A 57,671-nucleotide genomic window follows, 5' to 3' on the forward strand; every position below is an offset into this window, starting at 1 on the left:
TGATGACCGCGTGGCCGCCGTAGAAGTCGAGGTACTGCTCTCCCTTGTCGTCCCAGAGCTGCGCCCCCAGGGCGCGCACCGGCGTGATGTCGTTGAGCGGATAGACGTTGAAAAGCTCCATTTTCGTTAGCTGATGGCTATTAGCTGTCGGCTTTTAGCTTTTGGAAATTGTGCGAGGTATTCTTGAAAGAGGCTGATAGCCAACAGCTAAAAGCCGACAGCTTTCAAGTGCAGTCCCGTCGTTTCGGGCAGGCCGAAGAGCAGGTTCATGTTCTGGATGGCTTGGCCCGAAGCGCCCTTCACCAGGTTGTCGATAACCGAGGTAATGAGCAGCTGCTTGCCGAATTTCTGCACGTGCAGCAGGCACTTGTTGGTGTTGACCACCTGCTTCAGGTGCACTTCCGCGTCCGATACTGTGGTAAACGCGGCGTCGGCGTAGAACTCCTTATACAGCGTCCGCGCCTCGTCCTGCGTTAGCTCCGACGGCGTGTAGACCGTGGCAAAGATGCCGCGGGTGAAGTTGCCGCGGTACGGAATGAAGTGCATTTCACTCCCCAACTCGGGTTGCAGTTGCGCCAGGCTTTCCCCAATCTCGCCCAGGTGCTGGTGCGTGAACGGTTTGTAGATGGACACATTGTTGCTGCGCCAGGAAAAGTGCACGGTCTCGGCCAAGCTCTGGCCCGCGCCCGTTGAGCCGGTAATGGCCGATACGTGCACGTCGTCGGTGAGCTTGCCGGCCTGGGCCAGCGGCAACAAGGCCAGCTGAATGGCCGTGGCAAAGCAGCCAGGGTTGGCAATGCTCTGCGCCTGCTGAATGCGCGTGCGGTTCAGCTCCGGCAGCCCGTACACGAACTCGCGGTCCTGAAACTCCCGGTCGGCACTCAGGCGAAAATCGTTGCTGAGGTCGATTACGTGGGTGGTTTCCGGCAGCGGATGCTTCTCCAGAAACGCCCGGGAGTTGCCGTGGCCCAGGCAGAGGAACACCACGTCTTCGTCGCCGGCCAGCTCGGAGACAAACCGCAAGTCTGTTTCGCCCACCAAGTCGTCGTGTACCTGGTACACCGGGCTGCCCGCGCTGGATGAGGACACAATGGCGCCCAGCTCCACGAACTCGTGGTGTAGCAGTATGCGGATTAGCTCGCCTGCCGTGTAGCCGGCCCCGCCGACGATGCCAACCTTAATTTTCATCGTTGAAAGAGGAATGAATGCGCAGCTGGTTGCTGAAAATCTTGATGAAGCCCTTCGCGTCGCGCGAGTCCCAGGCGTTGTTTTCCTCGCCGTAGGTGGCCACCTTTGACTGCATCATGTCGAACGGAGACTCGATGCCCAGCAACTCAAACTGGTAGGGCTTCAGGGTTACGTACACCGTGCCCGATACCCGCTCCTGCGACGACTCCAGGAAGGCTTCCATGTCGCGCATCACCGGGTCGAGGTACTGCGCCTCGTGCAGCAGCGTGCCGTACCAGTTGGCTATGTAGTCCTTGTGCAGCAGCTGCCAGCGCGAAGACGTGTGCTTTTCGAGCAGGTGGTGGCCCTTGATGAGAATCAGCGGCGCCGGGGCCTCAAAGCCCACGCGGCCCTTGATGCCTAGGATGGTGTCGCCCACGTGGGTGTCGCGGCCGATGGCATACTGCCCAGCCAGCTCATTCAAAGCCACAATCAGGTCCACTGGCTGCATGGTTTCGCCGTTCAAGGCTACCGGCTCCCCCTTTTCGAAGGTGATGCTGATTTCCTGGGGCTCGTGCTTGCTCAGCTGCGTCGGCCAGGCCGACTCCGGCAGGCCCTGGCGCGAAGTCAGCGTTTCCACGCCGCCCACGCTGGTGCCCCAGATGCCCTTGTTGATGGAGTACTTGGCTTTTTCCCAGCTCATTTCTACGCCGCTGGCCTGCAGGTAGTCGATTTCCTGCTGGCGCGAGAGGCGCAGGTCGCGGATGGGCGTCAGGATTTCGGTATTGGGCGAAATCACCGAGAAAGCCACGTCGAAGCGCACCTGGTCGTTGCCGGCGCCGGTGCTGCCGTGGGCAATGTAGTCGGCCTGGTTTTCGCGGGCGTACTCGGCCAGCGCCAGGCTCTGAAACATGCGCTCGGCACTGACACTCAGCGGGTAGGTGTCGTTTTTGAGGATATTCCCGGCAAGTAGGTAGCGTAGGCACTGTTGGTAGAACCGCTCGGTTACGTCAATCACCTCGTGGCGCTTGGAGCCCATTTCGTAGGCGCGCTTTTCGATGCCGGCCAGCTCTTGCGGCGAGAAGCCGCCCGAGTTGACGATGACCGTGTGTACTTCCAGGCCCAGCTCGCGGGTAAGGTACACGACGCAATACGACGTATCCAGACCGCCGCTGTAGGCTAAAACTACCTTTTTCATTACCGGTTAATGGGTTCGATGATGTCGATGGATTCCTGCGCCGGCTGGCTGTATTGGTCGTTGAGCTTGTCGTAGACCATGCCGGTGCACAGGCACATTTTGCGCTGGTTCTCCTGCAGAATGGGGTAGTTCTTGCAGGCCGAGCAGCCCTTCCAAAAGTCGTCGGACTGGGTTAGCTCAGGGAACGTAACGGGACGGTAGCCCAGCTCGGTATTAATTTTCATGACCGCCGCCGAGGTGGTGATGCCGAAAATCTTGGCCTGCGGGTACTTCGTGCGCGACAACTCAAACACGCGCTGCTTGATGGCGCGGCCGAGGCCCTCCTGACGCAGCTCGGTGTTTACAATGAGGCCCGAATTGACGACAAACTTGTTGTCCTCGAACGTCTCGATGTAGCAGAAGCCCGCCAGCTGCTCGCCAACGAAGGCAATAATGGCATCACCGCGTCCCATCTTCTTTTTCAAGTAGTTAGGGTCGCGTTTGGCAATGCCTACGCCCCGCTGCCGGGCCGATTCCTCGTACCATTGGCAAAGCGTGTCCACATACTGCTCATCGGCAGCATTGGCAACTCGTAAAATCATGGTCAAAGCGCGGTTAGTTGCCGCTCTTGGGGCAACAGACTCGGAAAGACGAAAGAATGCAGCAGAAACGCAGCTCGGGGAAGAAGACTACGCGGCGACCAGCCTCTAAAGGGCCAGTATCAGGAAAAGCGCCAGGGTAAGGGGAAATGGCTTGGGGGAGGCGGGTGTGAAACCGCATTGTGGGGACCAGGTCGACCCACCATCAGTACATGTACCGCGTCCTACACTCGTGCAGCCAGTTTTTTCGTTTGAACCCTTGTGAAACATGGCCATCGTCGGAACGGGCCACTGCTGATAATTTTTGCAAACATAGGACCCAAGCTTGGTAATGCCAATGCTTGTTTCTGAATCGGTGTAGGTACACATGCCCCGAAAAGCGGTGTACTTTTGCCCCGAGCGGCACAGAAACAGGCAGTTTGACGGTTCAGTGGGTGCTGCAAAAAAAATAGCAGCACTTCAAAAACGTAACACTGAAGGCTAGGGTTGGCGCGCTATCAAATTGCAGCGCATTGCCCCGACTCGCCGGCCCGAAACGGGCGCGCTGCCGCATGTAGCGGAAGCAAGAAGGCGAATGTTCGTCGTCGGAGCATGGCAGTAAACCGACGGAGCGGTTTGGGTTCGGCGCAATAACATGCAACCGGCCGAAAATCGTTTCAGAATTTGCGTAAAGGTTTAACAGAAACCCTCGCTAAAGTCAATAGGGCCGTTATTTGCGTTTGCAGCCGATTAAAACTCCAAAAAGCGGTGCTCCTTTTTCTTTGATGTTCCTCTGACGCGAAAGTCTAGATGCAAGACACCCTTAACATATTTAAAATCGGCGGCGGCATCATTGATGATGCGGACCAACTGAGCCAGTTTTTGGCAGAGCTAGCGCGCGTGCCGGGTCGCAAAATTCTGGTGCACGGCGGCGGCAAAGGCGCTAATCAGATGCTGACCGAGTTGGGCATTGCGCCCCAAATGGTGAACGGCCGCCGCATTACCGACGCCGCCACACTGGACATTGTAACGATGTTTTACGCCGGCAAAACCAACAAGCAGATTGTGGCCGGATTGCAGGCCGCGGGCGTAAACGCCCTGGGCCTTTCCGGCGCCGATGGCAACGTGATTCAAGCCACCAAGCGCCCGGTGAAAGACATCGACTACGGTTTTGTGGGCGACCTGACGGAGCGAAGCGTAAACGCCCAGCTGCTCGATCAACTCCTGCGCGCCGGCCTCACGCCCGTGCTCTGCGCCATTACCCACGATGGCCGCGGGCAGCTACTGAACACCAACGCCGACACCATAGCCAGCACCGTAGCCCGCGCCCTAGCCGCACTGTACCGCGTGGAGCTGCACTTTTGCTTCGAGAAAGACGGCGTGCTGACAGACATAAACGACGACAACTCCGTGGTGCCACAGATTACGCCGGAACGCTACGCCGATATGAAAGCCGCCGGCCAGATTGCCGCTGGCATGCTGCCCAAGCTCGACAACGCCTTTGCGGCCTTGGAAGCCGGGGTTGAGAAAGTCGTCATCGAAAACGCGCTCAAGATTAACGAGCCGGTAAAAACCATCCTATGCCGGAGCTAAACCCGCAGCTGGTCGAAGACGCCATTCAGCTTCTGATTCGGCTGATCAGAACCCCGTCATTTTCGCGGGAGGAGGGCCCGACGGCGGAGCTGATTGCCGGGTTTCTAACCGCCCACGGCGCCGCGCCGCAACGCGCCGGCCACAACGTGTGGGCTACTTCCCGGCACTTCGATGCGGCCAAGCCCACCGTGCTGCTGAACTCCCACCACGACACGGTGAAGCCCGGCGCCTCCTGGACCTACGACCCGTTTGGTGCGGTATTGGAAGGCGACAAACTCACCGGCTTGGGCAGCAACGACGCCGGTGCATCGGCGGTGAGTTTGCTGGCTACGTTCCTCCATTTTTACGAACAAGAGCTGCCCTATAACCTCATTTGCGCCATTACCGCCGAAGAAGAAATTTCCGGAACCGACGGCGTGAGCAGCATTCTGCCGCTGCTGGGTAAAATCGACCTCGGCATTGTGGGCGAACCAACGCAGATGGACCTGGCCGTTGCCGAAAAAGGCCTCGTGGTGCTCGACTGCGTAGCCCACGGCAAAACCGGCCACGCCGCCCGCAACGAAGGCGAAAACGCCCTCTACAAAGCCGTAGCCGATATTGAGTGGATTCGGCAGTACCAATTCCCGGAAGCGTCTCCCCTGCTCGGCCCCGTAAAAATGACCGTGACGCAGGTGCAGGCCGGCTCGCAGCACAACGTGGTACCCGACCGCTGCACGTTTGTGGTGGACGTGCGCACCAACGAGTTCTACTCGAATGAAGACGTGGTGCGCACCGTGCAGGCCCACGTGCAGTCGGAGGTAACGCCGCGCTCCTTGCGCCTGAACTCATCGCGCATCAGTCCGGAGCACCCGCTGGTGCAACGCGGCGTAGCGTTAGGCCGCAAAACTTTCGGCTCGGTCACGCTCTCGGACCAGGCCCTGATGAGCTTCGACACCGTGAAAATTGGCCCCGGCGACTCGGCCCGGTCCCACACGCCCGACGAATACATTTTGCTGAGCGAAATTCGCGGCGGCATTCGCGAGTACGTGGAGCTGCTGGATGGTCTGGTGCTGTAGCGCGAACTTTTAGTTCGCGTATCACGGAACGGCTACCGAACGGAATACAATTATTCAACGATACGCGAACTAAAAGTTCGCGCTACTGCGCATGAAAATCTGGGATAAGGGCATTGCCGTCGACCAAAAAATCGAGCAGTTCACCGTGGGTCAGGACCGGGCGCTGGATATGTACCTGGCGCGCTTCGACGTGCAGGCGTCCAAGGCACAAGCCAACATGCTGGCCAAGGCCGGCCTGATTTCGGCCGAAGAAAACCAGCAGCTGCAGCAAGGCCTCACGGAGTTGTCGGCCCAGATTGAAGCCGGCGACTTTGTCATTGACGAAGCCTTCGAGGACGTGCACTCGAAAATCGAGTACTACCTCACCGAGAAGTTCGGCGACGCGGGCAAGAAAATTCATACCGCCCGCTCGCGCAACGACCAAGTACTGACGGCCATTCAGCTGTTTCTAAAAGACTACACCGAGCGCGCCGCCGCCAAAACCATGGAACTGGTGCGCGTGCTGCTGGAAAAAGCCCAGGCGCACCAAGCCGATTTAATGCCCGGCTACACGCACTTTCAGGCCGCCATGCCCAGCTCGTTTGGGCTGTGGTTCTCGGCCTACGCCGAACATTTGCTGCTCGATCTGGCCCTGTTTGAGGCCGCCCACACCGTAGCCGATCAGAACCCGTTGGGCTCGGGCGCGGGTTTCGGCAGCTCTTTCCCCATCGACCGGAAAATGACCACCCAGGAGCTGGGTTTTGGCAACTTGGCGGTTAGCTCGGTAGGTGCTCAGATGCTCCGCGGCAAAACTGAAAAAACGGTGGCCTTTGCCATGGCCGGCATGGCCGCCACACTGGCCAAAATGGCTTACGACTTGGTGCTCTACAACTCCCAGGATCTGGCCTTTGTGGAGCTGCCGGCGGCGTTTACTACCGGTTCCAGCATTATGCCGCACAAAAAAAATCCGGACGTATTCGAGCTGATTCGGGCGCGCTGCAATGCCCTGCAAGCCCTGCCGAACACCATTGCGCTAACTACCAGCAACCTGCCCAGTGGCTACCACCGCGACTTCCAGATTCTGAAGGAGCTGCTCTTCGAACCCATGACGCAGTTTCTGGACATTCTCGACATCGTGCTGTTCGCCCTGCCGCAGCTGCGCATCAAGCCGAATTTGCTGAACCAAGCCAAGTACGATACCACGTTCACGGTGGAAAATATCAACCAGCTGATTCAGTCCGGCACGCCGTTCCGCACCGCTTACAAGGAGGTGGGACACGCCGTGGAAGCCGGCAGTTACACGCCGCACCGCGAGTTTACCACCACGCATTTGGGCAGCGTGCACAACCTGGGGCTGGAAGAAATTCAGGCGAAAGTGGAGGCGCTGCGGAAAAGCAGCCGGCTGCTGCGCTAGTCTTTGCAGCTAGAATTAGCTCCCCTCCTCATCCGAGGAGGGGTTGGGGGTGGTCGACCAAGGCGCTTGAACAGCATTATAGTTAGCTCTAATCTTTCAACCACCCCTAGCCCCTCTTCATCCGCGGAGGGGAACTAGCTTTAGCTGCACTCGGCTATTTGGGCTAAGCTTGGTGGCTACGTTAAAAATTACCGCGTTTCGGCGGTAGCGCTTACATTGGCTGCCTCAACAATACACCACCCGCTTATGGCACTTCGACTAGGCGACACCGCCCCCGATTTCACGGCCGATTCTACCCAAGGCCGCATTAACTTCTACGATTACCTCGGCACAAGCTGGGGCATCCTGTTTTCGCACCCCGCCGATTTCACGCCCGTGTGCACCACCGAGCTGGGCCGCGCCGCTAACCTCTCCGACGAATTCACGCGCCGCAACACCAAAATGATGGCTCTGAGCGTGGATGCCCTCGATAACCACCACCAGTGGACCCAGGACATTGAGGAAACCCAGGGCGCGGCCGTGAATTACCCCATCGTGGCCGACCACGACCGGAAAGTAGCCGAGCTCTACGACATGATTCACCCGAACGCGTCGGAGAAGTTCACGGTACGCTCGGTGTTCATCATCGACCCCGCCAAGAAGGTGCGCCTTACCCTCACCTACCCCGCCGCCGTGGGCCGCAACTTCGATGAGCTGCTGCGTGTGATTGATGCCCTGCAGCTCGGCGACCAGCACCCCGTGGCCACACCCGTCGACTGGCGCCCCGGCGACGACGTGATTATCGGCCTCGGCGTGAAAGACGAGGACATCGAGAGCAAGTTTCCGCAGGGCCACCGCCGCGTGAAGCCCTACCTGCGCTATACGTCACTGCCGGCGTAACCCCGCACACATCGCGCTGCTGTTATTTTTTGTTGGTCCGCCTGTGCTTTGTGCAGGCGGACCAACGCGTTTGCGGGGCACTGCTTACTGCGCACGATATGGCGCTGGCCCGCGTCAGGAAACCCGAGCCGCTCCGGTATTGGAGCGACTGATTTACCTACGCCTGTTATTAAAATAATCTTATCAGCTATCCAGTGTTGCATTTCGGGCCGGAATGAGTCTTGAATCAGTTGGCCAAAATAATTACATAAGCATTTCACCATCAATTATTTAAATACATTAAAAAACATTGTACGGCCAAGTCCCGTGCATGACCAAACCTGCTCGTACGCTGTGTTGCAGAGCGCACCTGCAAGCAGTTGCCGTTCAAAATAGCACAATCGACAATCAATTGCACTTATTGTAAAATATATATAAATATTTTAATTCAAAGACATACATTCAGGTCCAACCAAACCGCACCTGTATATGTCACACACCCTACCTTCACAGCACCGGCCTCTGTTACTGGTTGCCCTGCTTCTGGGCACTTTGGCCGCATTCGGGCAAAACCGGCCCCTTCCGCCAAGCAAAGCTGTTCCGGAGGCCGCTTTCGAGCATTTACGGAGCAACAAGCAAACGCTCCAGGTAACCGAGGCCGACCTAGCCGACCTGACCTTGAGCAGCGAGGCGCGTACCGCACACAACGGTCTGCGGCACTTGTATTTGCAGCAGCGCTACGGCGGCATTCCCATTCACGGTGCCATTACTACGGTAAACATGACCGCCGACGAACGGGTGCTGAGCGTGGGCAACCGATTTTACAAGGAGCTAGGACGTAAGGTGCGAACGGCATCCCGCGTGATGACGGCCGAAGACGCCGTCGGCACCGCCGCCCGACATCTGGGCCTGAGTCCGAGCGGGTCGCTGGCCGCGCGCAGCCGCAGCACCGAGCCGGAGCGGGCTACGCTGTTTGATACCGGGGGCATTTCGCTGGAGCCAATCACGGCCAAGTTGGTGTACCAACCCCTGCCCGATGGCTCCTTGAGGCTGGCCTGGGAGGTGTTTATCTACGAGCTCGATGCCCTGAATGCGTGGAACATCCGTCTTGACGCCAGCAACGGCCAGGTGTTGGCAAAAGATAACCTGGTAACGCATTGCGAATTTGATAACCATGGTCCAGAGGGCACCTTCATCGACGGCAAGCGGAAGCTCCTGACGCCGATGACGGCCCCGGCAGCACCCATGGTGCCGTACGCCAGCCCCGCCTCGAACGCCTACCACGTTTTTACCTTGCCCTCCGAAAGTCCCAGCCACGGGCCGCGTGATTTTGCCGTTACCGCTACGGCCGATCCGACTGCCTCCCCCAACGGCTGGCACGATACCAACGGCATGCCCGGAGCCGAGTTTACCAGCACCCGGGGCAACAACGTACACGCTTACGAGGACCCGACCAACAACAACAACGGCAACCTTAATTACAGCCCCAACCCCGGCGCGTCGCTGCTGTTCAACTACCCCGTGGACTTTACCCAGCAGCCGGTGGCCTACCGCGACGCGGCCATCACCAACCTGTTCTACCTCAACAACGTCATGCACGATGTGTGGTACCGGTATGGGTTTAACGAAGTCAGCGGCAACTTCCAAGTCAGTAATTACAACCGCGGCCCCGCAGCGGCTCCCTTCGGGGCCAACGACGATGTGCGTGCCGAAGCGCAGGACAGCCGCAACGTGGCTACTACCCGCAACAACGCCAATTTCTTCACGCCCATCGACGGAAACCGGCCGCGCATGCAGATGTACCTCTGGACGGGCATACCCGGCGCCCAGACCTTCAGCATTACGGCGCCCTCGGCCCTTGCCGGCTTTTATACCACCCGGCTGGCCTCGTTTGGACCAGCACTGCCCGCCGCCCCCCTTACGGGCAAACTGGTATTAACCAGCACTGCTGCCGGTGTGGGGCAACAAGGCTGTATGGCGCTCAATAACGGCGCCGCCATGAGCGGCAACATTGCGCTGGTGTACCGCGGCAATTGCGACTTGTGGCTAAAGGTTTACCACGCCCAGCAGGCCGGCGCTACCGCCGTGGTAATGGTCAATAACCTGCCCGGCGACCCCAGCGCAATGGGCGGTACGCCCGGTTTCCCCATTACCATTCCCTCGGTAATGATCAGCCAGGAAGCCGGCACCAGCATCAGGGCCGCAATGGATGCCGGCCAGGAAGTGCAGGTGTCGCTTAAAAACGACGGCGTTGGGCCCGAGCTCGACGGCGACTTCGACAACGGCATCATCGCCCACGAGTACGGCCACGGCATCAGCATCCGCCTGACCGGCGGCCGCCTTACCAACGCCTGCCTGAACAACGCCGAGCAGGGCGGCGAGGGGTGGAGCGACTGGTTTGGGCTCATGCTTACCATGAAGCCCGGCGACACGGGCGCCAAAAAGCGCGGCATCGGCACCTATGCCCTGGGCCACGCCACCGACGGCCGCGGCATTCGCCCCGCTCCCTACAGCACCGACTTCGCCGTTAACGGCTACACCTACCGGGCCACCAACGACCCGACCATAGCCGAACCCCACGGCATTGGATTCGTGTGGGCAACCATGATGTGGGACCTAAACTGGGCCTTCATTAACCGCTACGGCTTCAACCCAGACCTTTACAACGGCACCGGCGGCAATAACATGGCCATGCAGCTGATCATCGACGGCCTGAAGCTGCAGCCTTGTAGCCCCGGCTTCGTGGATGCCCGCAACGCCATTCTGCTGGCTGATCAGGCCAACTACGGCGGTCAGAACCAGAAAATGATCTGGCAGGTATTCGCCCGCCGCGGCCTGGGTTTCAGCGCCAGTCAGGGCTCGAGCTTTAACCGTTTCGACCAGGTGGAAGCCTTTGATCTGCCGCCGCTGTACGCCTGTGTGCCGCCTACCATTGCGGTAATTCCGGCCTCCAGCGTGTACACCGGCGCCGGCCCCAACACCATCTTTCTGGGCTATGGCCCGCAGAGCGTGACCCTGCAGGCCAGCGGCGTCAACATCAACTCGTATAGCTGGTCGCCCGCCGCTGGGCTGAGCAATACCAACACCGGCTCTCCGGTATTTACCCCTACGGTTGCCGGTACCTACACCTTTACCGTGACGGCCACCGATGTTAATTCGTGCGTGGAAACGGCCCAGGTCACGATTAACGTGCTTGACGTACGCTGCGGCAACCGCAACAACAAAGTACTGGTGTGCCACAACGGCAACGACCTGTGCGTGGATGCCCTTGGAGCCGCCGACCACCTGGCTCACGGCGACCGGCTGGGTGGCTGCAACACCGTGCCAAGCGTACGCCCGGTATCGGAAACGGTGCTGACGGCCGCGCCCAACCCCGCCGCCGACCGCACGACCTTCTCGTTTGAGCTGCCGCGCAGCAGCCATTTCCGCCTCGAAATCGTGGACATACGCGGCCAGGTGGTTTCGGTGCTGGCGGAGGGCGAGGGCCGCAGCGGGCAAGTGTACCAGTACGTGCTAACCAAGGGCAGCCTGCGTGCCGGCCTTTACATTGCCCGCCTCGTCACCGATAACGAGCATAAGTTTACGCGCCTCGAGCTGCGGGATTAAGCAACACCCCTGCTACCCCAGCCACCGGGCGGGCGCACAGCTGCGTCCGCCCGTTTTTTTGGTGGCCCAGCGCCGGTCTGGCTTCTTTACGCTCAGTGGTCTATGTTTTAAGCGAAGCGCTGTACCTTTGCGCCCGATTTTCATGCCCAAAGCAACCGCAAGGCCCGCTTGGCTGTTATCTGCCTGATCTGATTGAGCACAAGCCCGCTGCGGCCCGGCTCCCGACTGTTTTCACCTTCAATGCACTCCACCATTTCCACCGATATCTGCATCATCGGCGCCGGCCCCGTGGGCTTGTTCGCCGTGTTCGAAGCCGGCCTGCTCAAGCTCCGCTGCCACGTCGTCGACGCCCTGCCCCAGGTGGGCGGGCAGCTGTCGGAAATCTACCCGAAGAAGCCCATTTACGACATTCCGGGCTTCCCCGAAGTGCTGGCCGGCGACCTGGTGCAGAATCTTATGCGCCAGATTGAGCCTTTCCACCCCACGTTCACCTTGGGCGAGCGGGTAGAGAAGTTCGAAAAGTTAGAAGACGGCTCCTTCTCGCTGCTCACCACCGACGGCACCGACATCCGCTGCAAGGCCATTGCCATTGCCGGCGGCCTGGGCTCGTTCGAGCCGCGCAAGCCTGCCATCGACGAGCTGGACCGCTTTGAAGGCGGCAAAGGCGTGTACTACATGGTGCGCGACCCCGAAACCTTCCGCGACCAGCGCCTGGTAATTGCCGGCGGCGGCGACTCGGCCCTCGACTGGACCATTTTCCTGGCCAACGTAGCCAAGGAGGTAACCCTTGTGCACCGCGGCACCACCTTCCGCGGCGCCGCCGACTCGGCCGAGAAAGTGAAGGCCCTGCACGATGCCGGCAGGGTAAACCTGGTGCTGAGCAGCAACGTGACCCACGTGCACGGCAACGGCCACTTGGAAGCCGTTACCATCACTGCCAACGACGGCACCGCCCGCAGCCTCGAAGTCGACAGCTTTATTCCGCTGTTCGGCCTCACGCCCAAGCTGGGTCCGATTGGCGAGTGGGGGCTGGAAATTGAGGACGACGCCGTGAAAGTAAACACGCTGGACTACTCCACTTCCGTGCCCGGCGTCTACGCCATCGGCGACATCAACACCTACCCCGGCAAGCTGAAGCTGATTTTGTGCGGCTTCCACGAGGCCGCGCTCATGGCGCAGGGGGCTTACAAGCACATCTTCCCCGATAAGCGCTACGTACTGAAATACACCACCGTTAACGGCGTACCCACGCTGTAAGTAGCAAGCGGCGCTTCGGCTGATTTTCGAAAGTGAGTAGTCGGGCCCGGGCCGCAGACTACTCACTTTTCGTTTCTTTGCGCTGCCGCAATTACCTTTTCATTGCCGACACTCATGAGTTTGGAAGACGTTACAGAAGTACGCGTATACGTAGAGGAAGCCCCCGGCCAGCGCAACGAGCTGGTGGCCCCCACCGATATGGCCCTGAGTTTAATGGAGGTGATGAAGGCCTCGGGCTACGATATTCAGGCTACCTGCGGCGGTATGGCGCTGTGCGGCACCTGCCACGTAGAGGTGCTGGCCGGCCCCGAGTTGCCCGAGCCCTCCGACGATGAAATGGCCATGCTCGAATCCCTGCCGATTATGAGCCAGGGCAGCCGCCTCTCATGCCAGATTCGCATTACCGAGCGCCTCGACGGGCTGGTGGTGCGCCTGATGCCGCAGAACGCATAGCCCACCCGTAATACGAAACCCGAGCGGTCGGGCGTTGGCAGCACAGCTTGTGCCTGATCAACGCCCGACCGCTCGTTATTTATGCCGCTACCGATCCGCACCACGGCCCTGCTTGTACTCACCGCCTGCGCGGCGGCTGTTTCCCAATCAGCCCAAGGCCAAACGCGTCCTTCCGTGGCGGTCAGCGTCGGCCCAAATTTTACGATGGCGCCGAAATGGATTTTTGATGGCCGAGGCTTTATCGAGGATGCTACACCTGCCATTAAGGTGCAGGCGCTGTGGCAGTGGCGCAACAACACGGAGCTTACGGCTTTTGCCCGCACCGGCACCTGGGCCAGCGAAAAAAAGAGCAGCTACAGTTATTCCGCTGGCTTCGAAGGGTATGTGTACCAAGCCGGAACGGGGCTGCGCTACACCGATTTCGTGAACCTGGGCCCGTGGCTGGAGCCTTTCGTGGGCCTGAATGCTTCGGTGGGCTACGTGGGCTCCCGTAGGTTTTACTCGCAGAGCGACTTGCCTAACAATCCGTGGAATGCGTTGGCAGGGGCCGAAATCGGCGTGCAAAGCTGGCTAACCCGCAACGGCGGGCCCACGCTCACGCTGGAATTTCAGCGCAGCCTGCTTCCTTACCACGCTCCTTTCACCCGCACCAAACAGCTTTGGCGCCCTGCTCCGCTACCTCCTGAAGCGTACACCGTGCGGCACCGCTCCCTACCGGGCCATGCCGCGTTGCTGGTAGGCTGGCGCTGGCAGTTGCCGCAGCCCCGGCCGCGCTGGAACACGCCCCGCTACAGCGAAACCGCCGAAACCGATGAATAGCAAAGCGGCGCCCCGTTTTCGGGGCGCCGCTTTGCTATTTTCACTTCTGCTGCCGCTTAGCGGCGGCGCCTGGAACTGGCCTTCCGAGGTGTGGCTTTTGCAGTCGTCTTCTTTTTGGCCGAAGACCTTTTGCTGGTCGTCTTCGATTTAGAAGTACTGCGGCGCGCCGACGAATGGCTGCGCGTTCTGGTACGGTAGGTGCGTTTGGGCGCGGCGGCCTTAACCACCGGCGTAGCGGTTTCTTCTACCACTTCCTCGGCAGCGGGCAGTCCAATGGCCAAATCCTCGGCGCTCGAAGGGTCCAGTTGAGGGCGTGGAGCGGCCTGTACCGAACTCATTTTTTTGCGGGGCGGCATCAGAAAGGTGCGCTCGGCGCGCTCCTGCGCCGTGAGGCGTTCTTCGCCGGGCAGCGTAGGTCCCACGGGCACGGCTACTTTGCCGGCAGCGGGGTCTTTCTTGGTTTTCGGGGCCGGGGCTTTTTGTGCGTGGGCTGCCAGGGTAAGCAGTGCCGCAACGGCCGTCGATAAAACGTATTTGAGCATAAGCGGTCCTCCGGTTATTTCAACAGGACCGCGAAAGTACCAGCCACCCGGTGAAAAGACAACCTCCCGATAATACAATCGGCTTGTAATGAGGCCGAATAGTGGCTTATGGGCCGCGTACAAGCAGGTTTACCAAGGAGCCATCTAAATTATCGGCCACAAAAAAACCGAGTTGGTCACTGGCTGTTGGGCGCAATTGGTGTGCTTGTAAAACCGGAGAATCCCCTTCGTTCACGTACATCCGCACCACTGGGCTATGTCCTTTCACACGCACATGGAGCCAGCCGTTTGGATCGGAAGCGGCCTCGTACGCGCCCGGATTTTCCTTGCGCAAGCGGTTCCACCGGTGCTGCTGATGAAAGATGTACTGTCCCGTGCTTCGGCGCACCGCATCGGAAGCCCGAAAGTTAAACGGACGCCGTTAGGGTGATGCCCTTTGTGCAAGGGCAGCACCTTACTGCCCGGCAATGCGCAGCCGCTGCCCAGCCGAATGGTTAGTGAATTCCGGCGCGTACAGGCACTGTACCTGGCTGATGCCCGATGAATAGTTGCCGGCCAACGAGGCCCGTAGGCGGTACTCAAACACGTGGGTACCGCGGGGCACCACGTCCATGAAGAAGTTAGTGGCCGCGTCGCGGGGGCTTTCGTAGTAGCCCAGGCCCTGCTGGTAACGGTAGCCCGAGGTCTGGCTGATGAGCTCCAAGCCGGCGGCGCGGGTGTCTTTCAGATGCACGAACTCCAGCTCCCGGTCGGTTTTGAGCACCAGGCGCACCACCAGCACCTCCCCTACTTTCAGGGGCGCGCCCGTGGTCATGGCCGTGAGCACCGGGCCGCTGGCGCCGGTGGTTTCGCGGAACAGCTGGCGGGTGAGACCCAGCGGGGCGTTGTCGGCCTGGGTAATCTTGTCGAGCTGCTCGAAGTATTGCCAGTAGAGCCTGCCCCAGGCCACGCCGGCGTCGGTTTTCTGCACGCGCACCTTGCCCATAGCGGGCTTTACCTCGGCGGCGGGGAAGCTGCGCTTCAGGTAGCCGGTGCCGGCCTCGGCGCCTTCGGTAGTGTTCAGGGCCTGCCCACCGAGCGTGACCAGCAAAGGCTTCGTCGGCTCCAGCCAGTTGCGCGAGCCTTGCAGCAGCAGGGCGTAGCAGGCATCGGCGGTGGCGCGGGTGCTTTCCCAGTTGTGGGTGCGCTTCTGGGCCAGCAGCCACAGCTTCATTTCCTCCACGGCTTTCTGGTCGCCAGCTACCTCGTGAAACGCCTCGATGAGCTGGGTCTGGGTTTCGGTGGGCGCCTCCTGCCAGTAATAGCCGGCGCGCACGTCTTTCCAGTACATGCCCAGCTCGTCGGACTGCAGGGCGTTCTGGCGCAGCGCTTCCATGATGTCGCGGGCAGGCTTGGGCTGGCCAGCACGGTGCAGCGTGAGGGCGGCCAGGGCCTGCATGTAGCGGTTGCGCTTGAGCCAGTACTGGCCGGCTTGGGTGCGGTAGTAGTCGTAGGCGGCTTTGCTGGCGACGGGCACGCGGATTTCGGTGGCCCAGAACGAACGGGCGTATAGGGCGTGCAGGGTCGCGTCGGCGAGGTGGTCATCGGTGAGCTTCACGTTTTTGCGCTTGCGCAGCTCGTCGTACTCGCGCTGGGTTTCGCGGTCCAGGTAAGCCACGGCCCGCAGCAGCAGGTCGCGGGTACGGTCGTCCTGCCAGGCATCAAAGGCGCCCAGCTTGCGCAGGCGGCCGAAACCGGCCACGATTAGCTGGGTGATGTAGCGGTTGTCAGGCATCTGCTTAAACCAGGGGAAGGCGCCGCTGGGGCTTTGTAGCTCGGCCAGTTTCTGCACGGCGCGCTGGGTTTCGGCCTGCAGGCGGGCGTCGTCGAAGAGGTCGGCGAGGCGGCGCATGCGCTCGGTGTCCGTCTGGCCTTCGCGCACCCAGGGCGTTTCCTGCAAGAGCAGGGCTTTCAGCTCCTGGTTTTGCTCCAGCTTCGAGCGCAGCGCGTTCGGGTCGCCGCTGGCCGCCGCCTTCTTCCACTCCATTAGCACTGGCCGAATGAGCGGGTTCTGCTGCACGATGCGGGCGGCCAGGGTATTGGCGTAGAGGCGCGAGAAAACCTGCTCCGAGCACTCGTAGGGGTACTCCATCAGGTAGGGCAAGGCCTGCACGGCGTACCAGGCCGGGTTGGCGGTCAGCTCCAGCGTCAGGCTCTGGTTCTGGCGCGTGGGCGAGCTGGTGCTGGTGAGTTTCTTTAGCTCGAAGGCACGTGTGGTATTGCCGCGCACCACCAACGGCACGGCCTCGATTACCAGCAGGCGGTTGGGCAGCACAGGCACCGTGTTTTCCTCGCCGTCGGAGATGCTGTTGTTCTTACTGCCGGCCTGCGCTACCACGCGGTAGGTAACGGCTTCCAAGCCGGCCGGAATGGCTACATCCCAGCCCACGGTGGTGCTTTGGCTGGCGGCCACTCTGAATTTTTCCTGCGCTTTGCTCTGGAGCAACTGCTTGTCGAGGGGCTGGTTGGTGCGGGCATCGAAGAGCAGGAGCTGCGCGGTACCATTCAGGGCTTTGCCGCTGAGGTTGCTGATTTTAGCGGTCAGACGCAGCTGGTCGCCTTCGCGGAAAAAGCGCGGGGCGTTGGGCGTTACCATCAGTTCTTTTTGGGTAACAAGCTGCTGGGCCAGCAGGCCGGTTTGCAGGTCGGGCGTGTGGGCCAGCGTCAGCAGTTGCCAGCGCGTGACGGCCTCGGGCATCTGAAATTCGAGCACCGTTTCTCCTTTGTTGTTGGTGCGCAGAGCGGGCATCCAGAACGCCGTTTCGCGGAAGTCGGAACGCGTAGGCACCGTGGATAGGTCGGCGGGCTTCGGCGGAGCACCGGCGCCGGTTACGACTACTTCGTTTAACTCTTTTTTGCTTGCTCCCCAGCCATCTGCGGAAGCATCAGCAGCCATTTTCATTTCGGCCATGGGAGCTGGGGCAGCAGTAGCTGCTGCACGCATTACCCGGCCTCTTAGAGGTATGGCCTCCTGATCAGCTGCTTCTACATCCCCTTTGATTACCGGAGGAGTGAATTTGACCGTGCTGCGTTTTTCCAGATTTGCCCAGTCCCAATAGTTCAGGCGCAAACCTGGATACACGTAGTCGGTGTTGCCAATTGGTCTTCCAGCAAATTCTGCAAACAGCGTCTCCCACTGCTCGGCCCCAAAACGCGCCGACCAATCGAACCGCTCACCCACATAAGGCTGGGGCAACTCGGGCCGGGCAAAGGCGTGCGGACGGAAGTAATCCAGCGACTGGTCGTAGAGGGAGGCCAGCAGCTCGGCTGCGGCGGGCTGGTTCTGGCTGTTTTTGATGGTCACGCGCCAGGTTTCCTTTTGGCCGGGCTGCAGCTTGTCGCGGAAGGTGCTGATGTCGAGGCGCAACGGGCGTGCCGGCTCGGCCACCTGCACGGTGACTTCGCGCTGGTAGAAGCGGCCGGCGTGCACAAATACCAGCCGCACGTGCAGCGGACCGGCATTGGAGGCTGTGGTAGGCAGGCTGATGGCGCGCTGTTCGCGGCGCAGGGTGAGCCACTCGGCGCGCAGCAGCTGGCCCTGGCTTTCCACTTCCAGCCGGGCCCGCACTTTATCGAAGCCGGTGCCAATGAGCAGCTGCGCGGCCTGACCGGGCGCTACGCTATCCTCCAAGCTTACCAGCCAAGCAGGCATTGGCAGCGGCGGCTGAGCAGCCGTGGGGCTGAACAGCGTAAAGCCGAGCTGGGCTTTGGCCGTATCGGCGCCCAGGACGCTTTGGGCTTCGAGCACGTAGGCGCCGGGTGTTTGGGAAGCCACCGCCCTGCTGACTTCGGCCAGCTCACTGCTTTTCTGGGTATAAAACTTCCACTCGCCCACCGCCACGCGCGCCCAGGTGGCGGGGTCGTCTTCCTGCATCCAGGCATCCAGTGGAAACAGCTGCTGGTGCTGCTCGCGGCTCAGGCCGGGTTGGTCTGGGCGCGGGCCGAAGCGCGGGCGCAGGGTGCGGGCTGGGGGCGTGAGGCGGAACAGGCGCAGGGTTCCGGCAGCGGGCACTGCTTCGCCGGTGGCGTTCTGGCTGCGCAGCGTGAAGGGTTCCTGCCCGGCCCGCTGCTGATTCAACTGGCGCGGGCCGTTCAGGCTCAGGTTCAGGGCCGGCCCGCCAAGCGACACGCCGCGCTGCTCGGAGCGGGTTTCGCCGTTGGCGTCGGTTACGTCGGCCGTTACCTCAAACACGTACGTCGGGCGCCCAGGCATGGGTGGGCGGTAGCCACCATCTTCATCGTCGTCCGGGTCTTCGTCTTCCTGGTTCAGGGCCTCATCGGGCGGCGTGGCGGTGAAGCTGATGCGGAAGCGGCCCGCCGCGTCGGTAGTTGCGGTGCCGGTGGCTACCTGCTGCTGCTCACCCCCGCCGGGAAAGAAAGGTCGGCGCATGCCGCCGTCTCCCCCACCGAAACCAAAATCCAGATCGAACCAGCCGAACATGGGCCACACCGTGCGGCGCACCACGCGGTACTGCACCTGCGCCCCGTCGATGGCCTGACCGGCGTAGGCCGTGGCCGTGCCGCTTACCGAGAGCGTATCGCCCAGCCTGGGCGTACCCTTCACTGGGTCGAGGGTCACGAAGAAGGTCGGGCGCTTGTAGTCTTCTACCGAGAAGCCGGTGCTGCCCAGCCACTCTTCTTTACCGAAATACGTGGTTTGGACCGTGAGCTGCATCTGCCCGTTCATCAGGCCGGTGGGCAGCGTGACGGAACCGTGGAAGGAGCCGAAATCAGAAGTGGTAAAGGGGAATTCCTGCACCTGCTGGCCGTTCACATCGAGCAGGCGCACCCGCAGCTGCATGTTCTTGCTGACCTGGCTGCGGCCGTTTTGCTCTTCGGCCAGTATGCCCTTGAAATACAGCGTTTGGCCGGGCCGGTAGATGGCGCGGTCAGTGTAAAGGAAAGCGCGGCGCTGCACCCGTTCGGCTTGCAGCTGCGGGGCCGGACGGTATCGACCCAGGTTTTCCGCCAGAATCAGCGAGTCGCGGCCACGGCTCAGCACCAAGGCCTGCATGTACCGGCGCTGCTCGCTTTCGAAGGGAATGGCCAAATGTCCGTCAGCGGCAGTGGTTAGCTTGGTGCCGGCTACGTGCTGGGTTTTGCCGTTGAGGTATTGCTGGTACCAGGGCTGCACCGATACGCCGCCCTCAGGCTGCCCGCTGCGGCGGTTCACCGTCCACAAATCGGTGCCGCCGGCCGGCGCGGCGCGGTGCACGCTGCCCAGCTCACTCACCGATACGAAAGCGTACACCGTGGTTACGCCGGCGCGCTCCTTGGTCGGCTGCTCGGCGCTACTGCTGATGGCCAGCAGGTAGTGCCCTGGCGCCAGCTTAGGTCCTGCCAGCTCGGCGCGGTGATTTTTGTAATCGGTGGGGCCGGGCAGCGCCAGCGCCCAGGTAGCGGTGGGCGCGGCGGCGAGGCGCTTGGCGTAGGCTTTCTGAATTTCCTTGTCACGCTGGCCGGTCTGCTCGCGGAGCATGGCCGCGGCGGGCAGTTTCCAGGCAAAGCCGTGGGCCTGCTTGAGTTTGCGGTAGCGCACGTTGAGCAGCAGCGGCTCGTCGGGCAGCTGCACTTCGGTGGTCTGCACGCTCAGCTCGGGTTGCTCCAGCTCGTTGATGAGGGCCTGGGCGCGCTGAGCGCCTACCGATTTGGGGTAGCGCTTCACGGCTTCGCGGGCCAGCGCCATGGCCTCGGTCAGCTTCCCCTGTTGCCGGGCCAGCTGGGCTAGCTCAGCCTGAAAATCGGCCCAGACGGGCAGGGCTTCGTAGGGCGCGGCGGCGCGGCGCAGGGCGGCCTCGTAGGCGTTGGTTTTGTCGGGAAAAGCGGCGTGCTGGTACACGAAGGCCAGACGCAGGCGCTCCACATCGGCGCGGGCGGCCGCGTCGCCCGACTGGCGGAAGCGTGTGAGAGCCTGCCATAGGCGCAGGGCGTGCCAGGGGCCGTTGAGCGAATCGGCGGAGGGAGCAGCGAGCGGCAAGGCCAGAAACTCAGCATCGGAGCCCAGCAGGCGCGCATCGGTAAAGCGAAACTGATCGGCGGGACGTGTCAGGTACAGCTCGTCGTCGTTCAGGGCCCCGATGGCGCGGTGCGCGAGCAGGTCGTAGAGCGTGGGGCGCAGCTGCTGGCCGGCGGCATCAGCGGGGGTGGCGAGCTGGCCCAGCTCGCGCAAGGTGGTTTGCTGCTGCCGGGCCGCGTCGGTTTCCATCGAGGCGCGGTAATGGCGTACCACCTGGGCGGCCAGGCGGGCGGCGTCCCAGGTTGGCAGGTCGTTGGGGCCAAGCGCGTCGTTGGCCGGCTGCACCTGGGTGCGGTCGTAGAGGCGGTAGCGGTTCTGGCGCAGGTACTGGTGGTAGTGCTGGGCCAGCAGGCTGTGCAGCAGGGGGCGCGCTGGGAAACTGGCGGTGCGCAGGTCTTCTTCCAGTAGCCGGATGCCTTTCACGTCGGCGTCTTCCTCTTTGCGCTCCAGCAGGTGCAGGCGGTACACCAGGGCGCGCACGTGGTCGGCGGGCTGCTCTTTGGCGCGGGCCTGCTGGTAGATGCCGAGCACCAGCTTCTCCGCCGCGGCGGTCTGGTCCTTAGCCAGCAGCGCGTCGATTTTCTTCCACTGGGCGGCGTAAGGGCCGCCGGCCGCCGGAGCCGAGGCATTGGAGGGAAGTACCATACAGAGCAGCCAAACGGCCAGTATCAGCAAAGAGCAACGCATAAGCAAAGCAAGGAAATTACAGCTAAGTGATGCCCGCCGGCCTGCTATTCCACACGAAGCGGCCGACTTTATATTGCCAAGTCACCTATTACAGTTGCGGTTCACGGGCAGACCTGCTTATGTAATGGCCGCAACAACGGAGCTTGGGGCTGCCAACATGAGCTTTAATAGCGCCCCGGCTACTAAATGGGCATAGCTGCGCAGTGGCGCCTTGGGCGTTGGCTATTCAGTTGATGGGGCTCTTTAACCAATGGGGTGCCCGGCACCGAGGCAGGAGCTAGTACTTGCAAACCGGGGGCTGTTACCCTTCAATGCTTGTAACACCAGCTATTTCAACTATGCGGCCTAATTCCCCAAACTGCTTTGCCCCGCGCTGATGCCCACCTCTCCGATTGGAGTTTGCACGCGGGTGTTGGCCATCAGCGCGGCCGAGGCTGCTATGGTTCTAACAAAGTTGGGGCCTGGGCAACACATGTCCATTGTTACCAGAACGGCTACGGAGTATGCTTTCCCGCACGGCCTTTTGGGCGTTTATTTTTACGCTCGAACCAGAATACCACAGAGACCGGACAGGCTTCCATGCACCGTTAAACGCGCTGGTCCTTTTGGCTTATATCCCTGGTAGCCCGCGTTTGCAAGCTTATTTACCGGCAGTCGAATTCGGTGCTACCGGCGTCCATCGAGCACGCGCTCGGCTTGGGACATGTGGCGTTGCATGTGCGCTACCAGGAAGGCAAACTGATCGGTGAGGCGCAAACGAACCAGCGGAATAACGGCATTGGGAATGCGCACGGCATTAGCGTTGACTTCGCGTGCAGCCCGCAGCAGATTCAGCATCTCATCGAGCTGGCGCAGGAATACCTCCACCACTGTGCGGGGCAAGCGCGAGCCGCTGGGTGCAAACGCCTGGGGCGTTTTCAACGGCTTCTCACGAGCCGGTACCAGCATGGCCGCAGTTAACCGCCGCCCAATGGGGCCCGATTTCACGGTTTCGGCCGGACGTGAGCCGCGCTCCTGCGCCGAGCGTACGCGTTGGTTGATTTCGGGCAGGTAAAAGCCGCCTATTATGTTGAGGTGCTCGAGGCACTGCCCCACGCTCCATTTATCGGGGGCGGGACGGCGGTTGAGCTCGTCCTCATTCAGGGTCCGGAAACGCTGCTGCGCTACCTCGCGGGCTTGCTCGACGGTGCGGGTCAGCTGGTCGAAAAAGTCGGAAGTGCGGGAGGGAGCAGTAGCCATAGCAGCAGAAGAAGGAACCGGCAGAGGGTTAAGATGGGCCAAAGTACGGTAGGCTCCGCGTATCGGCAACGCAGAACCGCTCCGCAGGTTTTGATAATTCAGTGCTTGGACCTCCCACCCAGCTTCTTTTACCCGGTAATAGCGCTGCTACCGCCAGTTTGGTTGCGGCCCGCTCGAGCGGAAAACCTCTAAACCATTGCCGCATTAATATGCAATAACCCAATGAGTGCCCTTGACCTTGCCCAATCGTGTATGACGCTGTTCACCGACTGGCCCGAGCCGTTAGCCATCCACGTGTATAACCGCGGTACGACTACTTTTTGCCGCAGCCATGGTCAACGTTATTTCTCAGGGTCAGTGGCTTCGATTAATGAGCACCCGACTCGCTTTACCCTACAAACAGGTGCCGAAAAAGAGAGCGAAGCGAAGCGTGAGTCATCCTATTTAATCTGGGCCACCTCGGGGAAACCCCCTGAAAATATTCCAGCTGCACTCCAAAGCCGCTATAACCTTCTCCATGCTTTACGGACGACAACATTCCAGTTCCAATATTAATTTTTCAACTATGTATTATTCCGTTAAAGTTTTGTTTTAGTTTGCAGCACCTAATCGAAACTCCTCCTTTAAATACCACACCCAATGAAACAATTCATCCTTGCTCTTGCGCTTAGCTGCAGCGTTGCCGGTCTAGCACAAGCACAGTCCGCCCCTACCGATGCACGTCAGCGAGCTGCTGAAATGACTCGTCAACTGGCCCCGCAGCTTGGTCTTGACGAAGCCCGTCAGATGAAAATCCGCAAGGCACTGGTAGAGCGGCTGGAGCAGGAGGCCGAAGTGGATAAGATGTACGCCGGCGACAACACCGTACACGCCAGCAAAATCCAGGAAATCCGGAACGGCTACGACGTTCGTCTTCAGGAGCTTCTAACGCCCGCGCAGCTGCAGCGCTACCAGCAGCTTTCGGCCAACAACTCCGACCGCACGGCCTCGGCTTCGCAGCGCCCTTAAGCGTGAAATATTCCGCGGCAGTTCGTTAACTAACTACGAAGCTTTCCATTGCGCAACAGCTCCAGGGTTATTACCCACAGGCTTTCGTAAGGAATGATTTCAATATCAGAATAAGCCTCCCCTGGAGGCGGTGTATCGCGCAATCTGTTGAGCAGAGCCTGGCCTTTCTCCTCACACATTACCGGGTCGTAATCTACTTTTACCGTCAACTGCAGCAGCCGGAAAAACAACCGGCTGCGCAGTGTTGACACGTCGCGTAAATGCGCCGTTTCGTATTTGCGCAGGCCTTCCAAACGCATGAGCAGGGCTTCGGCGTTGTTTTGCTGCAGATAGTGCAGAAACTGTAGAATCAGGATGGCTACGTTGTAACCACGCTTATCGCGGCTGTGGTCGGGCACGCTTTGCACCAGTTGGGCAAAGTGCAAAGGCCGCAACCCAGCCTCGTCGGGCCGTACAAAATAGAGGTATGCGCGCATCAGTTCCCAGCGCTGAATGGCCGGCCGGGTGAGTTTGGTTACGAAGGGATTTTGCTGCATGCGCCGCAGTAATTCGCCGGCCCTATCGTACTGCCCGCTGTGCATAGTGAGCAAAAAGTAGTTTTCCAGCATGCTGAACCAGTTATTGGTCGAGCGGCTAAACGCTTTCAAGTAATCCTCGGCCAGCATCAGGCCTTCCTCTAGCCGCCGCGCGCGCAGGTGGGCATACAGGCTATAATACTTTGTGAACCGGCTATCGAACCGTTTGCGGTTGAGTTTGCCCTTGGCAAACTGCTGCTCGGCCTCCGTGGTGATACGAATGATTTCATCGAAGTTACCGGGCAGTTCCTGCTGCATTAGCCGAAGCTTTAGCAGGGAGTCGTAAATGGTGTAGGAATGCGTTTTCTGGTAAAGCTCCTCCAGCCGATCTATCACGCTGGGCAAATACTGGAGCAAACGCCGCCTCGCGTGTACGGTACGCATGAGGTCCATTTTCGCTCCCCAAAATAATTTCAGCGTTTCTTGCTCTGCGGCCAGGGTCTCCCGTACGCGCTCCAGTTGCCGCACAGTGGTGCGGTATTGCGGGAAATTGTTGGTTTCCACATAAAGCCGCCGCAGCAACTCCAGGCTGCTGACGGCATGCTGCGTGAATTCTGCTTCCAGGGCCACACGCAATGCCTTTCGTAATAACTGGGCAATAACCATTCGCTCGCTTTCCCACCACAACACATGCGCTTGGTGCAGCAAGCCCACACATTGCTGCTCATGACGCAAAAAAACGGGATGTCGCGGGTCGGAGTAATCCAGAAAGTAAAGATGATTCAGTAACTTATGCTGCAAGCGCTGCTTTATTTTACGCACCGCAGCCTGGCTCTTGGCAGAAGTATTGCCATAAAGTGCTTTGGTTACCTGTAGGCCGGTGACGTTACTGTCTGAAGCCAGTAAGTCCAGTAATTCCTCTTCCCGATTACGCCCTTTAACTCCTTTGCCAAAGCTCAGCAATGGCAATGTTGGCAATCGACGCTTTGTCACAATCTTAGCTAGATTATTCAGCTCGTACATTCGTTATCTGTGTTTAAATCCAAGAAAGAAGCAAATATCAAGCTTTTCCTCGTGGTATAAGCCAGTCACACAAAAGCAAATATCTTCCTTTACCAGCAATTACTGTTCGCTCAGCTTTGCATGCTGAATAGATATGCCCTCTGCAAACGTTTTGTCACAGATCTATATATTTTATCAATTTTTTTTATAGCATAACGTCTCCGTATGCTATTTAAGATAGATGCTATTACTTATTTTCAAAATAAGAACAATATAATAATAGTCACGCCTACACGATAACCTTCCTTTATTCAGGTTAAATTCAGCCGGAAGTTTGTGTCAGTCAAACGATTGACAGACACAACACACCTACCATGCTAGAGCTACTGACCCTCGCCCTGTTTCAGTTGCAAAGCTTTTGGTTCTCGCCGGAAACCGTTCTTACCTCGCCTTCCGCACTAACCGAACAGCATTCTACTGAAGACACTTCCAATGCCGATAGCGACGGTTCCGACCGGGAAAACGGCTCCTGCAATGGCTCAGGCGGCAACGGCTGGGGCGACGGCGGGAAATAAAACAGTTGTGCGTAGCGTATCTTGAGGCCGCCTGTCCTGGCTCTGCCCTTAGCAGGACCGCTTGCCTTATGCTCCAATTACTCTCGCGCGGCGTAATACTGTTGCTGGCTTCCTGCCTCATAGCCTGCTCAACGCCTACTGCTCGTACCACTTCCCCCGCCACCGTGCGGGTATGCTGGCCCCGCGACCCTGAGTCGTTAAACCCGATTGTTTGGCCCAATACTTACGCTGTTCAGCTTAACAATCTGCTCTACCAAAGCTTGCTGGTGGTAGATGGCACCCGCAGGCAATACGTACCCTGGCTTGTTGAAAACGTACCTCAGGTAAGCCGTCGGGATTCGGTAACTGCCATTACCTACCGCCTACGCCAAGCGGCCATTTGGGATAACGGCCAGCCCATAACTGCCCGTGATGTACTGTTCACGCTGCGGCTCTTGCGCTGCCCCGGCGTACCGAACGAACGCATTGGCGTCGGTTTGTCCTTTATCCGCGACATTCAGCTCGATTCGGTTGATGCGCGCCGATTCACCTTTATATGCAACGGTTTCGCGCCCGAATACGCTACCAACAGCGGCGACTTCCCCATTTTACCAGAATACCTGCTGGACCCCAAAGGGCTTTTGCGTGAAGTGCCGCTGGCCGAGTTAAGCCAGTCATCCTTATCGGCGGGAAGCCAACGCATTTGCCAGGCCTTTGCGGAACAATACAACCGGCCCGAACAGTGGCGCGACCCGCAGCACGTACGCGGCAGCGGCCCGTACGAGCTGGAATCGTGGCAGACCGGCCAGAAGCTGGTACTCCGCCGCAAAGCCACATGGTGGGCCGACCAGTTGCAGCCAGCGCCACCGATGCTGGTAGCCCGCCCCACCCGCCTGGAGTTTCACATTATTCCCGACCCCACCACGGCCCTGCTCGCCCTGCGCCGCGGCGACGTGGATGTGTACCCGAACGTACCGGCGGCCGATTTCCAACGACTGCAGAACTCCCCTCAGGCTGGTCAATTCCAATTCTTTGCGCCTGCTTCTTACCGCATGCTTGTACTGGAAATGAACGTGCAGCGGCCAATTATCCGTGACGCGGCTACACGCCAAGCGCTGCTGCACTTGATTGATGTGCCCGCTTTAATGCGAGCCACGCAAAACCAGCCGGCCCGGCGCACAGTCAGCATCATCAGCCCGCTTGAGAAGTGGGCGTATAACGACAGCCTCCCCCTACGCACTTACGCGCCTCAACGCGCTGCCTCCCTGTTGCGGCAAGCGGGTTGGCAGCGCACCAGCACTACCTGGCAGCGCCGCACCGCCTCGGGCAAAACCGAGGAACTGGCCCCACGGCTTCATTACCGGGCCGGGGAGAGAACCTTGGAAACGGCTGCGTTGCAATTCCAGCAGGCCGCCGCAAAGGAGGGCATTCGGTTAACGCTGCTCCCCAGCGAGGCGTCGCTGCTTGCGGAACTGCGCCGAAAGGGCAACTACGAATTGGTATTCCGCACTTTTTATGGCAACCCGTTTTCCTACGACCTGCGGCAGGTGCTGCACACCAACAGCATTGGGGTGCCCGGCGGTAACACTTCCGGTTTCGGCACCAAAAGCTCCGATGCCTTATTAGAGATGATAGCAACTGCCGAAGACTCTATGCAGAAAGCCAAGTTATTGCGGCGTTTGCAATCCGTTCTTTACCAAGAAGCGCCGCTGAACCCACTGTTCTTCGAGCCAAACCGGTTGATTGTAGCCAAACGCTTTGCTGACATTCGGCCTGCCGGACCCGAGCCCGGGTATAATCTGGCGTCCTTCTCGGAGTCTACTCCCCCTAACAAACGGTAAGCAGCATGGGGCGCTTGGTATGGATACGTCTCCAGCGCGCAATACCGGCTTTGTGGCTGGTTCTTTCGGTCATTTTCTTGATGAGCAGGTCCTTGCCGCCGACGCGGATAGCCGCCGACGAAAGTCGTCTGTCGGCCGCTCCTGCTGCGGCGCAGGCGCAGGCCGAAACACGCTATCAGGAGCGTTTGGGCCTGAACCTGCCGCTGTTTTATTTGCGGGTGGCCCCATTGCGCTGGTACGGGCTCGATAACCAATACCATCGTTGGTTACAAGCTTTGGTTCAAGGAAACTTGGGCCGTTCGTACCGCGATGAACGCCCCGTCACCGTTTTACTGGCAGAAGCACTTCGGATGACGTTTCCGCTTACAGCTTTGGCTTTCGTTGCTGCTGCGGTTTCAGCCGTATTCATGACCCTCGAAATGGCCGTGCGCCCGGTAATGCGGCGCTGGGTACTGCTTTTACTGCATCTGCTAGAGGCTTTGCCGCTATTTCTGGTGGGCACTCTGTTGCTGCTGCTGTTGGCAAACCCCGATGCCCTGGCGCTTTTTCCGGCCTACGGCATGGGCTATAACAACCCCGATACTGGTGTTTCCCTAACTCAGCTGGCTTACCTTTTTCTGCCCGTCGTTTGCTTGGTTTTGGCAGCTCTTCCAGCCCTGGTCATTCCTTTAGATGCGGCCTTGCAGCAAAACTGGCAGCAGCCCTACTTGGTAACGGCTCGTGCCAAGGGCCTATCAGTTCGACAGGCTTGGTGGCGGCATGCTTTCCCAAACGCCCTGCTTCCCTTGCTCACACGCCTCACCGACATGGTACCAACTTTGGTAGGCGGAGCGGTAGTGGTGGAATTGCTGTTTGCTCTTCCGGGCGCTGGCCGCTTATTGCTCGATGCCGCGGCCAGTCGTGATTATCCCGTATTGCTGGGCGGAGTGTTACTGACGGCATTGGTGCGTTTGCTGGCATGGTTGGCCGCCGACGTGCTGTATGCAGTAGTAGACCCACGCCTGCGCACGGCAGCATGAAGCACCATTCACAATACTTTTGGCTCCGGTACGCTGCGTTAACGTGGTTGCTGCTATTGCTTGCGGCGGCCGCAGCAGCGCACTGGATGCCCCTGCCCTGGGCAGCCGGGCAGTTGGATCTGCAATACATAGCCACTGCGCCAGGTGGCACCCATTATCTTGGCACCGACCCTTATGGCCGGGATGTTCTGGCGGAATTACTAGCCGGAGCTTTCGGCATATTAACTATTTCCTTACCAGCCGCTTTGCTTGCCACAACAATAGGCGTTGCTCTGGGAATAGGTGCGGGGTTCTGGGGCAACCATGGCGTACGGCATCAACTAACCGACTGGCTGAGCCTGGCAATACCTTTTTGCGCGTGGTTAGTTACCGGGTCGGTTGTTCCAACGGCAGTAGCCGCTGCGGTGGGTGGTGGCAGCTGTTGGGTGGCCCGCCAGATCGGAACGCAGCTACGTGTTAGCCTGCCACTGGCCGACGCGGTAGTTGCCCTCATGCTGTTACTCAACTCCGTGCCCCGCATGATACTACTATTGGCAATTAGTTCTGTGTGGGTCCAGGGTCCGCTGTCCTTAATAATACTATTGGCACTTACCGGTTGGCCCGGCACGGCCCGCATTGCTCGTGCCGAAGCGCTCCGCACCGTTTCCCTACCGTTCGTTGAGTCAGCGCGTGCCGTTGGCCTTTCCAACTGGCGTATTTTGATTAAGCACATCCTGCTGCCAGCTTGGCCAGTTCTCCGCAGCCTGTTTCCGCTAAATCTAAGCTTGTGCCTGACGCTGCAAACCACCCTCTCATTTCTGGGCTTGGGAGTGTCGGTAGATACGGCGGATTGGGGGCGTCTGCTGGCCTCTTCCCGCCTCGAGCCTGGCGCCTGGTGGCTGATTGCTTTTCCAGGCGGTGTGTTGGCGGCTACTATTCTGGCGTTGCGTTTTGGTTTTGCTAGCCCACCCAACCGCTGAAATACATTAGCCTTTTGTCACAAACCACCTGAATTTTTACAAAGTAGCACTGAAGCAACAAGGCGTACCCACTCATTATTCAACACTAATCCCTAAACCACCCTCTACCACCAGCACCAAAAAGCATTTTTATGCTGTCACAGGCACAAGCACTTCTTCCTTTATTGAGCCTGAATCGCGCCGTAATGTTGTATCAGCAAAGGCGCTAATCCTCCAGGCAGGGAAGCTTAGCCACCGGAGCTAAAGGCAGAAATTTTACTATTAACGTGCTTATACAAGCGGGCAGGTGGGCAACTGAAAAAAGGTCCTGAACCGCAGTGAGTTCTTGCGTAAATTAAGGTGTGTGAAAAACCCGCTGGTAATGCCAGCGGGTTTTCTGCGTTAATGGAACTTCCGCTTGCACCAATAGAAAAGGCCGCCTCTGTAGTAGAGGCGGCCTTTTCTATTGGTGCAAGCGGAAGTTATACGTCGGAAGAAACGGCGCTGCCCGAGGGTATTCCTTGTGTGCCGGCCGTACCGTCAACCGGTTGGCCACTGCCGTTGGGAATGCCTGGCAGGTTCAGGTCGGGCAAGTCGTTGCCCAACGGCACTGCATTGGGGTGCTCTTGCTTGCGCTGGCTCAGCGTATCACTGCGGTCGGTGCCGGCAGTATGAGCCTGGTAAGTAGTTTGCGTGTCGAAAGGGCGTGGGCCTACCAAACGCTCAAGGTCGTCCTGCAGCAGGATTTCTTTTTCCAGCAGCTCCTGCGCTACAATTTCCAACTCGCGGCTGCGCTCGGTGAGCAACTGCTTGGTACGGATGTAGGCGTTTTCGATGATGGTGCGTACTTCCTCGTCAATCATCTGCGCCGTGGCTTCGGAGTACGGTTTGCTGAAACCGTACTCGTTCTGCCCTTTCGAGTCATAGAACGAGATGTTGCCCAGCTTCAGGTTCATACCGTACATCGTCACGATGCTGTACGCCATTTTGGTAATGCGCTCCAGATCAGACAATGCTCCGGTCGAAATCTTACCGAACACTAGTTCCTCGGCGGCCCGGCCACCCAGGGCCATGCACATTTCGTCGGTCAGCTGCTCGGTGTTGTACAGGAACTGCTCTTTAGGCAGGTACTGTGCGTAACCCAGCGCCGCAACGCCGCGGGGTACAATACTCACCTTTACCAACGGATCGGCGTGCTCGAGGAACCAGCCGGCAATGGCGTGACCGGCTTCGTGGTAAGCCACGATCTTCTTTTCCTCGGGGCTGATGATCTTGTTCTTCTTCTCCAAGCCACCAATCACGCGGTCAACGGCATCGGTGAAGTCCTGCATGGTCACCATCTTCTTGTCGCGACGGGCGGCAATGAGGGCGGCTTCGTTGCAGACGTTGGCAATTTCGGCGCCGGCAAAACCGGGGGTTTGGGCCGCCAGCTTCCGCGCATCCACATCGGGGCCGAGGGTAAGCGGCTTGAGGTGTACCTGGAAAATCTCGGTACGGCCGTTAATATCCGGCTTGTCAATGCTGATCTGACGGTCGAAACGACCGGGGCGCAACAGGGCCGAATCCAGAGTATCGGGACGGTTGGTGGCGGCCAGAATGATAACACCCGAGTCGGTACCGAAACCGTCCATTTCCACCAGCAGCGAGTTCAGCGTGTTTTCACGCTCGTCGTTGCCGCCGGGCATGTTACCACGCGACCGGCTGCGGCCGATGGCGTCGATTTCGTCGATAAAGATGATGCAGGGCGCCTTGGCCTTGGCTTGCTTAAACAGGTCGCGTACCCGGGCTGCGCCCACGCCCACAAACATTTCCACAAAGTCGGAGCCCGACAGCGAGAAGAATGGCACGTCGGCTTCGCCAGCTACGGCTTTAGCCAGCAAGGTTTTACCGGTACCGGGAGGACCTACCAGCAAAGCACCCTTTGGTATTTTACCACCGAGGATGGTGAATTTGGATGGGTTCTTCAGGAATTCAACGATTTCCTGCACCTCCTCCTTGGCTTCTTCCAGTCCGGCTACGTCCTTGAAGGTAATCTTCACTTTGTCGCCGCCTTCGAAGAGGGCTGCCCGGCTTTTGCCGATGTTGAAGATCTGGCCACCGGGACCGGCGGCGCCACTCATACGGCGCATCAGGAACCAGAAACCTACCAACAGCAGCAGGAAAAAGCCCCAGCTGGCAAAAATATCGGTCACGCTCTGGCGCGTATCCACGTTCAAGCCCACCTGCTGGTCGGCCGGAATGGTGGCGCGGAGCTTGTCGTAGTCTTCCTTAAACGACTTGCCGTCGATGACGCGGAAGGTGTATTGCGGGCCTTGCTCGAACGCCAGCGGACCGCGGTTACGCATGTCGCGGCGGTACTTGTCGTTCTGCATGGCCTCCGGCTTCAACGTTACGTCCACCGACCGGTCATTGACCAGGGTAATGGTTTTCACGTCGCCGTCTTTGAGCATCTGCTCAAAGCGTTGCTGGTTTATTTCAACGGCATTGCTGCTTTTGTTCAGGTAAAACAACCCGAACACCAGCACCGCCAGGCCGAGCAGCACCCACAGCTGCATACCGGGGCGCGGGGCGCCGGGCGTGGGCAGCATGGGTTTTTTCTTTTTCGGAGAAGGAGTGTTATCTGGCATGTACTAAGTAAGTCTTCGACAGAAGAAAGGATACGGGGTTGAACAGGCCGCCTAAGCGGAATGTTCACCCCCGTGAGGTTTGCTGAGGCTAACGAACAGGCAAGGAATTTACTTTACCTATTTCGCTATGCAGCCCCAGAAATTATTTCACCGCCGTTTCCTCCTCGATGTAGGAAATTTCGGCGTCGCCCCAAAGCTCTTCAAGCGCGTAGAAGGAACGACGGTCGCGCAGGAACACGTGCACCACTACATCCACGTAGTCGAGCAGAATCCACTCGCGGTTTAGGCGGCCTTCGCTTTGCCAGGGACTTTGGCCGGTAGCTTTCTCTACCTCTTCCTCCACCGAACGGGCAATGGCATCGAGCTGGGTATCGGACGAAGCCGAGCAAACGATAAAATAATCGGCTACGGCATTTTTAAGGTGTTTGAGATTGAGCACCACAATGTCGACGGCTTTTTTTTCTTGCATGCCGCGCACCACGATGTCTGCCAAGTTGTCCGAATCCTGCCGAACCGGGGAAATTTTCATAAGAGAAAGTAGGTTTGTCAACACAAAGTAGAAAAAAACGGGTGGAGAAAATCAGTCCCCAAACCCTTTTCACGGGCCAACAAGTGCTGTGGTTGCCCGAATGTGGGTCCACGAACACCGAAGCACGCGAATTGATTGGCCAAAACCGCGCCACCGAGGGCTGTACCGTCATAACGGACTGCCAAACGGCGGGCCGCGGCCAACGGGGCAATACCTGGGAAGCCCTTCCCGGCGAGAACCTCACCCTGTCGGTGGTGTGGCGGCCGGTGTTTCTGGCTGCCACGGCGCAGTTCCGGTTGAACCTGGCCGTGGCCCTGGCCGTGCACGATTGGGCGCAGGGCCTGCTGGGTCCCGACCCAGCCCTGCGCGTGAAGTGGCCCAACGACCTGTTTTACCACGAACAAAAGCTGGGCGGCATCCTGATTGAGAACACACTTAACGGTTCACAAATTCACTGGAGTGTGGTGGGAATTGGACTTAATGTGAATCAGGTAAACTTTGGCGTGACTACGGCTACCTCGCTGGCTTTATTGAAAGGCCACGCGTTTGGCTTACCGCCACTGGCCGAGAAGCTGCTTGAATGCTTAGAGCGACGGTACCTGCAGCTACGTGGCGGCCAGCACCCGGCCTTGCACGCGGAGTATTTGAGCAAGCTATACCGTTTTCAGGAGTGGCACCACTTCGGGGTAAACGGGCAGCCCACGGCGGGCCGCATTGTAAACATAACCGATGCGGGGCAGCTGGTGCTGGAGCAAACTAACGGCCAGATGCGGAGTTTTGGACTGCAGGAAATCCGGCATCTATAAGGCATACCCAGCGAAAGTCAACCCATTGACTTTGAACAAAGAGGGGCTCGTAAGACTTACTTCATTGAGCCCTACCCGAGCCGTGATTAAACCTTACGTTGCTGCTGGGCTCTAAACAGCAGCCCGCCACCGCGTCAACCTAACCAACATAGGCACGGTGCTTGTCTAAGTAACTCGGCGCCTCTTTAATGCCCCGCAGTTACTACCTTGTTTTCAAGGTGCTGCGTTAAGCAACCACCCTCCGACCTCCCTAGCATGAAAACTTTTACTCGTTTGTTTTTCGCCATCGGTTTGTTGCTGCAGCTCCCGGCAGCCGCGGCCAACTTCACCATTACGGTGGGCGACAACTTTTACGCCCCGGCGGCGCTAACCATCAGCCCCGGCGACGTGGTTACGTTTCAGTGGCAATCGGGCAACCACCCCACGGTTTCCGACAACAACGCCTTCCCGACGTTTCCCATGAACTCCTCGGCCCGCACCCGCACGCTGCCGGCTTTTACCACGCCGGGCCAGTTCGCTTATCATTGCCAGGCCCATGGTGCGCCGCTGGTAGGCATGTTTGGCATAATCACCGTTTCGGCGGTGCCCACGTCCACGCTTAGCCTGCAGAATACGTCGGCGGCATTTAACGTGTACCCGAATCCGGCGCGTGGCGGCCAAGTAACGTTGAAACTGCCCGACACCAAACTCACCGGCGAGGTGCGTTTGCGGGTATCGAACATCATTGGCAGCGAAGTACGCCGGGTTTCCCTGCGCCCGGAGCTGCTGGCGGCTGGCCAAGCCGTTGATTTATCGTCGTTACCGGCGGGCATCTACTTCTGCAACCTGCTGGTTAACGACAAGGTGGTAGCTACCAAGCGCGTTACTCTTCAGGAATAACCTAAAGCTGCCTTGGCAGGCCACTCATCAGCCGCGTTTTCGAAAGCAGCCGCCCCGTGGGGCGGCTGCTTTTTTTAGTAGTACCGTTTGGTTGCGGGGCCGCCAGTGGGTTTGGGGTGGAGTCGTGGTGGATTTATGCCTACTTTTGACTCCTCTGAAAAAGCCTTTATGCAGGGATACCATCGTCTGAATAACTTGGTAGGCTGGCTCGTTTTTGCCATTGCCACCGTCACGTACTTGCTCACGCTCGAGCCCACGGCTTCGTTCTGGGACTGCGGCGAGTTCATTGCCTGTTCGTACAAGCTGCTGGTGCCGCACCCCCCGGGGGCGCCCACGTTCCTGCTGCTCGGCCGTATTTTCTCCCTCTTCTCCTTCGGCGACGTTACGAAGGTGTCGGTGCTGGTGAATACGCTTTCGGCCCTGAGCAGCTCGTTCACGGTGCTGTTCCTGTTCTGGACCATCACCATCCTGGCCAAAAAGCTCGTGCTCGGCCGCCCCGGCATGCACGATGACCGCGGCCTGGAGCCCAGCTCCGGCCAAACGCTGCTCATCCTGGGCAGCGGCGTGGTAGGCGCCCTGGCCCTGGCCTTTTCGGATTCGTTCTGGTTTAACGCCGTGGAGGCCGAGGTGTACGCTATGTCCTCGCTCTGTACAGCCGTGGTGGTATGGCTGATGCTGAAGTGGGAAAACCGCGCCCACGAGGCCGATTCCGACAAGTGGCTTATTCTCATTGCCTACGTGATGGGCCTGAGCATTGGGGTTCACTTGCTGAACCTGCTGGCTATTCCGGCTCTGGGTCTGATTTACTACTTCCGGCGCACGGAACGCTACACTACGGCCGGCGTAATTATAACGCTGGTGGTAAGCAGCATCATCGTGGGCCTGATTCTGGTGGGCATCATTCCGGGTCTGCCCACGCTGGCTGGCTCGTTCGAAGTGTTCTTCGTGAACACCGTGGGGCTGCCTTTCAACTGGGGCGTTATCATCTTCCTGCTGCTGTTCGTGGGGTTGCTGTGGTTTGGTTTCCGCTACTCGTTTCAGCGCAAAAACCACATCCTGAACACGGCTCTGCTCTCGTTGGTGTTCATCCTGATCGGTTACACCTCGTACTTGATCATCCCCATCCGCTCGTCGTTTTTGCCCACCATTAACGAGAACGAGCCGAAGGACGTGCTGTCGTTCGTGAGCTACCTGAAGCGCGAGCAGTACGGCGACCGGCCCCTGCTCTACGGCCCGCAGTTCAATGCCCAGCCCATTGACCAGAAGGAAGGTGCCCCGCGCTACGTACGCCGCGGCGACAAATACGTGGTAGCCGAGCACCGCCTCGAAACCATTTACGACGACGCGGAAAAGATGCTGCTGCCGCGCCTGTACAGCTCCGACCCCAACCACATTAACCAGTACAAAAAGTGGGTGGACATTCGGGAAGGCACGCGCCCGAGCATGGGCCAGAACCTCTCGTTCTTGTTCCGCTACCAGATGGGCCACATGTACTGGCGCTACTTCCTCTGGAACTTCGTAGGCCGCGAGTCCGACGTGCAGCAGGCCGGCGTATTATGGCCCACAGATGCTGGTAAAAACGGCTTGCCCGAGCGCATCGGCGACAGCGCCGCCCGCAACAACTTCTTCGCCATTCCGCTGATTTTCGGCCTGATTGGGTTGTTCTTCCACGTGCGCCGCGACGGCAAGAACGCGCTCATCGTGGGCCTGCTGTTCCTGTTCACGGGCCTGGCCATTGTGCTGTACCTCAACCAGCCGCCCATCGAGCCGCGCGAACGGGACTACACCTTCACCGGTGCCACGTACGCCTTTGCCATCTGGATTGGCCTGGGTGTGCTGGGACTGGCCGATTTGCTGCGCCCCGTGCTGAAAGCCGACGGCCTGCGCGCCGGCATTGCCGTGGCGCTGGGCTTGCTGGCACCCGGCATTATGGCCGCCGAGGGCTGGGACGACCACGACCGTTCCGACCGCTACAACTCGGTGGACTCGGCCAAAAACCTGCTGAACTCCTTGGCTCCGAATGCCATTCTGTTTACCAACGGCGACAACGACACCTTCCCGCTCTGGTACGCCCAGGAAGTGGAAGGCGTGCGCACCGACGTGCGCGTGGCCGTGCTCAGCTACCTGAACACCGACTGGTACATCGACCAGATGAAGCGCCGCAGCTACGAGTCGCAGCCGCTGCCCATCTCGATGGAAAACAAGGACTACGTACAGGGCACCAACGATTACCTGCCCTTCGTGGAAAATCCGTCGGTGAGCGAGGTGAACCTGCGCGAGTTCATGCAGCTGGTAACCCAAAACAGCCCGCTGTTGCAGGTGCGCACCCAGAGCGGCCACTCGCTGCTTTCGTTCCCCACTCGCAAGTTCTTCCTGCCCATCGACACGGCAGCCGTTAGCAAGCTGAACATCATTCCCAAAGACCGCCGCAGCCAGTTGGTGTCGCGCATGGAATGGGACATGGGCCGCAGCGCCATCGAAAAGAAGAACCTGGTGATTCTGGATATGCTGGCCACCAACAACTGGAAGCGGCCGATTTACTTCTCGAGCACCGTGAACACGCAGGACTTCATGAGCCTGCAGCCTTACTTCCAGCTCGAAGGCCTGGCCTACCGTATTCTGCCGGCCCGCGACCCGAACTACCAGCCCCAGGGCGACGAAGGCTTCGTGGCGAAAGACCTCATGTACGAGAACATGATGCGCAAATTCGCCTTCCGCAACCTCGACCGCGCCGACATTTTCTACGACGAAAACCAGCTGCGTTTCCCGGCTAACTACCGCGACAAATTCGCCCGCCTGGCCCAGAGCTACGTGGACGCCGGCGACCTGAAGCGCGCCAAGGAAGTAGTAGACTACACCCTGAAAGTGATGCCCGACAAGGCCATTCCCTACGACTACTACACCCCGCAGTTGGTTGAGCCGCTGGTGAAAGTGGGCGAAACGCAGAAGGCCAACGACATCATGGACACCATGACCAACCGCGCCCAGCAGGCCCTGGCCTACTACAGCACCAGCCCCAACAGCGGCCTCTTCGACCTGGAAGTGCAACTGCAGCTGCTCACCCTGCAGAGCGTGTACCGCGCCGCCGAGAAAATCGGCGACCGGCCGCGGGCTACCCGGGCCCTGCAGCTACTGCAGCAGTACTACCCGCAACCCCAGGGATAATTTCAACGCTGCTTGCTTTAAAACGCCGCTCGGGTCGCTCCGCAGCGGCGTTTTTGTTAGGTGGGATGCGCCTGGTTAGTATCCTCATAGCAGTCCATCCTATGCTCATCTTTAAGCTTGACACAAAGCATCCCGACACAAATAAATCTTGTGTCGGGATGCTTTGTGTCAAGTTTTTTGGTTGAATAATTGATGGTCTGAAACAAGCCTACCGTCTTCCTTAGCGCTGATTGCTTCACCACATTCCTTAGCAGAGCCTCGGGAGCAGGGAATGTAGACTTCTAGGCCGAGCCCCTATATAAAATTTCGATTTTCATTTAGCCGCTGATTAGTTTCGTCGGCTTCGCGTTATTGGGGTATGATGCGGTGCTTGTTCACGGTTTTGGGTTTGCTCGGCGGACTGCTAGCCGGAACCGCGGCCCAGGCCCAGCGCCTGCCCGCCCCAGCCCGTTTAGACCTAAGCGGCCTCTACAACCCACTGCGCCGCGCTGCCATCGATACCCGCCGCGAAGGCGACAGCCTGCGCTTGTACGTGCGCTTTACCGACGGCAGCGTGCTACGGCCCGGCCAGCTGCTAGAGCTATTGGGCTGGAGCAGCTACGACGCCCGCGCCCCTATTTGGCGAACCACCGTTGGCCTGTCGGCTCACCGCGTGCTCCGCGACGGTTCTGTTGCCTGGGTGGAATGCTGCGTGGCCCTGGCCGCCTTGCAAAACGTACGGGTATTGGCCGTGTGGCCCGCCGCTTACGTCCCCGACGACCCGGCTGCTGCCGCCTGGCTAACCCTAAATAACGAACACCGCACCCGCGCCTTTGTACTGGTGGATACGGCGGGCTTGCCGCTGCTGCGTAGGCATGTGCGGGTAGGTGAGCTGTTTGGTGTGGACTGCTACGGCCCCGATCAACCTTTAACCGTTCGGCGCTATAACGCGGCCTTCGCTCCGGCCCTGCCGCCCCAATCCACAGCAACCCTGGCCACCGCAAAAAGCCGCTCGCTGCTAATTGAAGCCGAGCAAGAATTGCGGGCGGGTCAGCTGGTGCGTTTCGCCTCGCCGGGCCTGTACACCGTGCAGCCCGCCGATGCCGGCCCGCCGCTGGGCGTGCTGGCCCCCGATGGCGAGTTTCCCGAAATAACCACGGCCTCGGAGCTGATAACGCCGCTGCGTTACCTCACTACCAGCGAGGAGCGCCAGCGTATGGAGCAATCCACGGCGCCCAAGCGCGCGGTAGACGCCTTCTGGCTGCGCGTAGCCAACAACCGGGAGGCCGTGGCCCGGCAACTTATTCGGCAGTACTACGGCCGGGTGGAAGACGCCAACGCCTTGTTCACGGCCCACAAACCCGGCTGGATGACCGACCGCGGCATGCTGTATCTCGTGCTGGGGCCGCCCGAGCGGGTACAACGCAACGCCGGCGAAGAACGTTGGTACTACTCCAACGCCGGCTACGGCAGCGCCACGTACGTGTTCCGTGCCAAACCGAGTACCTTTACCCCTGATTACTACGAACTGGTGCGCCGCCCCGAGTACGAAATGCTCTGGTATGCCGCCGTGGAACAATGGAGAACAGGTCTGAACGCCCCCAGGGTGGAGGCCGGCCGCTGAATGAGCGCCGCCCCCCTTTTAAGAAAACCTACGCGCCGCGCCCCGCCGCCGACCGCAGCATCGAAATGATTTTCGGGTTGCGGCCGATTTTGGAGGCCTTGCATGCCGGCCGCACGCTGGAGAAAATCTTCCTGCTGAAAGGCACCAAGAACAGCTTGGTAAGTGAAATCAGTGAGTTGGCCCGCGCCGTGGATACGCCCATTTCGCTGGTGCCCATCGAGAAGCTCGACAACCTCACGCGCAAAAACCACCAGGGCGCGGTAGCCTTCCTCTCTCCCATCGATTACGCGCCGCTGGATTCCCTGCTGGCCGGACTATTCGAGCAGGGCAAGAACCCGCTCATCCTGGTGCTCGACCGCATTACCGACGTGCGCAACTTCGGCGCTATTGCCCGCTCGGCCGAGTGTTTGGGCGTCGATGCCATTGTGGTACCCTCGCACGGCGCGGCGCAGATGAACGGCGACGCCCTCAAAACCTCGACGGGCGCCCTTACCCGCGTGCCGGTTTGCCGCGAGCCCAACCTGCACACCACCCTGCGCCGCCTGCACGATTCGGGCCTGCAGATTGTGGCCTGTACCGAAAAAGGCGACGGCAGCCTCGAAAGCACCGACATGGACCTGACCGGGCCGCTGGTAGTAGTAATGGGCAGCGAAGAAGACGGCATCAGCCCCGATTTGCTCACCCTAGCCGATGCCAAGCTGCGCATTCCCATGATCGGCCAGATTGGCTCGCTCAATGTTTCGGTAGCCAGCGGTATCCTGCTCTACGAAGTGCTGCGCCAGCGTTTGGTACAGGCCTAGATTACTAGTGCCCTTACTTGCGAAAAAGGCGCCCCGGTTACAAACCGGGGCGCCTTTTTCGCAAACATGCTCTTTGCCTTTTTATTCGTCCCATTGCAGCTTCACCCGGTCACGCTGCTCGTCGCTCAGATATAAACTGCCGTCTACTGAAGCTTGCCGAACGGTTATATCCAAGGCCTTGCCATTCAGTACCACATCGAGCCTTACGGTGCGGCGGTAATTTTCTTCTCCCCCCTTCATCACGTACGCCTCGGTGTGGTCCACCAAGGTATATTCCGCCCCACCGTTCTTGAACGACAGCTCGTAGTTTTCCATGCCGGCATTTGCTACGCCACCGGGCCGGTGATAGGGCCAGTAGGTGAATTTTTGCCAACTGCTGGTATCCAGCACGGCCGGGTACTGCAGCTCGGTTTTGACCGCGGTGCCGAAGCGGTATACCAGATAAGAGCCCTTCGGACCTTCGCAAAGGGAGGCCATTTTACCACTGCCCGTTACAAACGACAGGATGGTCGTTTCGCCGGGCCGCCTTAGCACGTCGGGCACCGGTTTGGCCTGCCGGACCGGGGTTGCACCTGTAACCAGCCATAGCGGGGCGGCCATAGCCAGGACTCTAATACTCATCAGTTATATCCCTGGCCTTTCTTGGACTTCACATCGGCCACGAAATCCTTCACGCGCTGCTCCTCGGTGCGTTTGCAGATGAGCAGCACGTTGTCGTATTCGGCCACGATGTAGCCTTCTAGGCCTTGCACCACTACCAGCCGCTCCGACGGCGTCTTGATAACGCACTCTTTGGTGTCGTAGAGAATAGCGTCGCCGTCTACCACGTTGCCGTCGGCGTCGTGGTGGCCCATGCGGTGCAGTGAATCCCAGGTGCCCAGGTCGCTCCAGCCGAAGTCGGCGGGCAGCACGTACACGTTATCGGCTTTTTCCATCACGCCATAGTCGATGCTGATGTTGCGGCAGCGTGAGTAGGCTTCCTGAATGAAGCCGGTTTCGGCAGCCGTGCCCAGCATTAGCTTGCCTTCGTCGAAAACCTCGGCAATATCGGAGAGGTAGTGGTGGAAAGCGTGCAGAATCACGTCGGCGCGCCAAATGAACAGGCCGGAATTCCAAAGAAAGTCGCCGCTGTCAACGAACATCTGGGCCAGCTCCAGGTTCGGCTTTTCGGTGAAGGTTTTCACCTTCTTCAGTCCTTCGGCTACTTCCTGCCCCTTGGCCTCGTCGTGAAACTGAATGTAGCCGTAGCCGGTATCGGGGCGCGAGGGTTGAATGCCCAGCGTGATGAGGATGTCGTGGTTGCGGGCCGCGTCCACTGCCTGCCGAATTACCGCCCGGAAGTCTTCTTCGAGCAGCACTGCATGGTCGGCTGGTGACACGATGATAACGCCCTGCGGGTCACGTTGGGCAATGCGGTAGCTGGCGTAGGCAATGCAGGGGGCCGTGTTGCGACCAATCGGCTCGGCTAAAATCTGGTCCTCGGCCAACTCGGGCAGGTGCTGATGCACCAGGTCCACGTAGTCGCGGTTGGTTACCACAAACACGTTTTCGGGCGGGCAAATACCGGCAAACCGATCAACGGTGAGGCGCAGCATGGACTTGCCCACGCCCAGCACATCGTGAAACTGCTTGGGGTGCTGGGTGCGGCTGAACGGCCAAAAACGGCTACCAATGCCGCCAGCCATGACAACGAGGTAAGGAGCAGCGAGAGAAGGCATATGGGGGAGAAAGTTGCGAGGCAGAATGTTGGTACTAGCGGCAGGCCAATATCCGCTTTTTCCGCCTCCCATAAAGCACCGGCGAGTTAAGGCGGGTTACACCAGCCCCTCGCGCAATAAATCGTGCAAGTGAATAAAGCCTTGAAAACGGTTGTGCTCGGTTACCACCAGCTGGGTAATGTTGCGGGCCTGCATGCGGGCCAGGGCTTCGGCGGCAAATTCCTCGACCTCAATGGTAACGGGGCGGGGTGTCATGATGTCGGTGGCGCGCACCTGCCCGAGGCGCTCGGGTGCAAAGTTGGTGAGCATGCGGCGCAGGTCGCCGTCGGTTACAATGCCCAGCAAGGCACCGTCAGCGTCGAGTACGGCGGTAGCCCCAAGGCGCTTGCCCGAAATTTCGAGAATAACATCGCGAAGCAGAGCGTCCGCGGTGACCTGTGGCGCCTGGTTTTGCCGGCTCAGGTCGCCCACTTTCAGGTAAAGCTTCTTACCGAGCGTGCCGCCGGGGTGCAAATGCGCGAAGTCCTGCGGGCCAAACCCGCGCGACTCCAGCAACGACACGGCCAGCGCGTCGCCCAGGGCCAGGGCGGCGGTGGTGCTGGTGGTAGGCGCCAGGTTGTGCGGGCACGCTTCGCGGTCGACGGGGGCGTGCAGAATAAAATCGGCCTGCACGGCGAGGTAGGATTCCCGATTTGAGACCAGCGCGGCCATGGGTACCCCCTTGCGGCGCAAGAGCGGCACCAGCACTTTAATCTCGGGTGTGTCGCCCGATTTGCTGATGCAGATAACGAAATCCTCGGGCTGAATCATGCCCAGGTCGCCGTGGATGGCATCGGCGGCGTGCATAAACAGGGCCGGCGTACCGGTGGAGTTCAGCGTGGCCACCATTTTACCCGCTATGTGCGCGCTCTTGCCAATGCCGGTAACCACCACGCGGCCGCGCAGTCCCAAAATGGTACGCACGCAATCTTGGAAATCTCCGGTTTGGCCAATAGCTTCCGCTACGCCCCGAATGGCTTCTGCTTCTTGCAAAAGCACTTTTTTTCCGATGGAAGTAATGTCAGTCTGGGCTTTCAATCTAACTTTGTTTAGATTGAGCAGAGAACCTCTCGTGTAGTTTCCGCCCGGTTGCACCCTTTGCTCAAAAGAGGAAGAATGATGTCAGAAGTAGCCAACACCGCAGAGCCGATTGCCCAAAAGAAGGCCGCCAAGCCCGCCGTGGCCGATTTGAAGGCCAAGTTAAAGGAAGTTTTTGGCTACGGTCAGTTCCGGGGCACGCAGGAGGCCATCATTCAGAACGTCATCAACGGGCATAACACCTTCGTGATTATGCCCACGGGCGCGGGCAAGTCGCTGTGCTACCAGCTGCCGGCGCTGGTGCTGCCGGGTACGGCCATCGTGATTTCGCCTCTCATTGCCCTGATGAAAAATCAGGTGGACCAGCTCAACGCCTTTGGGGTAAACGCCCAGGTGATGAACTCCACCCTCACCAAGACCGAGGCCAACCGCGTAAAGCGCGACGTAATTAACGGCGAGGTGAAGCTGCTTTACGTGGCGCCCGAGTCGCTGACGAAGGAGGAAACGCTCGATTTTCTGCAAAAGGCCACTATTTCGTTCGTGGCTATCGACGAGGCCCACTGCATTTCGGAGTGGGGACACGACTTCCGGCCCGAATACCGGCGCATTCGCGGTATTATCGACAGCCTGGGCATGGGCGTGCCCATTATTGCCCTCACGGCCACGGCCACGCCCAAGGTGCAGCTGGACATCCAGAAAAACCTGCAGATGGACGACGCCTCGGTGTTCAAGACGTCGTTTAACCGCACCAACCTGTACTACGAAGTTCGGCCCAAGCACCAGACCAAAAAGCAGCTGATTCAGTACGTGAAGCAGCGCAAAGGTCAAGCAGGTATCGTGTACTGCCTGAGCCGCAAGAAAGTAGAAGAAATTGCCGAGCTGCTGAAAGTGAACGACGTGCGGGCCCTGCCCTACCACGCCGGCCTCGATCCGCAGACGCGCATGCACAACCAGGATGCCTTCCTGAACGAGGAAGCCGACGTGATTGTGGCCACCATTGCCTTCGGCATGGGCATCGACAAGCCGGACGTGCGCTTCGTGATTCACTACGACACGCCGAAGTCGATTGAAGGCTACTACCAGGAAACCGGGCGCGGCGGCCGCGACGGCCTGGACGGTGACTGTTTGATGTTCTACAGCTACGACGACATCGTGAAGCTGGAGAAGTTCAACAAGGACAAGCCCGTTACCGAGCGTGACAACAGCAAGCTACTTCTGCAGGAAATGGCCAACTACGCCGACTCGGCGGTGTGCCGGCGCAAGCAGCTGCTGCACTACTTCGGCGAGGTATACGAGAAGGACTGCGGCTTTTGCGACAACTGCAAGCACCCGCGCGAGAAGTTTGAGGCCAAGGAGTTTGTGAGGCTGGCCCTGCTGGCCGTGCAGCAAACCGAGCAGCGCTTCGGCATCGACCACCTTACGGCTGTGCTTACGGGCATGACCAACCCGCACATCGAAAGCTACGGCCACAACCAGCTGCCGGTGTACGGCGCCGGCAAAGACCACGATGTAGCCTTCTGGCACTCGGTAGTGCGCCAGTGCATGCTGAACGGTTTCCTGGGCAAGGACATCGAAAGCTTTGGGGTTATTAAGGTGTGCGACAAAGGCGAAGCGTTTCTGCAGGAGCCTTTTAACCTGAAGTTTTCCAAAGACCACGACTTCGAAAAGGAAGTAAAGCAGGAGGAGCAAAAGGAAGAAGTGCAGCAGTCGGCGGGCCACGATGCGGCTTTGTTCGACATGCTGAAGGCCCTGCGCAAGAAGCTGGCGCAGCAAAAGAATCTGCCGCCCTACGTGCTGTTTCAGGACCCGAGCCTGAAGGAAATGGCCACCACCTTCCCCACCAAAATGGACGACTTGGCCCACGTGTCGGGCGTTGGGCAGGGCAAGGCGCAAAAGTTCGGCGGGCCGTTCCTGGAGCTGATCAAGAAGTATGTAGCCGATAACGACATTGAAACCGCCGCCGATGTGGTGGTCAAATCGGCCGTCAACAAGTCAAAAATCAAGATTTACATCATCCAGCAGATCGACAAAAAGATGGACTTAGAGGAAATAGCTTCCTCCAAAGGCATCGACATGCGCGAACTGATGGAGGAAATTGAGCACATCTGCTACGCCGGCACCAAGCTCAACCTCGATTACTACATCGACTCGGTGCTCGACCAGGACCGACAGGAGGAAATCTACGATTACTTCATGCAGGCCGCTTCCGACAACATTGCCGTGGCGCTGGAAGAGCTGGGCACCGACGATTACACCGAAGAAGACCTGCGCCTGATGCGCATCAAGTTTCTGAGCGAAGTGGCTAACTAGGCCAAATCGGTTTCCATTTCAAACGCCCGCGGCTTAGGCTGCGGGCGTTTTTGTTTGAATAAATGCAGCGGTCGGCTTGGCGCGCCGTCTCTCTGTTTCGCCTATCTTGCTCACACACTCCTTCCCTTTCTGCAACGATGACTTACCGTTACACCAAACTACCGGCCCAAGTGGGACTGGCGCTGCTGCTTTCCTTGAGCAGCTTGTCGGCGGCTACCACTGGCGACGGGCCCACGCCCAAACCGGCTACTTCCGTACTCATGCCGGCCTTTAACAAGGCGGTGGATTTTAAGAAGACCACCAAAGCCGACATCAAGAAAACCACCGATGTGGCCGTGCTGGAGGCCAAGGCATCGTTGGCGGCCATATACCTGGTGCCCGACAACAAACGCACCTTTGCCAACACCATGCTGGCCCTCGATGACCTGGGGGCGCGGGTAGGGCAAGCGGGCGGCGCCATTAACATCCTTGCCAACGCCAGCCCCGATTCGGCCATTCGCAACCAAGCCCAGCGCAGCATTGCCGAGCTAAGCAAGTTTGGCAACGAAATGGAGCTGGACGAAAAGCTTTACAAAGCTGTAAAGGCCTACTCGCAAACCGCCGAGGCCAAAGCCCTGACGGGTGCCCGCAAGAAGTTCGTGGCTGAAACGGTTGAAGATTTTGAGCGCAGCGGCTTTGCCCTTACGCCCGAAAAGCGGCAGGAGCTGGGCAAAATCAACGACCGGATTTCGGAGTTGAGCCTGGCGTTCGGCAACAACATTGCGGCTTACAAGGACTACCTGTTGGTGAGCGAAGCCGACATGAAAGGCCTACCCGAGGACTACAAGAAGGCCCGCCCAAAGGAGGGTGACATGTACAAAATCGGCCTCGACGGGCCCGCGTTCGGCACTTTCATGAAGTACGCGGCTTCGGATGAAGCCCGCCGCAAGCTGTTTGTGAAGTACAATAACCGCGCAGCCGATAAGAACCTCGACGTGCTGAAGCAGCTGCTGGTGGAACGCCAGAAGAAAGCCAAACTGCTTGGTTACCCCAGCTACGCCGCTTACCAGATTAGCAGCCGCATGGCCAAAACCCCGCAAACCGTGTGGGATTTTGAGAGCAAGCTGGTGGAGCGCGTAAAGCAGAAAACCGCGCAGGATGTGCAGGAGCTGCTGGAGGTGAAGCGCACGGCCTCCGGCGACGCAAAAGCCACTTCCCTCAACCCCTGGGAGGTGAGCTACTACAACGAGCTGCTGATGAAGAACAAATACCAGCTCGACGCCGAAAAGACCAAGGAATACTTCCCCTTGAACAACGTGATGGACGGCCTGTTCCAGACCACGCAGCACTTGTTCGGCCTGAAGTTCAGCGAAGTAAAAGACGCCTCGACCTGGCACCCCGACGCCCGCATGTTTGAAGTACAGCGCGACGGAAAGCTCATCGGCCGCTTCTACCTCGACCTGCACCCCCGCGACAACAAGTACACCCACGCCGCCTGCTTTGGCATAGTGCCGGGCAAAGCCACGCCGCAGGGCTACCAGATTCCCACGGCCGCGCTGCTGTGCAACTTTAACGCGCCCACGGCCGATAAGCCGGCCCTAATGTCGCACGGGCAAGTGGTAACGTTCTTCCACGAGTTCGGCCACGTAATGCATAACCTGCTCACCACGGCCGAGTTGTCGTCGCAGTCGGGCACGAGCGTAAAGCGCGACTTTGTGGAGGCTCCCTCCCAGATTCTGGAAAACTGGGCCTGGAACTACGATGCCCTGAAAGGCTTTGCCAAGCACTACAAAACCGGCGAAGTGCTGCCCAAAGCGCTGTACGACAAAATGTGGGCGGCCCGCAACGTAGGCTCCGGCATCGGCGCCTCGGCTCAGATTTTCTACGGCACCCTGGACATGACCCTGCACGACAAGTTTGACCCGAACGGCACCGAAACCACGACCGATGTGCTGAAGCGCGTGCAGAACCAGATTATGCCGTATCCTTACCTGGAGGGCACCAACATGCAGGCTGCTTTCGGCCACCTCACCGGCTACGGCGCGGGGTACTACGGCTACATGTGGTCGAAGGTGTACGCCGAAGACATGTTCTCGGTATTCGAGAAGAACGGCGTGATGGACAAGAAAACCGGCTTGCGCTACCGCGACATTGTGCTGGCTCAAGGTGGCACGAAGGAAGAACTGGAATTGGTAAAGGAGTTCCTGGGCCGCGAGCCGAACCAAGAGGCCTTCTTCAAGTCCTTGGGTTTGTAAGTGGCTACTTCACCAATCTGTTAAAAAGCCCACGGCTGGTGCCGTGGGCTTTTCTTTTGCATCACCGAAGCCAATGTAGTAGCTTGTTTTCAGTCGAAAACAGCTTAAGCCATGCGCGAAATCGTCCTCTACATTGCCGCCACCCTCGATGGCTTCATTGCCGATGAGAACGGCGGCATCGATTTTTTAAAGCCCTTTGAAGATACCGGCGAAGACTACGGCTACACCGAACTGATGAGTAGTTTGCAGGCTGTGGTGATGGGGTCACGCACCTACGAACAGGTCCTGGGCTTCGATATGCCGTGGATGTATCCGGGCCTTACAACCTACGTGTGTACCCAGCGCCAACTGCCTACCGATGCCGACCCGGGCATCCGGCTCTGGCACGGTTCGGTAACGGAGCTAATGGAAGAGCTGCCCCACGGCCGCACGTGGCTGATAGGCGGCGGACAGCTCATCGATTCGTTTAACGCGGCCGGCTTGGTCGACCGGTTGCAGCTGGCCATCATACCGGTGTTTCTGGGCCGCGGCATCAAGCTGCTGTCGGTACCACCAGCTCAGCAAAAATTAATTCTGCAAAGCGTAAAAAATTTTCCGAGTGGGCTGGTTATGCTCGATTATCGGCTGCAAAAAACGACTTGACCTAAAATGCAAAAAGGCCCACAGCAGCTGCCGGGGGCCTTTTTAGCACGAAAAACTTACTATTATTAGCAGTATTCGGCAAACGCGCCTTGAAGGTTGTCCACAATGCGCATCATGTCGTTGCCTTCGATGTGATACCGCTCAATCATGTGCACCAACTCGCCGTCTTTGAAGAGGGCAATGCTGGGGCTGCTGGGCGGGTAGGGCAGCATATGCTCGCGCACTTTAGCCACGGCCTCGGTTTCCATGCCGGCAAAAACGGTAACCAATTTCGCAGGCTTTTTGTCGGAGCTCGACAAAGCCATTTTCAGGGCCGGACGGGCCTTGGCGGCAGCACAGCCACACACCGAGTTAACAGCTACCAGCACGGTGCCTTGGCTGTTGCTGAGGGCGGCGTCTACTTCTTCGGGCGACATAAGTTGCTCGAAACCGGCGTCGGTGAGGTCTTGGCGGATGGGGGCCACCATGTATTCGGGGTACATTGCCATTGCAGTATACTGAAGGAGGGTACGGAGAGAAACGTCGCGGAAAAACGGCCGCGCCGGTTGCAAAATTACGCAAACTCCGGCAGGCCGCGTTGTATAACCACATAACCCCGCCGGTTGGTTTGCCAGGTGCCATTCTTTGCCCCAAGAAGTTACGCATAGCGCCTTTCCGTCCGGTAATCCGTCCGTGTTATTGCTGATCTATGACCTACCCTGATTTCCTGACCACCCTCACCGCGGCGGCGCCTCCGGCTACGCTACCACCGCCGCTGCGGGCCCTGTGGCACGACCACCGTAACCAGTGGAGCGCAGCACACAACATTGCCCAAACCAACGAAACAGCTACCCTCTACTGTTGGCTACACGCTTACCTGCACCGCCGCGAAGGCGACACCGGCAACGCCGGTTACTGGTACCGCCGCGCCGGACGGCCAAATTTCACGGGTTCGTTGCAGCAGGAATGGGAAGCCTTGGCCCGGGCCGCAACCGAAATTTAAGCTGACCGGAAGGCATAAGCGGCGGAAAAAATGCAATATATTTCGGCAGCAACCGGTCCGTGCGACCGGTCTGTTTAGGAGTATGATGCGGAAATTAGTCTTCACCTTAGCCCTGTCAGTAGCTGGTTTAGCGGCACAGGCGCAGGTAGATACAGTACGGGCCACTACGCTGCCGCCAGCACAGGTAGCTGAGAAATATTACAATAGCGGCGTTGCGAAGTTTAACCAGAAGAGTTACCAAGCCGCTTTAGCCGATTTCGACCAAGCCATTAAAACCAAGCCCGATTTCGGCAAGGCATTTTACAACCGCGCCGCCACTCGCTACGAGCTGAAGCAATACGCCCCCGCCGTGCAGGACTACGACCAGGCCATTCAGCTTGACCCCACCAACTTCACCGCGTGGTATGGTCGGGCCCAGGCCAAGCAGGCCCAAAACGATGCCGCCGGCGCCGAGCAAGACTACAGCAAGGTAACCGAGCTGAAGCCCGATTACGCCGCCGCCTGGTATTACCGCGGCGACCTGCGCTTCGAGAAAGGCGACTACCAGGCTGCCCTGGCCGACTTCACCTCGGCCCTGAAAGCCGACCCCAAGTACGCCTACGCCCTGCACGACCGCGGCAGCGCCCAGCGCCAGCTCGGCAACTTTCCGGCTGCCGTGCAGGACTACACCGAAGCCCTGAACCTGCAGCCCGAACTGGACATAGCCCTGCTGAACCGGGCCGCCGCCAAGCGCCGCCAGAACGACACGAAAGGCGCCATGGCCGACTACAACACCTACATTGGCCGCCATGCTGATAACCCGGTGGCCTACCTCGGCCGGGGCCAGGCCCGCTACGAGGCCGGCGACTTTAAAGGCGCCGTGGAGGATTTCTCGAAAGCCCTGCAGATCAAGCCCAACTACGCGTTGGCGCTGAACAACCGCGCCGCCGCCAAGCTCAAGCTGGAAGACTACAAAGGCGGCGAAGCCGATGCCACGGCCGCCATTCAACAGAACGGGCAGTATGCCGAGGCTTACCTGAACCGCGGCCACCTGCGCGAAATGCTCCGCAACCAAACGGGGGCCTGCGCCGACTGGCGCAAAGCCGCCGAGCTGGGCTTGGAAGCAGGCACAAGCTACGCGGCGGCTTCGGGCTGCGAGTAATACAAACCGGGGAGTACAGGCTTCCCTTCTGCGGACCTCCGCGACACCTTCGCGCCTTGCGGCCGACACTCAACTTAGCCTCAGAATGCTCCGATATTTATTTGCGCTGTTGCTCCTCTCGGCCAGCGCCACGGCCCAAAACGTGGAGTTTACCAAAGACCGGTTTGGTAACGACAAGGAAGGCCTGAAAAATGCCCTCAAGGAAATCAAGATTGGCAACGAGTGGTACGAGGCCGACCCGCCGCGCTTCGAGCAGGCGCTGCCCCACTTTTTGGCCGCGCAGGAGCTGAACCCTAACAACGCCCTGCTCAACTTCCGCATCGGGCACTGTTACCTGGGCTCGGCCGGACTCAAGGCCAAGTCGCTGCCGTATTTGCAGAAGGCTTACCAGCTCGATCCGCAGGTAGATTCCCGCGTGCATTACCTGCTGGGCCGCGCCCTGCACATGAACGCGAAATGGAGCGAGGCCATTGCCGAATACAAAGCGGCCCAACCGCCTGCCGGCTCAAAAGGCGCCAGCACGCTCCAGAACGACATCAACAAGAAGATTGCCGAATGCCAGTCGGGCATGGCGCTGCAGAAAAACGCTACCCGCGCCTTCATCGACAACGTGGGGCCGAACGTCAATTCCAGCTCCGCCGACTACGGCCCCGTAATTACCGCCGACGAATCGGTGATGCTGTTTACCTCGCGCCGGCCCGGCAGCACCGGCGGCGAGAAAGACCCCGACTCGGGCGGCTATTTCGAGGACATCTGGCAAACCACGCGTAACGCCGATGGCACCTGGCAGCCCGCCCGCAACCTGGGCACTACGGTAAACACGCAGGGCCACGACGCCGTAGTGGCCCTGGCGCCCGACGGGCAACGCCTGATTACCTACGTGGAAGACGGCGCCGGTAACCTGCACGAGTCGTCGCTAAAAGGGGCCGAGTGGGCCAAACCGCAGGAGCTTGGTCGCCGCATTAACGGCGGCCAGTCGCACGAGCCCTCGGCAGCCTACACGCCAAACGGCAAGTTCCTGTACTTCGTCAGCAACGGTTCGCCTAAAAGCAACCGCGGTGGCCACGACATCTGGCGCATCGAAATCGACGGGCGCAGCGACGCCGAAAACCTGGGCTCGGTTATCAATACGCCCTACAACGAAGACGGCGTGTTTCTGCACCCCGACGGCAAGACGATTTACTTCTCGTCGGAGGGCCACAGCTCCATGGGCGGCTACGACATTTTTAAATCGGAGCTGAAAAACGGGCAGTGGAGCAAGCCCGAAAACCTGGGCTGGCCCATTAATACCCCCGACGACGACGTATTTTTCGTGCTGTCGGCCTCGGGGCGCCACGGCTATTACAGCAGCACCCGTGAAGACGACGGCCTGGGCAGCCGCGACATTTATATGATAACCTTCCTCGGTCCCGAAAAGCAGCCGTTGCTTTCGGGTGAAGGCCAGCTGCTGGCCTCCCGCGCCGCACCGCTGCGCGAAACCCTGTTGGCCCCACCCGTGGCCATTGCTTCGGCCCAGGTTACCATCCTGAAAGGCACCGTGACCGACGCTGCCACCAAGCAGCCCCTGGAAGCCACCATCGACCTCGTCGACAACACCCTGGCCCAGACCATTGCCTCGTTCCAGAGCAACTCGCAGTCGGGCCGTTACCTGGTGTCGCTGCCTTCGGGCACGAACTACGGCATTGTGGTACGCAAGGAAGGCTACCTGTTCCACTCCGAAAACTTCGATTTGCCGCAGGGCGCCGCATATTCCGAGGTGGTGAAGGATATTCCTCTGAAGAAGCTCGATGTGGGCGCCAAAGTGGTATTGAACAACATTTTCTTCGACTTCGACAAGGCCACGTTGCGCAAGGAAAGCACCGCCGAGCTCCAGCGCATCGTGCAACTCATGGGCGACTCCCCTACCCTGCGGATCGAAATTTCCGGCCACACCGATAACGTAGGCAACGCCGCCTACAACAAAGACCTTTCGCAGCGTCGCGCCAAAGCCGTGGTGGACTACCTCACTGGCAAAGGCGTAGCGGCCTCGCGGCTGACTTCGGCGGGATATGGCGACACGCAGCCGGTGTCGAGCAACAGCACCAAAGAAGGCCGGCAGCTGAACCGCCGGACGGAGTTTAAGGTGCTGGGCAAGTAATACCCCCCTTTAATACACAGAAGTCATTCTGCCCGCTGAAGCAGCGCTTTTTTTTGGCATTGGGTGCCCTTCGCTCATGTATCGCCGGGAGGCTTTAACCCAAATTTGTCGAGCTGGCTCTTAAAAGCCGTCAGGAAGTTCGGCACATGCCCAAATCGGGCTTCGATTCGGTCGATTAGGTTGGCGTACTGTTGTATGGCGTAGTAATCGAGCGTGTGGTAGCTAAAAAACTGCTGCGGCGTCAGTTTCCGACAAACACCTAGCGGGCAATTGCCTACCGATTGGGTGAATGCCGCCACCGCTGCCTGCTCGGCTTCGGTTAAGTGCTCTAGTAAGTACCAGTACTTACCAGTCGTATTCCTGACATATTCGGTCAAAGTTGTGCCCGCTAGACAGGAACTGGTGTGCTTGCGGCGTGAGCTGGACGCTATTGTCGGTCCGGACCGTGTGCACTTTGTAGGGCAGCCTGTCGAACACCCGGCGCAGAAATTCGGCCGCCAGCATTTGGGTGGCCCGGGCTGCAGCTCGGCAAAGGAAGGCGACGAGGCAGAGGTGGGCAGCAAAGCTCATCCACCTAACAGTGGAATAATCGTCATAGCAGCTTAAGTTCAATACGCAGACGACCACAAAATCTTCTTTCGTTGGCAGGGGATTTTGTGGTCGTCTGTTGTAAAGGAAGGCACGTGCATGCTGCAAGATCCGGTTATCTTCCAAAGCCGAGTTTACCTCGGCACGAAGTGAATGGCAAAACACGACTGGCGGATGCGGCCACGTAACGGTTGGCGCCTCATCGTTGCACGACGCCCACAAAACATGGTTTGGCGGCGTATTCCCGCAAACGCAGGATGGTGCGTGGTTACACCATTGGCTTTGGTTAAAAGTTTGGTCCAAAAATTAAACGGGTGCTGGGCCGGCGCATTCTGCGGGCGGCAAGGGGCTGCCGGCAATGACTCTACTGCCGGCGCGACGCGGACGCACAACACTCGTCTTGCGTATACCGGCAGTTTCTAAACCACCGGCGGTAAGCCTGAGCAGCCTACTTTTGCCCGCCTACTTTTTCTCCCTGCCTATGTTTGGCCTGAGCTACGTTAAGTTTGATTCCATGACCTACGTCATGCAGTTCCGCAACGGGCGCTTGGTGCGCGAAGGACGCGGGCTGGCGTTTTTCTACGTCACCATGAACAGCTCCATTGCGGCCGTGCCGCTGGGCTCGAATGACCTGCCGTTTATCTTCAACGAAACCACTGCCGACTATCAGAGCATCACCATCCAGGGCCAGCTCACCTACCGCATCAGCCAGCCCAAGCAGTTGGCCGAGTTGCTCGATTTTACGGTGAACAGCGCGGGCATCTACAAGAAGAACGAGTTGGAAAAGCTCAACCAACGTTTGGTCAACGAGGCACAGACCGCCACTTCGGCTTACGTGCACAGCCTGGGCCTGAAAGACTCGGTGCGCTCCAACAAGGCCATTGAGGAGGAAATTACAGCCGGGCTGCGGGCCTCTGCCGCGGTGGCCTTGCTGGGCATCGAGGTGCTGGGCGTGAACATTCTGGCCGTACGTGCTACGCCCGAGATGGAGCGGGCCCTGGAGGCCGAAACCCGCGAGCGGATGCAGCAGGAAGCCGACCAAGCCGTGTACGAGCGCCGCAACTTCGCCGTGGAGCAGGAGCGCCGCATCAAAGAAAGCGAGCTGAATACCGATATTGCGGTGGAGGAAAAGCGCAAGCAGATTGACGAAAAGCGCAGCGAAACCCAGCTGCAGCGCGCCGCCAATGAGCGTAAGCTCCGCGAGCTGCAGGTGCAGTCTGACATTGCCGTGGAAGCCAGCCGGGCCCAGCTCCTGGAGCAGCAAACCGCTAACCAGCGTCTCGCCGCCGAGGCCCAGGGGTACGTTACCGAAACCACGCTGCGGCCCTTCCGCGACATGGACTGGCGCACGCTTACGGCCCTGCAGAACAACCCCAGCCCGCGCCTCAATATCGCCTTGGCCTTCCGCGAGCTGGCCGAAAACGCCGGCAAAATCGGCACCCTCAACATCACGCCCGACCTGCTTGAAGGACTGCTCGGCGAGGCGGGAAGCACCGCCCGCCCTGGCCAAGCTGAACCCACGCCCGTCTCACCCCACCGTGACTCCCCCGCCGACCCCAGCCCCGAGGACCCACGCAGGGGCAACCAAGGCCCGAATACGCCCAAAAACAACCGCCGCTAGATGAGCGCCCGGCTGGAGTACGCCATCGTCGTGAAGAGCAAAACCCGCTACGAAGCCCTGCTCGAACGCTTCAACACGGCAGGACAGGCCCGGTTTTACCTCAAGCGTAAGGCCGGGCAAGAGGCCGACAGCGACGCCGAGTTCGAGGAGTACTTCCAAGAGCACCAGCGCATTGAGGCGGCAGTGGCCCGCGTGCAGCGCGAGCTGACCGGCGTGGTGAAAAGCAAGGTGGTGGACCGGACCTACCTGCCTTCCTTCCTGTTTGCCGACAACCAGTTAGTGATTGTAGTGGGCCAGGATGGTCTGGTGGCCAACGCCGCCAAGTACGTGCGCGGCCGCCCCCTGGTAGCCGTCAACCCCGACCCCGAGCGCTACGACGGCGTGCTGCTGCCCTTCCGTCCCGAAACCTGCCGCGCGGCTGTGCAGCGCGTGGTAGCCGACAACTACCCGGTGCAGGAGCACCAGCTGGCCGAGGCCCGCCTCAACGACGGGCAGCGCCTGCTGGCCTTCAACGACCTGTTTATCGGAGCCGCTTCCCACGTTTCGGCCCGCTACAAAATCAGCTTCGGGGGCGCCGAAGAAGTGCATTCCTCGTCGGGCATTATCGTCTCCACGCCGGCGGGCAGCACGGGCTGGCTGAGCTCGGTGTTCAACATGAGGGCCGCGCTGGAAGACTTTGCCGGCAGCGGTGCCCGTACCGGGACGTTTCCCCGGCCGAAGGGGCAGGAACTGCTGTTCGTAGTACGCGAGCCGTTCCTGAGCCAGCGCACCCAGTGCGGGCTGGTGGCCGGCCGCCTGCACACCGGCCGGCCCCTGCAACTGGAGTCGCTGATGCCCGCTGGCGGCGTCATCTTTTCCGATGGTGTCGAGGCCGATTTTCTGCACTTCAATGCTGGCGCGGTGGCCACCATTGCCCCGGCAGCGGAGGTGGCACGGCTGGTACAGCCGGGGTAGCTGTGCTGCAATGGCGGGTAACCTCGACGTCGGGGACAAGTCACTCCTAAAGTTCAGGCGGGTGACGTAGAAAAAACACCCCCCTGAACTGTCCAGCCAAACCAGACTACCCCCGTACCAATTGGGCCAGCTGTAATCGAAGTAGCCCATGAACCGCCGAGTAATCATAGGCTGCTTACCGCCGGAAAGCGGCGGTCTGACAGCTTAGGTTGCGGCATAAAGAGCTAAAGTTACGCTGCTGTGTGCTTGCCAAGCAATTGGTTATGCGACCCGGATTTTTTTCTGATGGCGAACAAAGAACAAAAAGTGCTTCGTCTAGCCAGTTAGGTCGAAAATAAAATTTGCGGAAAGCGGTGCGAAAAAAAAATCAGCATTACCGATGTATTGCCGAGCCCAACAATGCCTTAGTTTTGCATCATGCTTCAACCAAAAAACATGTTGATGAAGCGTGGGATACTGCTCGGCAGGGAACCGCGAGTAGACCGGAAGGTCTTCGCCCCCATTGGTTCTCCCGATATTGCCGCCGTTATTTCCGTTGTTTTTTCTAGGTATTGCCCCGCCACCGTTTCGGATTCCGAAACGGTTTTTTTATGTCCGTTGCCTTCGTGGGCTGCTGCCCTGCGGCCCATCCTTACTGCATAACTCAAATGGGGTGTAAGCGCATCGAAACCAGGTAGCCTTACACGTTCCTCACTACTGACCATGTACTTACTTTTCCAACTCCGGTATGGCACGTAAAGACCTGCTCGACATCGCATCCCTACACCGTGAGGAAATCGAATTCCTGCTCGACCAATCCACGTCCTTTAAAAAACTGTTCACCCGCTCGGTGAAGAAAATCCCCGCCCTCGAGGGCAAGTCCGTGCTCATGCTGTTCTACGAGGCCAGCACCCGGACGCACTCCTCCTTCGAGGTGGCCGCCAAACGCCTCTCGGCGGAGGTCACGAATTTCAACATCGACCATTCCTCCATCACTAAGGGGGAGTCGGTGCGCGAAACAATTGAGACGCTCCAGGCCATGCGCACCGACTACATCGTCGTCCGCCACGGGCACTCCGGGCTGCCCGGCATGATTGCCCGCCAAACCACGGCGGCAGTTATCAATGCCGGCGACGGGGCACACGAGCACCCCACCCAGGCCTTGTTGGACGCCTTCACCATCAAGGAAAAATTTCCCGACCCCCGAGGCAAAAAAGTCCTCATCATCGGGGACATTCTACACTCCCGCGTCGCGCGTTCCACCAGCACCCTGCTGCAAAAGCTGGGCATTGAGGTGGCTTACCTGGGCCCAGGCTCCCTGGTGCCCAGGTATGTTCCGGCCAGCATCCCTCGCTTCACCGACTACGAGGCGGCCATGGCCTGGGCGCCCGATGTGGTGTACCTGCTCCGCGTGCAGATGGAGCGCCAGGACGTGCAGTTTTTCCCCAGCGTCCGGGAATACCACCGAGTTTACGGCATCACCAACACCCGGCTGGCGGAAATCAGCGACCGGGGCCTTTACATCATGCACCCCGGCCCCGTAAACCGGGGGGTCGAACTCTGCGACGCCGTTATGGACTATGAGCGCAGCCTTATTACCAATCAGGTCGAAAACGGAATTTCCGTTCGCATGGCCGTGCTCGACTGGCTCACGCCGGGTGGGGAGTTCCCACGGCAGGAAGCGTATGCTGCACAGCAGCGAACCAGCTCGACGGTAACTATGCCCTGAACGCCAGACGCGGCGGCTGGTTCCGCCCGTATGTTTTCATCTTTAACAGTCAGAACACCCACAATTCCTTGCCGGTTTACAGCACTCATCAATCCATGCTCCTCCTACAAAACGCCCGCATCGCCTCCGAAAATTCACCTGTGCTTCTCGAGAGTGATGTTCTGATTGTCGAAGGAAAAATTCAGCACATCGGCAGCAGCCTGGCCATTCCCGAGGGCGCCCGGGTCATCGACGCACGTGGCCGGGTTCTTATGCCGGCCATGTTTGATGCCCACGTCCATTTCCGCGCCCCTGGCTTCGAGAACAAGGAAACCATCACCACGGGCAGCGAAGCGGCCATCAACGGCGGCGTGACCGGCGTGGTCATGATGCCCAATACCCGCCCGGCCCTTGACTCGGCAACCGCGGTAGACACCGTGCTGGAAAATGCCAGACACCGGTCCCGCATTCCGGTGTATACCTCTGGCTGCGTTACCAAGAACCGCGAGGGCAAGGAACTGGCCGAAATCGAGGGCATGCGTGCGCTTGGGGTGAAAATGCTCACCGACGACGGGGACACCACCAGCGACCCGGCGGTGCTGCTGCGGGCGATGCAGTACGCCACCGAGTTTGGGATGTTTTTCGCCAGCCATTGCGAGGTACCGGAACTGGCCGGGCTGCGCGCCCTGAACGAAGGGGTGATGAGTTACCGGCTCGGCATTAAAGGTTCGCCGGCCTGCGCGGAGGAAATTATCATCGACCGCGACATTCGTCTGGCCCGGGCGGCGGGCGCGCACATTCACATCCAGCATGTG

The 57,671-nt window shown here is 59.3% G+C and carries 44 protein-coding genes (2 of these 44 running past the window's edge); 29 read left to right on the forward strand and 15 right to left on the reverse strand.

Annotated elements, in window-relative coordinates; genetic code table 11:
- The 4 genes from ABD903_RS04855 to ABD903_RS04870 all read right to left on the reverse strand — a co-directional run.
- A protein-coding gene (locus tag ABD903_RS04855; protein ID WP_345221910.1) for an aspartate aminotransferase family protein crosses the window boundary here: on the reverse strand, positions 1 to 121 show its 5' portion. 1,019 nt of this gene lie to the left of the window's left edge; only the first 121 of its 1,140 coding nucleotides appear in the window; its start codon is at positions 119 to 121; its stop codon lies off the left edge, out of view.
- An 86-nt stretch (positions 122 to 207) separates the two neighbouring features.
- Positions 208 to 1,188 (reverse strand): N-acetyl-gamma-glutamyl-phosphate reductase, encoded by a 981-nt coding sequence (gene argC, locus ABD903_RS04860; RefSeq protein WP_345221911.1) that lies wholly within the window; start codon positions 1,186 to 1,188, stop codon positions 208 to 210.
- Entirely contained in the window at positions 1,178 to 2,365 is a 1,188-nt protein-coding gene (gene argG / locus ABD903_RS04865) for an argininosuccinate synthase (protein WP_345221912.1), read from the reverse strand. The genes argC and argG overlap by 11 nt, the downstream gene beginning before the upstream one ends.
- On the reverse strand, positions 2,365 to 2,946 hold the full coding sequence (locus ABD903_RS04870; protein WP_345221913.1) for a GNAT family N-acetyltransferase: 582 nt from the start codon (positions 2,944 to 2,946) through the stop codon (positions 2,365 to 2,367). The genes argG and ABD903_RS04870 overlap by 1 nt, the downstream gene beginning before the upstream one ends.
- A 786-nt stretch (positions 2,947 to 3,732) precedes the next feature.
- Between ABD903_RS04870 and argB the strand changes: the two genes are divergently transcribed.
- From argB to ABD903_RS04910, 8 genes are all read left to right on the forward strand, one after another.
- Entirely contained in the window at positions 3,733 to 4,515 is a 783-nt protein-coding gene (gene argB / locus ABD903_RS04875) for an acetylglutamate kinase (protein WP_345221914.1), read from the forward strand.
- Positions 4,503 to 5,570 carry a M20 family metallo-hydrolase gene (locus ABD903_RS04880; RefSeq protein WP_345221915.1) on the forward strand — a complete coding sequence of 356 codons (1,068 nt, stop codon included), beginning with the start codon at positions 4,503 to 4,505 and terminating at the stop codon, positions 5,568 to 5,570. Before argB ends, ABD903_RS04880 begins: the two co-directional genes overlap by 13 nt.
- A 91-nt stretch (positions 5,571 to 5,661) precedes the next feature.
- Positions 5,662 to 6,963 (forward strand): argininosuccinate lyase, encoded by a 1,302-nt coding sequence (gene argH / locus ABD903_RS04885; RefSeq protein WP_345221916.1) that lies wholly within the window; start codon positions 5,662 to 5,664, stop codon positions 6,961 to 6,963.
- A gap of 246 nt (positions 6,964 to 7,209) precedes the next feature.
- Entirely contained in the window at positions 7,210 to 7,842 is a 633-nt protein-coding gene (locus ABD903_RS04890) for a peroxiredoxin (protein ID WP_345221917.1), read from the forward strand.
- 468 nt (positions 7,843 to 8,310) lie between these two features.
- Complete coding sequence (locus ABD903_RS04895) at positions 8,311 to 11,427, forward strand: T9SS-dependent M36 family metallopeptidase (RefSeq protein WP_345221919.1); 3,117 nt, start codon at positions 8,311 to 8,313, stop codon at positions 11,425 to 11,427.
- 240 nt (positions 11,428 to 11,667) lie between these two features.
- Entirely contained in the window at positions 11,668 to 12,684 is a 1,017-nt protein-coding gene (locus ABD903_RS04900; RefSeq protein ID WP_345221920.1) for an NAD(P)/FAD-dependent oxidoreductase, read from the forward strand.
- A gap of 114 nt (positions 12,685 to 12,798) precedes the next feature.
- On the forward strand, positions 12,799 to 13,137 hold the full coding sequence (locus ABD903_RS04905) for a 2Fe-2S iron-sulfur cluster-binding protein (RefSeq protein WP_345221922.1): 339 nt from the start codon (positions 12,799 to 12,801) through the stop codon (positions 13,135 to 13,137).
- An 81-nt stretch (positions 13,138 to 13,218) separates the two neighbouring features.
- A complete protein-coding gene (locus tag ABD903_RS04910; RefSeq protein ID WP_345221924.1) occupies positions 13,219 to 13,956 on the forward strand; it encodes a hypothetical protein in 738 nt (245 codons plus the stop codon).
- Positions 13,957 to 14,012: 56 nt separating this feature from the next.
- Here ABD903_RS04910 and ABD903_RS04915 read toward each other — a convergent pair whose 3' ends face one another.
- From ABD903_RS04915 to ABD903_RS04925, 3 genes are all read right to left on the reverse strand, one after another.
- A complete protein-coding gene (locus tag ABD903_RS04915; protein WP_345221926.1) occupies positions 14,013 to 14,498 on the reverse strand; it encodes a hypothetical protein in 486 nt (161 codons plus the stop codon).
- 454 nt (positions 14,499 to 14,952) lie between these two features.
- A complete protein-coding gene (locus tag ABD903_RS04920) occupies positions 14,953 to 21,198 on the reverse strand; it encodes an alpha-2-macroglobulin family protein (protein WP_345221927.1) in 6,246 nt (2,081 codons plus the stop codon).
- Between the two features lie 708 nt (positions 21,199 to 21,906).
- Positions 21,907 to 22,479, reverse strand: coding sequence for a DinB family protein (locus ABD903_RS04925; RefSeq protein WP_345221930.1), 573 nt, complete (start codon positions 22,477 to 22,479; stop codon positions 21,907 to 21,909).
- Positions 22,480 to 22,731: 252 nt separating this feature from the next.
- Between ABD903_RS04925 and ABD903_RS04930 the strand changes: the two genes are divergently transcribed.
- Both ABD903_RS04930 and ABD903_RS04935 read left to right on the forward strand, forming a co-directional pair.
- Positions 22,732 to 23,034: a hypothetical protein gene (locus ABD903_RS04930; RefSeq protein ID WP_345221932.1), complete on the forward strand. Its 303-nt coding sequence runs from the start codon at positions 22,732 to 22,734 to the stop codon at positions 23,032 to 23,034.
- Positions 23,035 to 23,217: 183 nt separating this feature from the next.
- On the forward strand, positions 23,218 to 23,487 hold the full coding sequence (locus ABD903_RS04935) for a hypothetical protein (RefSeq protein ID WP_345221934.1): 270 nt from the start codon (positions 23,218 to 23,220) through the stop codon (positions 23,485 to 23,487).
- A 29-nt stretch (positions 23,488 to 23,516) separates the two neighbouring features.
- On the opposite strand, the gene ABD903_RS04940 is transcribed toward ABD903_RS04935, so the two are convergent.
- Positions 23,517 to 24,737, reverse strand: a complete 1,221-nt coding sequence (locus ABD903_RS04940) for a hypothetical protein (protein ID WP_345221936.1) — start codon at positions 24,735 to 24,737, stop codon at positions 23,517 to 23,519.
- A 641-nt stretch (positions 24,738 to 25,378) separates the two neighbouring features.
- On the opposite strand from ABD903_RS04940, the gene ABD903_RS04945 reads away from it, so the two are divergent.
- The 4 genes from ABD903_RS04945 to ABD903_RS04960 all read left to right on the forward strand — a co-directional run bounded on the left by ABD903_RS04945 (position 25,379) and on the right by ABD903_RS04960 (position 29,377).
- Positions 25,379 to 25,579, forward strand: coding sequence for a hypothetical protein (locus ABD903_RS04945; protein ID WP_345221938.1), 201 nt, complete (start codon positions 25,379 to 25,381; stop codon positions 25,577 to 25,579).
- 68 nt (positions 25,580 to 25,647) lie between these two features.
- Positions 25,648 to 27,399 (forward strand): ABC transporter substrate-binding protein, encoded by a 1,752-nt coding sequence (locus ABD903_RS04950; RefSeq protein ID WP_345221939.1) that lies wholly within the window; start codon positions 25,648 to 25,650, stop codon positions 27,397 to 27,399.
- A gap of 80 nt (positions 27,400 to 27,479) precedes the next feature.
- On the forward strand, positions 27,480 to 28,418 hold the full coding sequence (locus tag ABD903_RS04955; RefSeq protein ID WP_345221941.1) for an ABC transporter permease: 939 nt from the start codon (positions 27,480 to 27,482) through the stop codon (positions 28,416 to 28,418).
- A gap of 113 nt (positions 28,419 to 28,531) precedes the next feature.
- Positions 28,532 to 29,377, forward strand: coding sequence for an ABC transporter permease (locus tag ABD903_RS04960; protein ID WP_345221943.1), 846 nt, complete (start codon positions 28,532 to 28,534; stop codon positions 29,375 to 29,377).
- Positions 29,378 to 29,838: 461 nt separating this feature from the next.
- Here the strand turns inward: ABD903_RS04960 and ftsH are convergent, their stop codons facing one another.
- Both ftsH and rsfS read right to left on the reverse strand, forming a co-directional pair.
- Positions 29,839 to 31,983 (reverse strand): ATP-dependent zinc metalloprotease FtsH, encoded by a 2,145-nt coding sequence (gene ftsH, locus ABD903_RS04965; protein ID WP_345221944.1) that lies wholly within the window; start codon positions 31,981 to 31,983, stop codon positions 29,839 to 29,841.
- Between the two features lie 142 nt (positions 31,984 to 32,125).
- Positions 32,126 to 32,512 (reverse strand): ribosome silencing factor, encoded by a 387-nt coding sequence (gene rsfS, locus ABD903_RS04970; protein ID WP_345221947.1) that lies wholly within the window; start codon positions 32,510 to 32,512, stop codon positions 32,126 to 32,128.
- Between the two features lie 83 nt (positions 32,513 to 32,595).
- Here rsfS and ABD903_RS04975 point away from each other — a divergent pair, with 83 nt between their 5' ends.
- From ABD903_RS04975 to rlmB, 5 genes are all read left to right on the forward strand, one after another.
- The gene (locus tag ABD903_RS04975) at positions 32,596 to 33,318 is read left to right on the forward strand and encodes a biotin--[acetyl-CoA-carboxylase] ligase (protein WP_345223086.1); all 723 of its coding nucleotides are present in this window, start codon (positions 32,596 to 32,598) and stop codon (positions 33,316 to 33,318) included.
- Between the two features lie 255 nt (positions 33,319 to 33,573).
- Entirely contained in the window at positions 33,574 to 34,197 is a 624-nt protein-coding gene (locus ABD903_RS04980; protein ID WP_345221949.1) for a T9SS type A sorting domain-containing protein, read from the forward strand.
- Between the two features lie 168 nt (positions 34,198 to 34,365).
- The gene (locus ABD903_RS04985; RefSeq protein ID WP_345221951.1) at positions 34,366 to 37,362 is read left to right on the forward strand and encodes a glycosyltransferase family 117 protein; all 2,997 of its coding nucleotides are present in this window, start codon (positions 34,366 to 34,368) and stop codon (positions 37,360 to 37,362) included.
- Between the two features lie 358 nt (positions 37,363 to 37,720).
- A complete protein-coding gene (locus ABD903_RS04990) occupies positions 37,721 to 38,965 on the forward strand; it encodes a GWxTD domain-containing protein (RefSeq protein ID WP_345221953.1) in 1,245 nt (414 codons plus the stop codon).
- Positions 38,920 to 39,765, forward strand: coding sequence for a 23S rRNA (guanosine(2251)-2'-O)-methyltransferase RlmB (gene rlmB, locus ABD903_RS04995; RefSeq protein WP_345221955.1), 846 nt, complete (start codon positions 38,920 to 38,922; stop codon positions 39,763 to 39,765). The genes ABD903_RS04990 and rlmB overlap by 46 nt, the downstream gene beginning before the upstream one ends.
- 81 nt (positions 39,766 to 39,846) lie before the next feature.
- Here rlmB and ABD903_RS05000 read toward each other — a convergent pair whose 3' ends face one another.
- The 3 genes from ABD903_RS05000 to ABD903_RS05010 form a co-directional block, all read right to left on the reverse strand.
- Positions 39,847 to 40,386, reverse strand: a complete 540-nt coding sequence (locus ABD903_RS05000) for a hypothetical protein (protein WP_345221957.1) — start codon at positions 40,384 to 40,386, stop codon at positions 39,847 to 39,849.
- A complete protein-coding gene (locus tag ABD903_RS05005; protein ID WP_345221959.1) occupies positions 40,386 to 41,483 on the reverse strand; it encodes a mannose-1-phosphate guanylyltransferase in 1,098 nt (365 codons plus the stop codon). Before ABD903_RS05005 ends, ABD903_RS05000 begins: the two co-directional genes overlap by 1 nt.
- A 96-nt stretch (positions 41,484 to 41,579) precedes the next feature.
- Complete coding sequence (locus tag ABD903_RS05010; RefSeq protein WP_345221961.1) at positions 41,580 to 42,560, reverse strand: KpsF/GutQ family sugar-phosphate isomerase; 981 nt, start codon at positions 42,558 to 42,560, stop codon at positions 41,580 to 41,582.
- 78 nt (positions 42,561 to 42,638) lie between these two features.
- On the opposite strand from ABD903_RS05010, the gene recQ reads away from it, so the two are divergent.
- From recQ to ABD903_RS05025, 3 genes are all read left to right on the forward strand, one after another.
- On the forward strand, positions 42,639 to 44,870 hold the full coding sequence (gene recQ / locus ABD903_RS05015) for a DNA helicase RecQ (RefSeq protein WP_425555391.1): 2,232 nt from the start codon (positions 42,639 to 42,641) through the stop codon (positions 44,868 to 44,870).
- 137 nt (positions 44,871 to 45,007) lie between these two features.
- On the forward strand, positions 45,008 to 47,104 hold the full coding sequence (locus ABD903_RS05020; RefSeq protein ID WP_345221963.1) for a M3 family metallopeptidase: 2,097 nt from the start codon (positions 45,008 to 45,010) through the stop codon (positions 47,102 to 47,104).
- Between the two features lie 111 nt (positions 47,105 to 47,215).
- Complete coding sequence (locus ABD903_RS05025) at positions 47,216 to 47,746, forward strand: dihydrofolate reductase family protein (protein ID WP_345221965.1); 531 nt, start codon at positions 47,216 to 47,218, stop codon at positions 47,744 to 47,746.
- 65 nt (positions 47,747 to 47,811) lie between these two features.
- Here the strand turns inward: ABD903_RS05025 and ABD903_RS05030 are convergent, their stop codons facing one another.
- Positions 47,812 to 48,228, reverse strand: coding sequence for a BrxA/BrxB family bacilliredoxin (locus ABD903_RS05030; protein WP_345223090.1), 417 nt, complete (start codon positions 48,226 to 48,228; stop codon positions 47,812 to 47,814).
- A gap of 206 nt (positions 48,229 to 48,434) precedes the next feature.
- Here ABD903_RS05030 and ABD903_RS05035 point away from each other — a divergent pair, with 206 nt between their 5' ends.
- The 3 genes from ABD903_RS05035 (at position 48,435) to ABD903_RS05045 (ending at position 52,006) form a co-directional block, all read left to right on the forward strand.
- Positions 48,435 to 48,728 carry a hypothetical protein gene (locus ABD903_RS05035; protein WP_345221966.1) on the forward strand — a complete coding sequence of 98 codons (294 nt, stop codon included), beginning with the start codon at positions 48,435 to 48,437 and terminating at the stop codon, positions 48,726 to 48,728.
- An 82-nt stretch (positions 48,729 to 48,810) separates the two neighbouring features.
- Positions 48,811 to 49,869, forward strand: a complete 1,059-nt coding sequence (locus ABD903_RS05040; protein WP_345221968.1) for a tetratricopeptide repeat protein — start codon at positions 48,811 to 48,813, stop codon at positions 49,867 to 49,869.
- An 85-nt stretch (positions 49,870 to 49,954) separates the two neighbouring features.
- The gene (locus tag ABD903_RS05045; RefSeq protein ID WP_345221970.1) at positions 49,955 to 52,006 is read left to right on the forward strand and encodes an OmpA family protein; all 2,052 of its coding nucleotides are present in this window, start codon (positions 49,955 to 49,957) and stop codon (positions 52,004 to 52,006) included.
- A gap of 74 nt (positions 52,007 to 52,080) precedes the next feature.
- On the opposite strand, the gene ABD903_RS05050 is transcribed toward ABD903_RS05045, so the two are convergent.
- Complete coding sequence (locus ABD903_RS05050; RefSeq protein ID WP_345221972.1) at positions 52,081 to 52,383, reverse strand: hypothetical protein; 303 nt, start codon at positions 52,381 to 52,383, stop codon at positions 52,081 to 52,083.
- A gap of 692 nt (positions 52,384 to 53,075) precedes the next feature.
- On the opposite strand from ABD903_RS05050, the gene ABD903_RS05060 reads away from it, so the two are divergent.
- The 4 genes from ABD903_RS05060 to ABD903_RS05075 all read left to right on the forward strand — a co-directional run.
- Positions 53,076 to 54,215 (forward strand): SPFH domain-containing protein, encoded by a 1,140-nt coding sequence (locus ABD903_RS05060; RefSeq protein WP_345221973.1) that lies wholly within the window; start codon positions 53,076 to 53,078, stop codon positions 54,213 to 54,215.
- Positions 54,216 to 55,169 carry an NAD(+)/NADH kinase gene (locus ABD903_RS05065; protein ID WP_345221975.1) on the forward strand — a complete coding sequence of 318 codons (954 nt, stop codon included), beginning with the start codon at positions 54,216 to 54,218 and terminating at the stop codon, positions 55,167 to 55,169. It begins immediately after the preceding gene.
- A gap of 727 nt (positions 55,170 to 55,896) precedes the next feature.
- Positions 55,897 to 56,877: an aspartate carbamoyltransferase catalytic subunit gene (locus ABD903_RS05070; protein WP_345221977.1), complete on the forward strand. Its 981-nt coding sequence runs from the start codon at positions 55,897 to 55,899 to the stop codon at positions 56,875 to 56,877.
- Positions 56,878 to 56,972: 95 nt separating this feature from the next.
- Positions 56,973 to 57,671 carry the 5' portion of a dihydroorotase gene (locus tag ABD903_RS05075; protein WP_345221979.1) on the forward strand. Its footprint extends 606 nt past the window's final position, so the window shows 699 of its 1,305 coding nt (coding positions 1-699); the start codon lies at positions 56,973 to 56,975; the stop codon falls past the right edge of the window.

The organism is Hymenobacter koreensis, assembly GCF_039541855.1.
GTDB lineage: Bacteria > Bacteroidota > Bacteroidia > Cytophagales > Hymenobacteraceae > Solirubrum > Solirubrum koreensis.

What these genes read in the sequence shown, in the direction of transcription:
- ABD903_RS04880 (WP_345221915.1), top strand. Translation starts at nt 4,503, where the DNA reads ATGCCGGAGCTAAACCCGCAGCTGGTCGAAGACGCCATTCAGCTTCTG.
- ABD903_RS05000 (WP_345221957.1), bottom strand. Translation starts at nt 40,386, where the DNA reads ATGAGTATTAGAGTCCTGGCTATGGCCGCCCCGCTATGGCTGGTTACA.
- ABD903_RS04945 (WP_345221938.1), top strand. Translation starts at nt 25,379, where the DNA reads ATGCTAGAGCTACTGACCCTCGCCCTGTTTCAGTTGCAAAGCTTTTGG.
- ABD903_RS04890 (WP_345221917.1), top strand. Translation starts at nt 7,210, where the DNA reads ATGGCACTTCGACTAGGCGACACCGCCCCCGATTTCACGGCCGATTCT.
- ABD903_RS05035 (WP_345221966.1), top strand. Translation starts at nt 48,435, where the DNA reads ATGACCTACCCTGATTTCCTGACCACCCTCACCGCGGCGGCGCCTCCG.
- recQ (WP_425555391.1), top strand. Translation starts at nt 42,639, where the DNA reads ATGATGTCAGAAGTAGCCAACACCGCAGAGCCGATTGCCCAAAAGAAG.
- rlmB (WP_345221955.1), top strand. Translation starts at nt 38,920, where the DNA reads ATGGAGAACAGGTCTGAACGCCCCCAGGGTGGAGGCCGGCCGCTGAAT.
- ABD903_RS04925 (WP_345221930.1), bottom strand. Translation starts at nt 22,479, where the DNA reads ATGGCTACTGCTCCCTCCCGCACTTCCGACTTTTTCGACCAGCTGACC.
- ABD903_RS04870 (WP_345221913.1), bottom strand. Translation starts at nt 2,946, where the DNA reads ATGATTTTACGAGTTGCCAATGCTGCCGATGAGCAGTATGTGGACACG.
- argG (WP_345221912.1), bottom strand. Translation starts at nt 2,365, where the DNA reads ATGAAAAAGGTAGTTTTAGCCTACAGCGGCGGTCTGGATACGTCGTAT.
- ABD903_RS05040 (WP_345221968.1), top strand. Translation starts at nt 48,811, where the DNA reads ATGATGCGGAAATTAGTCTTCACCTTAGCCCTGTCAGTAGCTGGTTTA.
- ABD903_RS04985 (WP_345221951.1), top strand. Translation starts at nt 34,366, where the DNA reads ATGCAGGGATACCATCGTCTGAATAACTTGGTAGGCTGGCTCGTTTTT.
- argH (WP_345221916.1), top strand. Translation starts at nt 5,662, where the DNA reads ATGAAAATCTGGGATAAGGGCATTGCCGTCGACCAAAAAATCGAGCAG.
- argB (WP_345221914.1), top strand. Translation starts at nt 3,733, where the DNA reads ATGCAAGACACCCTTAACATATTTAAAATCGGCGGCGGCATCATTGAT.
- ABD903_RS04920 (WP_345221927.1), bottom strand. Translation starts at nt 21,198, where the DNA reads ATGGTACTTCCCTCCAATGCCTCGGCTCCGGCGGCCGGCGGCCCTTAC.
- ABD903_RS05005 (WP_345221959.1), bottom strand. Translation starts at nt 41,483, where the DNA reads ATGCCTTCTCTCGCTGCTCCTTACCTCGTTGTCATGGCTGGCGGCATT.
- ABD903_RS05070 (WP_345221977.1), top strand. Translation starts at nt 55,897, where the DNA reads ATGGCACGTAAAGACCTGCTCGACATCGCATCCCTACACCGTGAGGAA.
- argC (WP_345221911.1), bottom strand. Translation starts at nt 1,188, where the DNA reads ATGAAAATTAAGGTTGGCATCGTCGGCGGGGCCGGCTACACGGCAGGC.
- ABD903_RS04930 (WP_345221932.1), top strand. Translation starts at nt 22,732, where the DNA reads ATGACGCTGTTCACCGACTGGCCCGAGCCGTTAGCCATCCACGTGTAT.
- ABD903_RS04900 (WP_345221920.1), top strand. Translation starts at nt 11,668, where the DNA reads ATGCACTCCACCATTTCCACCGATATCTGCATCATCGGCGCCGGCCCC.
- ABD903_RS04990 (WP_345221953.1), top strand. Translation starts at nt 37,721, where the DNA reads ATGATGCGGTGCTTGTTCACGGTTTTGGGTTTGCTCGGCGGACTGCTA.
- rsfS (WP_345221947.1), bottom strand. Translation starts at nt 32,512, where the DNA reads ATGAAAATTTCCCCGGTTCGGCAGGATTCGGACAACTTGGCAGACATC.
- ABD903_RS05030 (WP_345223090.1), bottom strand. Translation starts at nt 48,228, where the DNA reads ATGTACCCCGAATACATGGTGGCCCCCATCCGCCAAGACCTCACCGAC.
- ABD903_RS04905 (WP_345221922.1), top strand. Translation starts at nt 12,799, where the DNA reads ATGAGTTTGGAAGACGTTACAGAAGTACGCGTATACGTAGAGGAAGCC.
- ABD903_RS05045 (WP_345221970.1), top strand. Translation starts at nt 49,955, where the DNA reads ATGCTCCGATATTTATTTGCGCTGTTGCTCCTCTCGGCCAGCGCCACG.
- ftsH (WP_345221944.1), bottom strand. Translation starts at nt 31,983, where the DNA reads ATGCCAGATAACACTCCTTCTCCGAAAAAGAAAAAACCCATGCTGCCC.
- ABD903_RS05020 (WP_345221963.1), top strand. Translation starts at nt 45,008, where the DNA reads ATGACTTACCGTTACACCAAACTACCGGCCCAAGTGGGACTGGCGCTG.
- ABD903_RS05060 (WP_345221973.1), top strand. Translation starts at nt 53,076, where the DNA reads ATGTTTGGCCTGAGCTACGTTAAGTTTGATTCCATGACCTACGTCATG.
- ABD903_RS04950 (WP_345221939.1), top strand. Translation starts at nt 25,648, where the DNA reads ATGCTCCAATTACTCTCGCGCGGCGTAATACTGTTGCTGGCTTCCTGC.
- ABD903_RS04910 (WP_345221924.1), top strand. Translation starts at nt 13,219, where the DNA reads ATGCCGCTACCGATCCGCACCACGGCCCTGCTTGTACTCACCGCCTGC.
- ABD903_RS04915 (WP_345221926.1), bottom strand. Translation starts at nt 14,498, where the DNA reads ATGCTCAAATACGTTTTATCGACGGCCGTTGCGGCACTGCTTACCCTG.
- ABD903_RS05065 (WP_345221975.1), top strand. Translation starts at nt 54,216, where the DNA reads ATGAGCGCCCGGCTGGAGTACGCCATCGTCGTGAAGAGCAAAACCCGC.
- ABD903_RS04955 (WP_345221941.1), top strand. Translation starts at nt 27,480, where the DNA reads ATGAGCAGGTCCTTGCCGCCGACGCGGATAGCCGCCGACGAAAGTCGT.
- ABD903_RS04895 (WP_345221919.1), top strand. Translation starts at nt 8,311, where the DNA reads ATGTCACACACCCTACCTTCACAGCACCGGCCTCTGTTACTGGTTGCC.
- ABD903_RS04935 (WP_345221934.1), top strand. Translation starts at nt 23,218, where the DNA reads ATGACTCGTCAACTGGCCCCGCAGCTTGGTCTTGACGAAGCCCGTCAG.
- ABD903_RS05025 (WP_345221965.1), top strand. Translation starts at nt 47,216, where the DNA reads ATGCGCGAAATCGTCCTCTACATTGCCGCCACCCTCGATGGCTTCATT.
- ABD903_RS04980 (WP_345221949.1), top strand. Translation starts at nt 33,574, where the DNA reads ATGAAAACTTTTACTCGTTTGTTTTTCGCCATCGGTTTGTTGCTGCAG.